This window comes from Paenibacillus paludis (assembly GCF_042610515.1).
Lineage (GTDB): Bacteria > Bacillota > Bacilli > Paenibacillales > Paenibacillaceae > Paenibacillus_AQ.
Genome location: NZ_JBGJZP010000032.1, coordinates 1 through 57,671 on the forward strand (window position 1 = coordinate 1; position 57,671 = coordinate 57,671).

Consider the following 57,671-nt stretch of genomic DNA (forward strand, 5'->3'; position numbering starts at 1 on the left):
CATACTCACTCGTTGTTCAGTTTTCAAAGATCAAGCTCGTTGTCAGTGTCGATTATCTCGTCACCAGCAACTCTTATAATATATCACATCCAACCGATCAACGCAAGCTCTTTTTTTCAACTTCTTTTTCGAGCCCGGCGTTGATGTTTCGCGGCCAGAAATAGAATATATCATGTATGGTTCTACATTGCAAGCATTATTTTAAATTAAGTTGGATGCACCGCTTCCCGCATACCCCGTAATCCGTTACACCACTTCTAAGCCATCATTCTAAACCCACAGAGCCAAGGAACTGCTGTACAATACAGCGCCCCTTGGCTCTGTGAAATAGAACAATTGAAATTATTCAGTCTTGTTGCGCATATGCGGGAACAGCAGAACATCACGAATTGAGGCAGCATTGGTCAGCAGCATGATCAGACGGTCTACACCGATTCCCAGTCCGCCTGTAGGAGGCATACCATATTCCAGAGCACGGATGAAGTCATCGTCCATCTCATGGGCTTCATCATTGCCCTGCTCCTTCTCCTGAATCTGCGCTTCAAAGCGCTGACGCTGATCAATCGGGTCGTTCAGCTCACTAAAGGCATTCGCGTGCTCGCGTGCGACGATAAACAGCTCAAAGCGGTCGGTAAACCGCGGGTCTTGATCGTTCTTTTTGGCCAGCGGCGAGATTTCAACCGGATGACCCATTACAAATGTAGGCTGAATCAATGTTTCCTCAACAAACTGCTCAAAGAAGGCATTCAGGATATGGCCGAAGGTCATATGCTTTTCAACCGGTACACGGTGCTCCTTGGCCAAACGCTGTGCTTCTTCATCCGTCATTTGAACGCCAAAGTCGACACCCGTCACTTCTTTGACGGCATCAACCATGGTCACACGGCGCCATCCTGGCGAGAGGTCTACTTCCTGGCCTTGATAGTTGATCTTCTGGCTGCCAAGAACCTCCTGGGCGATATGGGCGATCATGCTCTCGGTCAAATGCATAATGTCCTTGTAGTCGGCATAAGCCTCATACAGCTCGATCATGGTGAACTCCGGATTATGACGCGTCGAAATGCCCTCATTGCGGTATACACGGCCGATTTCATAAACTTTTTCGAGTCCGCCGACAATCAGACGTTTCAGATGCAGTTCAATCGCAATCCGCATATACAGCTGCATATCCAGCGTATTGTGGTATGTGATGAACGGACGTGCAGCGGCTCCGCCGGCAATCGCATGAAGTGTTGGGGTTTCAACCTCAAGGTAACCAAGGGAATCCAGGTAACGGCGCATCGACTGGATGATCCGTGAACGGGCAATAAAGGTCTGCTGTACTTCAGGGTTAATGATCAGATCTACATAACGCTGGCGGTAGCGCAGCTCAACATCCTTCAGGCCATGGTACTTCTCAGGCAGCGGCAGCAGAGATTTGGACAAAACCTCAAGATTGGACACTTTAATAGAGGTTTCGCCAGTCTTGGTTTTGAACACGATACCACGCACTCCGATAATATCGCCCAAATCGAGAACATTAAAGGCTGCGTATTGTGCCTCAGGGATGCTGTCCTGGCGCACATAAATTTGGATTTTTCCGCTAAGATCCTGGATGTGGGCAAAACTTGCCTTACCCATGACACGTTTAGCCATAATCCGACCGGCAATGCTGACTTCCAGAGCCAGCTCGTCCAATTCCTCTTTTGTTTGTCCGTCATACTTAGCCAGAAGGTCCCCGGCACCTGCTGTGCGGTCATATTTTTTGCCAAACGGGTCAATTCCCAGTGCCCGCAGCTCGTCCAATTTAGCACGGCGAATCTGCAACAGCTCACTAAGCTCTTTTTCCGTGGTTTCCACGGTGTTCATTTCCTCAGTCATGTTCCTCATCCTCTCTAATGCCTCATGTCATATACACAAGAAGAAACGGCTCCACCCTCATAATTGAGGGCAGTCCGTTCCAGTACAAAATATAAGCTATATGTGTTCAGCCATATTTTTCGGGCGGTATCTCTTCTTTATTTAGAAAAAAGCTTCCCTAAGGAAGCTTTCCGGGCCCTGTTCCTTCTTCTGCCAGTGCAGTGCAGTTCTCTGTGCGAGGGCAGCATGTCTATTCACAGGCGTAAAGCGCCTGTAGATTACTTCATTCGGATATCAAGAATTTTATATTGAATGACTCCTGCAGGTACACTAACATCTACAACAGTGCCGATTTTCTTACCGATAATAGCTCTGCCTACCGGGCTTTCATTGGAGATTTTATTGTTAAGCGGGTCGGATTCGGCTGTACCAACGATTGTGTATTCCATCACATCGCCATATTCCATATCTTCAACGCTTACAGTAACCCCGATACTTACCACATCGGTAACGATCTCATCGCTATTGATGATGCGCGCGTTGCGGAGCATTTTTTCCAAAGTGATAATACGCCCTTCGATAAAGGCCTGTTCATTCTTCGCGTCCTCATATTCGGAGTTCTCGCTGATATCTCCGTAGCCAATCGCCACTTTAATCCGTTCGGCCACTTCGCGGCGTTTCACGGATTTGAGGGTCTCCAGTTCTTCTTCCAGACGCTTAAGTCCGTCCGGCGTAAGGATGACTTCTTTATCGCTCATCTCAACCGATTCTCCTGTCGTATACATTTATTGAAAACACCATACTATATGCGAATCCAGAGGGATAAGAACCCTCCATGCTGCATTGCCCTTGCTGTAACGGCGATTTTATACTGTGAAATTATATTGGAACCGCTACAAAATGTCAATGACGCCCCATATAATGTTCCGGTGTTATCTCTTAAAGCCAGTGGAGACGGTGATTAAACTGCCGAGAGAGACGGATTACGGTCCTCTTGTTCTTCTTCATCTTTAAGCTGTACGACAAAATCATTCAAGATCCGCACCATTTCATCGCGTTTGGTTTCTTCCATAATGACATCCTTTACGCGGGCAGCAGCCTTAAGACCTTTTAAATACCAGGCTAGATGCTTACGCATTTCACGAACTGCTACCGCCTCGCCTTTAAGGGCCACCAAACGGTCCATATGAAGAATCGCCACTTTGATCTTCTCTTCCGCTCCGGGTTCAGGCGTCAGCTCACCTGTGCTCAAATATTGAATGGTCCGGTAAAGCATCCATGGATTGCCCAGCGCGCCGCGTCCAATCATCACCCCGTCGCAGCCGGTCTGATCCAGCATCGCCCGGGCATCCTCAGGTGTGTTAACGTCGCCGTTGCCGATGACAGGGATCGAAACAGCCTCTTTAGCCATTTTAATATACTTCCAGTCGGCATGGCCGGTGTAGAGCTGCTCACGGGTACGTCCATGCACACTGACAGCCTGGCCTCCGGCACGTTCCACTGCGCGGGCATTCTCTTCTACAAAGATATGCTCGCTGTCCCAGCCGATCCGCATTTTTACGGTAACCGGCTTGTCAACGGCTTCTACAACCGCCGAGACCATCTCGTAGATTTTGTCCGGATTCAGCAGCCAGCGGGCCCCGGCATCACATTTTGTTACTTTCGGTACGGGACACCCCATATTAATGTCGATAATATCGGCATTGGTCTCCTTATCCACAACTTTGGCCGCCTCAACGAGCGACTTACGGTCTCCGCCAAAAATCTGCAGGCTAAGCGGCTTCTCCCGTTCATCCACGAACAGCATCTCACGCGTACGCGAATTGCCGTGCAGAATAGCTTTGTCACTGACCATTTCCGCACATACCAAGCCGGTGCCGAATTCTTTTGCAATCAGCCGGAACGCCGGATTACATACACCGGCCATAGGGGCCAGAACGACCTGATTCTTCATCTCAATGCCGCCAATTTTCAGCACATTTCTTCACTTCCTTTAGTTCTATTTATGAATGGATGTCTGCCTAAGTAGAGGGATTGGCCAACTCTTCGACCGAAACCTCAAGAACATCCGCAATTTTATTTAAAATTTTATCTTCCAAATGCCGGTTTCCCCTCTCGACTGCGCCTAGCACAGCCAGTGAAATTCCGACAGAATCCGCCAACTCTTGCTGGGTGTATCCTTTCAGCTTTCGGAATGCTCTGACCCGCGTTCCCATACGTTTGATGTCCACAAGCGCATTCCTTCCTTTCCGTCTATATCCTGCAGCGCTGCTGTAATGATTCCCCGGAGTCCGGAAGAATCCTCATCCAGCAGTACGATGTCACTGAGCGGAAACAGCACAAACACCCGTTCCAGCATCCGGGGATGCGGAAGCGTTAAATCTGCCGTATCATAGCTCTGTCCTTCTACCCACAATAAATCAAGATCCACTGTTCTCGGGCCATAACGGATATCACGAACCCGGCCTAGCTGTGCTTCAATATCGAGCATCACATGAAGCAAGTCCTCCGGCGCAAGCGTGGTGCGGAGGGCGGCCGCCATATTCAAAAACTGCGGCTGGTCGAGATAGCCGACAGGCTCTGTCTCATATACGTTGGAGCAGCGTACAACTTCAATCCCGTCATAATGATCCAGCCTGTTCAAAGCTTCCTTCAAGGTGCCTTCGCGGTCACCCAAATTGGCCCCTAAAGCAATATAAGCCTCTGATACCTCAGAGGTGGAGTGTATAGTCATGGGCCCTGTCTCACTTTCTCGTTCTATGCAGTTCTACAGTCACTCCCTGAAAATGAATGTCGAACGGCGGATGCGGCTTGGTTACTTTGACTGTTACTGCATTGATAATAGTATAAGTGTCCAGTACTGAGGATGCAATATGTTCCGCCAAAGCTTCAATCAGCTTAAAGGACTTTGTTTCGACAATTTTTTTGACGAGCGCATGCACTTCGGCGTAATTTACGGTTTGGTCCAGATCATCCTGAAGACCAGCCCCCTGCAGATCAAGCTCCAGCTCCAGGTCAATATAGTAACGTTGTCCAAGCTTGCGTTCCTCTTCGAACACACCATGATATCCATAATACTCCATGCGGTGCAGCTTCATTTTATCCATCCTGATACCTGCTTTCTAATACAAAATAGTTCGTTCAGCAATAGCCATCTATTCATGCAACCGCGGAGAGGCGGCATAGAGCATCGCATCACACATAAGTACGGTACGTTTCATCGTGGCCACATCATGCACCCGCACAATCTGGCAGCCTTGGGCAATGCCGAATGCAACGGTAGCGGCGGTTCCCTCCATCACATCATCAGACGGGAGGTCCAGCACGGTACGGATGAATTTTTTGCGGGAAGTGGCAAGCAGCAGGGGATAACCCAGCATCGCCAGTTCATCCAGTACCATCATCGCCTGCAAATTCTCCGCATAATCCTTGGCAAAGCCAATGCCTGGATCAAGGATGATATTATGCGGCTTCACCCCGGCCTCCAGCGCCAGGTTGATGCTGTCATTGAGGTCAGCCGCCATATCCGTGGCCAAATTCTGATAATTCCGGTCGTGGCGGTTGTGCATCAAAATAATCGGACAGTCCGCCTCAGCAGCCGCAGCTGCCATATCAGGATCGGCTTTGCACCCCCAGATATCGTTGATGATATGCGCCCCTGCCCGAATCGCCTGACGTGCCACCTCCGCCTTATAGGTATCTATGGATAATATCAACTGAGGTGCAGCGCGGTGGATACTCTCAATAACAGGCAGTACACGGGCCAGCTCATCTTCCAGACTCACCGGTTGATGGCCGGGACGGGTTGACTCTCCGCCTATATCGATAATATCGGCACCTTCAGCAGCCATTTGCAGCGCATGCTTTACCGCTTGATCCGGTTCATTCCATAGTCCGCCATCAGAGAAGGAATCCGGGGTTACATTTAAAATGCCCATAATTAACGTTCGGTCACCAAGGATCAGCTCGCTGTTGCTCCAGCGGTAGGTCCGCTTATAGATTACGGGTCTCATACCGGCTCTCCCGTCCTTTCCCTGTATAAAGTAATCAATTGCGCCGTGTGTGCCCCGCAGCGCCCTGTGCCTACAGTCAGCGCCTCATCACCGTGCCACAGTGTGGTAACCGGGACAATCTCCTGCACCGAATTGGTGAGAAACACCTCATCGGCAGCCTGAAGCTGTTCCCAGCGGTACAATCCCTCTTCCACACGGAGTCCGGCGGCAGGAGCCAGCTTAAGGACCATTTCCCGGGTAATTCCCGGAAGGATGCCTGTGGCCAGGTCAGGCGTATGCAGCACCTTATTGCTGATGAAAAAAATATTGCTCACAATTCCCTCAGCAATATTCGCTTCTGCAGTCAGCATAAGCCCTTCCGTGCCGCCGGCCGCAGAGGCATATCCGGCAAGCTCCCGCTTGGCCAGTATATTGTTCATATAGTGGAGTGACTTCAGCCTTACCGGTCCTTCGGGGGTATTACGCCGCAGCTGCAACAGCTGCAGCCCTTTGCCTTCGCTGTAGAGCGCGGCTGGCTGGCGCGGCAATTCTTTGATATAGAGCAAATGATTCGGGCGGCTATAGTCACCAGCCGGAAGGCCAAGAATGTCCTCCCCGGCTGTAACTGTATACCGTATATAGGCGTCCTTCAGTTCGTTTTTGTCCATCAGCCGTGTGATCCAGTCCCGCAAGGACGCTTCATCCGGTTCAAACGGAATTCCTAGCTGCCTGCAGCCCTCAGCCAGTCTGTCCAGATGACGGCGCAGCAGGAAGGGCACACCGTTATAGGTGCGAAAGGTTTCAAACAAGCCCATACCGTATAAAAAACCGTGATCCAAGGTGGAGACCACGGCGTCTTTAGCCTCAACTACGCTTTTGTTGAGCCCTATATATTTCATGCCGTTTCCCCGGCTCTCCGTTTCAGGAAGTTGCGCAACATGATGTGCCCATGATCCGTAATGATCGATTCAGGGTGGAACTGCACGCCTTCAATCGGGTACTCTTTATGGCGCAGCGCCATAATCTCACCTTCCGCAGTCTCGGCTGTAATCTCCAGACAATCCGGCAGACTCTCACGCTCTACAATCAGGGAATGATAGCGGGTTGCGGTAAAGGGAGATTCCAGTCCTTCAAATACGGATGTGCCGTGATGGTGAATCGGCGATGTTTTGCCATGCATCAGACGCTCCGCACGGATAACATTGCCGCCAAAGGCCTGTCCGATAGCCTGATGTCCGAGACAGACTCCAAAGATCGGTATGACCCCCTTGAAATGCTGCAGCACTTCCAGACTGATGCCGGCTTCGTTCGGCGTACAAGGTCCGGGAGAGATCAAAATATGGTCCGGAGCCAGCGCCTCTATCTCCTGAATGCTGATTTCATCGTTGCGGAATACTTTCACTTCTTCCCCCAGCTCACCCAGGTATTGCACCAGATTGTACGTAAAGGAATCATAATTATCGATGACCAAGATCATTGTATTGCTCCCCCTTCGGCGCCGCCGGTCGTCCGCAATTCCTGCTGATGCTCACTGCAGAGAACCGCCTTCACAACCGCTTTGGCTTTATTATGGCATTCCCGGTATTCGCGGTACGGATCGGAATCAATCACAATGCCCGCGCCCGTCTGAATATATCCGACTCCGTCCTTCACTGCCAATGTTCTTATAATAATATTTAATTCCATATTGCCGTTATAGTCAATCCAGCCCAGTGATCCAGTATATGGACCACGCCGTACCGGCTCCAGTTCCTCGATAATTTCCATTGTCCGCACCTTGGGTGCGCCGGTAATCGTACCGCCGGGGAACAAGGCGGCCATGACATCATAAGCATCCTTGCCGGGGGCGATGCTGCCCTCGACCTGCGAGACGAGATGCATGACATGCGAGTATCGCTCCACGGTCAGCAGCTCCGGCACGCTGACCGATCCATAGGCCGCGACACGGCCGATATCGTTTCTCTCCAGATCGACAAGCATAATATGCTCGGCGATCTCCTTCTCGCTCCCGCGCAGCTCCGCCTCCATGGCGGCATCCTCCGCGGGAGTCAGGCCCCTGCGCCGGGTACCGGCAATGGGGCGGGCGCTGACCTTGTCCCCGTGCAGCTTGACCAGCAGCTCTGGCGAAGCGCTGGAGAGCGCGAAGCCGGGCGAGCGCAGCAGCCCCATGTACGGGGACGGGTTGAGCTTGCGCAGCCATTCATACACATCCTCCGGCGAGGAATTCAGCTGCGCCTCCTGGCGCAGCGACAGGTTGACCTGGAATACATCCCCCTGGCGGATGTATTCCTGAACGTCAAGCACAGCCTGCTGGAATTGCCCGGGCGAGAAAGCAGAGGTCATGCCTGGCCATTCACCGGACAGGTCGGCGCTTGATTCAACAGCAGCGATAATCCCACGTTCCTCTTCGCGGTCTTCTCCCAGGCCAGGAGCAGAGCAGATCTGATGCCACTGTTCCACCATGCCTTCTGCCCGGACGATTGCGTCTTGATACAGTGACTTTAGAGCGGCCAGCTCAGACGAACTGGCCGCAGCAACCGGCACATGCACGATGGAATAGAGCGTGTTCTCAAGATGGTCATAGATCCACAGCTCTTCCAGCCGCATGAAGAGATAGTCCGGAAATCCGGGATCATCCTGGGCAAGCACAGGGAGCTGCTCCAGAGAACGGACTACGTCATAGCTGAGGAACCCCGCACAGCCTCCACGGAACGGGGGCAGGCCGGCAACCTGCAGTTTGGGTGAGGAGAAGCCGCTCATCCAGTTTTGCAGCACTTTCAGCGGCTCTCCCTGCAGCTCCACAGCTTGCGGCACAGGTTCATTCGTTCCCGCTGCCTCCGGGGACAAGCTGAGCACCTCGGCATCCCCGCCTTTTCCTTTTAGTACTGAAACGGGCTGCAACCCCAAGTATGTGTATCGTCCGCCTTTCCCGCTCTCCAGCACCACTGAATAGGGGGAGGCCAGCTGCCAGGCCTTCATCCAGGAAGAGGGCAAGCCCTCCTTGTCCTGCGGTGATTTTATAATTAAAGGGAGGAGGCTCCAGTCCTCTTGTGCCCACTGCTCCCAATCCTGCCAAGCCGTTATGATTTCCAAAGCCATCCTCCTAAAAGTTTTGTGAAGTCTGCGCTTCTTGAATTTGCTTCGTAACAAAACTTGCTTCGTAAGCATTCGCTTAAGTTCTATGAAGCTGCGCTTCTTGCATTTAGCAATCTAAAGTTTATTGCCTGTCAGTATACTGTACTTCGTGCTGCTTTGAAAAGCCTGAACCATGGATTTTCTGAAAAAAACCGTTTCAACTGACTCCAGCCTCATCTGCTGTGGAAGCACAGGAAAGATTATATCTTTCATCATGCACAAAAAAGAGCCTTCGTTATCCCTGTCTTAGCGGATGCGAGGACTCTTAGTCATTTGCTTTGCCAGCAATTATGCTTCGAAGTTATACAGCGGTGTGCTCAAGTAGCGTTCGCCGTTACTTGGGATGATCACAACTACTTTTTTGCCTGCGCCCAGTTCCTTAGCTACTTTAAGAGCCGCGAATACAGCTGCACCGGAAGAAATACCGGACAACACGCCTTCCTCTTTAGCCACACGACGGGCAGTTTCAAATGCTTCATCGTTCTCTACGTGAATGATCTCATCGTAAATGTCCTGGTTGAGGATTTCAGGAATGAAGTTTGCGCCAATCCCCTGAATTTTGTGAGGTCCTGGTTTGCCGCCGGCCAGAATTGGCGAAGCAGCTGGTTCTACCGCATAAATCTTCACATCAGGATATTGACCCTTCAACACTTCACCTGCACCGGAGATAGTTCCCCCTGTACCCACACCAGCGATGAAAGCATCCAGCGGTCCACCAATGGATTCAATGGCTTCCACGATTTCCGGGCCGGTTGTTTCAAGGTGGATTTTCAAGTTGGCTTTGTTCTTGAATTGTTCAGCCAGGAAGAAGCTTGGGTTCTCGCTTAAGATCTGCTCCGCTTTCTTAACCGCACCGTTCATACCTTCCGATCCTGGAGTCAGCACCAGCTCTGCGCCGTAAGCACGCAGCAGATTGCGGCGCTCAAGGCTCATCGTTTCCGGCATAACAATAATAGCCTTATAACCTTTGGCTGCAGCTACAAGCGCAAGGCCAATACCTGTATTGCCGCTGGTTGCTTCTACAATCGTGCCGCCTGGTTTCAGAAGACCTTCCTTCTCAGCCTCTTCTACAATACTGAGGGCAATGCGGTCTTTAACGCTGGAGCCCGGGTTTTGGTATTCCAGCTTCAAATAAATTTCCGCTGATCCTTCAGGAACAATACGATTGAGACGAACGAGCGGTGTGCCTCCGATCAAATCTGTTACACTGTTGACGACTTTAGCCATGAGTAAAAACCTCCTTGGAATGATAAATGATATATATGGGTGCATAACTTGTGACATACATAAGTCTTCAGCTTGTAATTCCGGGTGTGCACCAGGAGATTCAACACCGCAGCGCCAAGTTATAGCGCTGTTCCGCGGCCAATATGATCTGCCGCCATCTATTTCCGACTAAAACAGTAGGTTTTACATTTAATTTCATATTATCAATCTTGCAGGCTGTTGTCAATATATATCGCTGTATCATATTTAGTGCGCAAATCACTCTCCACCTGCTGTAATGGAGCCGCCTGCTCCAGTGCCAGCTCCCGGCGAACCTGCTCACGGATTTCCGTCTGATCCTGGCTTTTGGGATCATTCATTTTCTCCAGCCGGATAATGGCATAATCATCGCCCGTCTGCAGGGGGCCTGCGATATCCCCTTCGTCCAGCTGCGCTGCCGTCTTCAGCAGATCTTCCGGCCAAAAGGGATCCTCCTCCTCCACGGTTCCGATGCTGCCGCCTCGTCCCCGGCTTTCCTCATCTATGGATAATTCCTTGGCAAGTGCAGCAAAGTCCTCTCCTTGCTCCAGCCGGTCCATTACAAGCTCAGCTTCGCTGTAGGTGGCCACCTTGATTATCGAGAGCTGCATTTCTTTCCTCGGTGTGAACCGCTCGGAATTCTCCGCTAAATAATTATCAATTTCCGCATCAGTAATGGTAATGCCTGCAGTTGCAACTGCCTGAAGAGTCAGACGATACACCGCTTCTTCACGCACTTCCTGACGGGAAAGTCCCAGCTCCGACTGCATCTGGGTATAGTATTGCTCTTCCGAACCGTAACCGGTCATGCTGCGCTTCAATTCCTGCTCAATCTCCTCATCTGTCACAGCAACACCAAGAGCCTTGGCCTCTTTGTCGACTACAATATGATTAAGCATGCCCAGCAGCACATCATTACCGTACTTTTTTTTGAGTTCATCCACCCAGGCTTGATCCGTTACCGGTTGGCCTCCCGCAGAGGCGATGTCCGAGGACTCGCCGTCCGCCGGCTCTCCTTTAAGAATGGACATCGCCCGCAAACTCCAGAATAAAAGACCTCCGAGCATCAAAGTCGCGACAGCCAGTAGAATAACGGCATTGCGCAGCGCGCGCTCCTGTCTTGTCATCATCCCCAGCCCTACGATTTCGCTTGATCCAGGATAACCTGCAATTCATCCTTATTAAAAACATAGGCTTCGTTGCAAAAATGGCAGACAACCTCAGCCTGATCATCTTCTTCAATCAAACGTTCCAGCTCTTTCTCACCCAAGCTGACCAGTGTCTGCTCCACCCGTTCACGCGAGCATTGGCAGACAAATTTGATATCCAGCTCATCCATAATCACTGCATCCGGTAAAAGATAACGGAGCATCTCTTCGGGTTCCAGCCCCTCTTCCAGTAAAGCGGTTACTGAAGGCAGCGACCCTACCGCCCGCTCAATCTCGGTGATCTCTTCATCCGTAAGCCCTGGAAGCAGTTGTACAATAAATCCTCCGGCTACGCGCACGGAGTTATCGGTTTCAACCAGCACACCAAGACCCACCGCAGCCGGCGTTTGTTCGGAAACTGCAAAGTAATACGTGAAATCATCGCCGAGCTCACCGGAAATAATCGGCACACTTCCCCGGTAAGGCTCCTTCATGCCTAAATCCTTACTGATATCAATAAACCCTTCCGTACCCACGGCTCCTGCGACATCCAGCTTGCCAAGACTATTGCTCGGCAGATGAACATGCGGGTTGGTCACATAACCGCGTACCTCTCCAAAAGCATTGGATTCTGCAGTAATCTGTCCGATCGGTCCATTGCCTTTGACCATCACGGCGAGTTTCTCCTGACCTTTGAGCATTGCGCCCATCATGGCTGCAGCGGTAACTGTACGGCCCAGTGCGGCTGTAGCCGTTGGATACGTATCATGTCTGCGCCGCAATTCATCAACCAGCGCTGTCGTGCGCACAGCAAAAGCTCTGACTCTGCCATCCAGCGCCGTTCCCCGGACCAGCCGGTCCTTTTTGTTATCCATCGGGTGCATACTCCTCCTATCTCTTGCCCTTTAAGGCTTCTTTATTTTATTTGTTGCGGTCATAAATAATACGCAGACCTTCCAGCGTCAGCATTGGATTCACTTCATCAATACAATCCGTTTCACCGGCAATGAGCGGGGCAAGTCCACCCGTAGCGATGACCTTCAGCACCGGCGCATTCATTTCCAGCTTAATGCGCCTTACAATCCCTTCAACCTGCCCGGCATAGCCGAAAATAATCCCTGCCTGCATAGCGTGGACCGTGTTCCGTCCGATTACCTTCTTCGGCTTCTCCAGCTCAATCCGCGGCAGTTTGGAAGCCCGCTGATACAAAGCCTCCGTAGAAATGCCGAGTCCCGGCACAATCGCCCCGCCAAGATAATTGGCACCTGCGTCAATGCAATCGAAGGTAGTCGCAGTTCCGAAATCAACAACTACGAGCGGACATTTGTATTGCTCAATGGCAGCAACCGCATTAACAATCCGGTCAGCGCCTACCTCACGCGGATTCTCATAGCGCAGGTTAAGCCCAGTCTTGATTCCTGGACCTACCAGCAGCGGATCCTTGCCAATATATTTCACACACATCTCCACGATGACCTGAACAAGCGGCGGAACTACCGAGGAGATAATTACCCCTTCGATATCCTTCACCGAAAGGCCCGACATGCTGAATAGATTATGGATCAGAACTCCATACTCATCCACAGTAGACTGGCGTGCAGTATTAAGCCTGAAATGGTGCAGCAGCTCACGCTGCCGGTACACACCGAGAACAATATTGGTATTGCCGATATCGACGGCGAGCATCATGACAGCGGGCCCTCCTTCTTCGCATTCAGATCCAGACTAATGTCCAGACTGGAGAAAGAATAGGTGAGACGGCCCACTGAAATTACATCAACGCCGGACTCCGCGATACGGCGAACCGTTTCCAAAGATACATTACCCGATGCTTCAGTCTTGACATGAGGCGATTTCGCCTTAATTCTTCTCACAGCTTCCTTCATCAGTTCAGGAGACATATTATCAAGCATGATGATATCGGCTCCGGCAACAAGTGCTTCCTCCACCTGCTCCAGGTTTTCCGTCTCTACTTCAATCGTCATTGTATGCGGAATATTAGCCCGAGCACGTCCTACAGCCTGACGGATTCCGCCAGCACCTTTGATATGGTTGTCCTTAATCATTACCGCATCATATAATCCGAATCGGTGATTCGCTCCACCACCGACCCGTACAGCGTATTTCTCCAGCATCCGGTGACCGGGTGTTGTCTTGCGCGTATCCACCAGACGCGTCGGCAAGCCATGAAGCTCCTGAACGAAGGAGGCGGTACGTGAAGCCACGCCGGACAACCGCTGCATTAAATTAAGTGCCAGCCGTTCCCCGGTGAGGATCGCATGCGTGCTGCCTTCAACTTCTGCGATGACCGTTCCCTTGGACACACTCTGGCCTTCTTGCACCAGTGCCGTGAACACAAGCGACGGATCTACAATCTCAAACACAAGCTCCGCTACAGGAATTCCGCAGATAATGCCGTCCTCTTTGGCATGAATAATACCCTTGGACTCATGGCCTGCAGGTATCGTCGTACGGGTCGTTATATCCCCGGAGCCGACATCCTCCTGCAGCCAGCCTTTAATTGCCTGTACCAGCTCTTCATTATATCCATTAAACATCATCACTTAATTCCTCCACTATTCCCAGTTCGCGAATCTGGAGCAGATGTTTCTGCCACTCTGCATCATTTCGCAGCGGATAGTCTTCACGGTAATGTGCTCCGCGGCTCTCCTCCCGCGCCAAAGCCGATTCCGTAATCAGCAGGCAGCAGGTTAGCATATTGGCGAACTCGTACTCCTCACGTTTGGTCAGCGCCGAAGCAAAAATCGGCAGCTGCCGTTTCAATTCCTCCAGCCCCTTGGACAACATCTCCTCATTCCGCCGCAATCCGGCGTAACGGACCATTACCTTCTGCAGCTTAAGCCGCCGCTCCACAATAGCTTGTGTAGGAGACTCAACACGGCCTTGCTGACTGCCTGCCGAAATCGTCTCCCGCCGGAGCGGAGGAAGCTGGCGAATGCGTTCAATAATCCGCCGTCCGAACACAATGGCCTCGGACAAAGAATTGCTCGCCAAGCGGTTGGCTCCATGCACCCCGGTGGAAGACACCTCACCGCAGGCGAATAAACGGGAGATATTGCTCTCTCCGTTGAGATCGGTCTTAATGCCCCCCATCATATAATGCGCAGCAGGAGCCACGGGAATCCAGTCCGTTGTAATATCCAGTCCGTAGCCCATACATGTCTCATATATCGTGGGAAAACGATGTTTGACCATATCGGCCGATTCATGCGTAATATCCAGATAGACAAACGTTGATTTGGTCAGCTCCATCTCACTGACAATGGCCCGGGCCACGATATCGCGGGGTGCCAGTTCCAGCAGCTCGTGATATCGTTCCATGAACCGCTCTCCATTGATATTGCGCAGCACGGCTCCCTCGCCGCGTACCGCTTCCGAGATCAGAAACCTCGGGGCTCCCGGATAACTAAGCGCCGTCGGATGGAATTGGATAAATTCCATGTCACGCACATGGGCTCCGGCCCGGTAAGCAATGGCTACGCCGTCTCCGGTCGCAACTTCCGGATTAGTAGTATAGCGGTACAATTGTCCCGCCCCCCCGGAGCATAGAATCGTTGCATCAGCCTGCAGGAACAATCTGCCTCCGCCCGGCCGCTGTACCAGTGCCCCAAGGCATTCGCCGCCCTCGGTAACGAGATCAATGACATAATGATCATCCCATACCTCTATATTGTCATGTTCAGTAACCTGTTCAGAGAGTGCACGCACAATTTCAAAGCCCGTAGCATCCCCGTTGGCATGCAGAATCCGGCGGTGGCTGTGTGCTCCTTCTTGAGTCAAAGCTAATATGCCATCTTCCTTATCAAATACGGTGCCGAGCCGGATCAGCTCATGCACCCCGCCCGGTCCTTCATTCACCAATACATCAACAGCAGCCGAGGAGCAGAGCCCTGCACCGGCCATTAGTGTATCCTGCCGGTGATATGCCGGAGAGTCATCTTCGGCTATTACAGCGGCAATTCCTCCCTGAGCATATCTAGTATTGCTCTCCATCAGCGATTTTTTAGTAATCATAATGACATGCCGGTCTTCACTCGCTTTAATAGCCGTGAACAATCCGGCGATACCTGAACCGATAACAATGCAATCCGTCTTTATTGTAGGAAGCTCGCGAAGGTCGAAATCAACCAAATACTGTGGAATCATGACCGCTTTTCACCTGTTTCAACGAAAGAGTAGCGCATGCTACCGGACTTGTAGCATGCGCTCTAGGGAAGTTCTGGCTTTGTCGGCGACAGCGGGCGGTACGTAAATCTGCGGCTTCATCGTCTCCAGGCATTTGACCAGTTTCTTTAAATTATTGACTTTCATATTAGGGCATACAAGAAATTTCGTTGCAAAATGGAATTCCTTATCCGGACTATCCAAGCGGAGCTGGTATCCGGTACCGTCTTCTGTCCCAACAATGAACTGCCGGCGGTCCGATTTCCGGCAATATTCAAGAATCGAGGTGGTGCTGCCTACATAATCGCCCATGGCAACCACTTCAGGACGGCATTCCGGATGCACCACAAACTCGGCTTCCGGATATTTTGCTTTCATTTCCACTACATCTTTAACGGTAAGCATATCATGAGTGTTGCAATAGCCTTCCCAGATAATCAGCTTCTTGCCCGTCTGATCCTGGACATATTGGCCCAGATTCTTATCCGGCACCCAGATAATTTCTTCCGCATCGAGTGATTCGATGACCTTCACAGCGTTGGCAGAGGTACAGCAAATATCAGTCTCTGCTTTAATTTCAGCCGACGAGTTGATATAAGTCACCACTTTAGCATTCGGATGCTGTGCTTTCAGCTTGCGCAAGCCATCTACATTGACCATATCGGCCATCGGACAACCGGCGCGTTCATCAGGAATAAGCACAGTTTTGTTAGGCGCCAGAATCTTAGCGCTTTCCCCCATGAAATGAACACCGCAGAAGACAATCACTTCCGCATCGGTCTCCGCTGCCTTTTGAGCGAGTAAAAAAGAGTCCCCCCGAAAATCGGCAACCTCCTGAATTTCATCACGCTGATAATAATGAGCCAAAATGATTGCATTCCGTTCTTTTTTCAGCTGTTCGAGGCGCACACGAAGTTCGCGATTTTGTTCCTGCTTGCGCTCAAGCGCCAGAGCTTCCACGGTTAGTTCTCCCCCTTATTTCTTCACGGCGTAAGCCGGCTCTACATTCGAATAGATTATATGTTCCTTGCGGATCTGCACAGCCACTCAGCTCTGCTATAGATAGTTATCCATTATTTAATATTTAATCACTAATGTACACAAGGTTCCACCCTCTGTCAATGTAACCGGGAGTCGATCAAGCTGTACGGCAGGAAGCCTAAAGGCGAAAAAAATCCGGAGAACTTTAAGGTTCTCCGGACGAGCTTGCGTAGCTTCATTCAGTTAAGGGGCTCTTTAGACGAGGCCTCCGCCGCCGTCTTTATTGCCGTCGTTAGAATCATTTCCATCCCCGGACTCCGGATTATTCGGAATATCCTTGGTCAGATCAGGAATTGTAGAAGAGGTGTCGTCCTTGCCTTGAATGCGGACACGCACATCACCGATAGAATCAATAACTGGTTCGCCGGCTTCGTGTGTCACACCCGGAGTCTCTTCCGGTTTACCATCTTCAGTCAGATAGCCTTGCTCGATCAATTCTCTAATCTGATCCAGTTCCAGCGTTTCTTTCTCAAGCAAGGTGTTGGCAATGAGGTGCATTTCCTTGGAGTGCTTGGTAAGCAGCTCCCGGCAGCGTTCATAGCTGCTGCGGATAAAGTTCTGCATCTCCTGGTCGATTTCATAAGCGATGGAATCACTGTAGTTCTGCTCATGCCCGATATCGCGGCCCAGGAAGACCTGGCCTTGGGATGTACCGAACTGCATAGGTCCCAGCTTATCACTCATACCGTATTCCATAATCATGCTGCGGACAATACGCGTAGCCTGTTGGAAGTCGCTGTATGCGCCTGTGCCGATTTCACCGATGAACATCTCTTCGGCAACACGTCCACCGAGGAGTCCGGTTACTTTATCAAGCAATTCCTGCTTCGTAACAAGCATGCGGTCTTCTTTAGGAAGCATAATGACATATCCGCCTGCGCGTCCGCGCGGGATAATCGTAACTTTGTGAACCATGTCTGCATGTTCCAGGAAGTAACCGACAATCGTATGACCGGCTTCGTGGTAAGCTACAATACGCTTCTCACGGTCGCTGATCACGCGGCTGCGCTTCTCGGTACCTACAATTACACGGTCAATCGCTTCATCTACCTCACGCATGGTAATATCCTTGCGGTTGCGGCGTGCAGCGAGCAGAGCCGCTTCATTCAGCAGGTTCTCCAGATCGGCACCGGTAAATCCGGTAGTGCGTTTGGCGATAACATCAAGTCTTACGTCTTTCGTAAGCGGCTTGTTGCGGGAGTGAACTTTAAGTACAGCTTCACGGCCTTTAACATCTGGGCGGTCAACCGTAATTTGACGGTCGAAACGTCCCGGACGAAGCAATGCCGGGTCAAGTATATCTGCACGGTTGGTAGCTGCGACAATAATAATGCCTTCGTTGCCGCCGAAACCGTCCATTTCTACAAGCAATTGGTTAAGTGTCTGTTCACGTTCATCATGTCCGCCACCAAGTCCGGCGCCGCGCTGACGTCCCACTGCATCGATCTCATCAATAAAGATGATACATGGTGCATTCTTCTTGGCATTTTCGAACAAGTCACGTACACGGGAAGCACCGACACCTACGAACATTTCCACAAAGTCGGAACCGGAAATACTGAAGAACGGAACTCCTGCTTCACCGGCAACTGCACGGGCCAGCAAGGTTTTACCAGTCCCTGGAGGACCTACAAGGAGAACCCCTTTAGGAATACGTGCGCCTACAGCTGCGAATTTACGCGGATCCTTGAGGAATTCCACGACTTCCACCAGCTCTTGCTTCTCTTCATCAGCGCCTGCAACATCCTCAAAGCTGATTTTCTTCTTCTCTTCATTATATAACCGGGCCTTGCTCTTGCCGAAATTCATTACTTTGCCGCCGCCACCCTGTGCCTGATTGAACAGGAAGAAGAACAGGATGAACATAATAACCAGCGGAATGATGGAAGAAAGGAATGTCAGCCAAATGCTGTCACCTTCCATTTTTTTCGTAACCAGCTCTACACCGTTGACTTCGCTGGCTCCAATAAGCTCATCAAGGGCCTTGTCTGTAGGAGGAACAAATGTGGAGAAATTTTTCGATTTGGCATCTGACGGCTGCTCTCTATATTCACCAGTAACGGCAAAAGCATTGCCTTCAAACTGAATCGTCATACTCTTCACATTATTGTCTTTCAATTCCTGCCTTAATTCATCGTATCTAGGGAAATCGGCGGATTCATTTCCATTGCTCACAAACTGGACAATGCCCACCACGACTAAAAATAAAATCAAATAAAAACCAGAATTCCGGATGAACCGATTCATCCCCTACCTCCTCTCACAACGCTCAAGTTATTGTACCATAGCCTGCCCAGAGTCCTCAAATGCTCAGAGGTCCGGAAATCTGATCCGTGGATCTAAGGCTGTCGATTAGCTCATTTGGAATAAATTTCAGGCTTCAGTACACCGACGTAAGGGAGGTTCCGATACAGTTCGGCATAGTCGAGTCCGTAGCCGACTACAAAAGCATCAGGAATCACAAAGCCGGTATAGGCAGCTTCGAGATTAACGGTGCGTCCTGTCGGTTTATCAAACAGGGTAACCACAGAAATGGAAGCAGCGTTGCGTCCTTGAAGCATTTCAATTAAATAACTGAGTGTAAGACCGCTGTCGATGATGTCTTCGACGATCAGAACATCGCGTCCTTCAACTGACGCATCCAAATCTTTGATGATTTTGACCACACCGGAAGATTTGGTGGATGCCCCATAGCTGGATACAGCCATGAAATCCATCTCAACAGGTACTGTAATGACTTTAACCAAATCTGCCATAAAGATAAACGCGCCTTTCAGCACACAAATTACCAATGGCGTACGTCCTGCATATTCTGCGCTCAGCTGGGCGCCGAGCTCCCTGATTCTTTGTTGGATTTCTTCTTCGCTGATCAAGATTTCTTGAATATCGTTCTGCAACTTGCGAACCTCCTAAGTTATACTATGAAAGACTTACTTCGACCATTACGCTTCTTCGTGCTGCTCCATGTCCTCCAGAGACAAGAGAAGAACCGAGGCCGTGTGCCGCCCTACTGCGGCATGCATCGAGCGCCTTACGCCCGGAATCCAGACGATATTGCCCAAACCATCACAAACGAGGGGAATCTCAGAGCGTTCGGAAGAAGGTATTTTATCATCAATGTAAATATCTTTTACCTTTTTGCTTCCGTTTAATCCCATAACCCTTATGGTATCTCCAGGCAATCGGGAACGAATGGTCAGCGGCAGGACCAGCTCATCGCTGTCAAACCAGGCCGACATCTTCCCATAGTCCTCCCCCTGTACTAAAAAAGTTTCTTTCTCCAGCACCGTCATCGTCATTACTTTTCCTATTTCCGTCAGCAAAAGCCGGGAATGAGGCAAAGACAGCCGATATGTATAACTTACCTTCCGCTGCGGAGGCTTGGACGAGAACAAAATTGTATCATATTGCCGCACACAGATCAGACCTCCACCCAAATCCAAACTCCATACGGTGGGGTGTTCCTGCAGCGTCCCCCGGCGTACAGCCTCGATCTTGGAAAAATCCAGGGTCGATGAATCCGCCGACAGATAATTTAATATTAGTTTAATCAAACGCCGTTGTAAAGCGGAGGGTATGGCCGCGAACAAAGCTCTCTTAAAGGTGTATTTTCCATGCTTCATCAAAACCAGCTCATCGAAGCATTTTGCTGCGTTCGCCTCCATAAATTCATCTTCGGCTCCGACAATTTCGGACAATTGCAGAAGCGACTGTTTGACTTTCGGGTTGTACTTTTCCAGTGAAGGCAGCACCTCCAGCCGGATGACATTCCGCTTGTATTTGGTCAGCAGATTGCTGGCATCTTCGGCATAGGGAAACCCTTCATCCCGGCATAACCCGACAAGAGCCGTTTTGTTAATACGCAGGAAGGGGCGGATGAGTTCCACCTTTTTTTCTGTCCTCTTCCAGCGCATTCCGGCCAGGCCGGAAGGTCCGCTGCCCCGCAACAGTCGCATAAGCACCGTCTCCGCCTGATCATCGGCATGATGTGCCAGTGCAACGGAGCGTGCGCCATAGCGGTGCGCGGTCTCGATCAGAAACTGATAGCGTTTCTCGCGTGCCGTCCCCTCGGGGCCAAGCCCGCTGCCTTTGGCAAGGGAAGGGATATCAAACTCGGCCAGCTCAAAAGGCACCCCCAGCTCCCCGGCCATTTGCCGGACGAACTCCGCCTCCTCAACGGACTCGGCTCTGAACCCGTGGTTCACATGGGCACATACCAGGTTTAGCGGTATCCGGTTCACGGATATTTCATGCAGAATACGCAAAAGAGCCACAGAGTCCGGCCCTCCGGAAACTGCGACTACTATGGTGTCATGGGGCGCCCACAGCCCGTGCTCGTCTGCAGACTCCATTACGGATTCCACAAGCTCATTCATTTGCTCCATACGGTGCTCCCTTTCTTGCCCTATCATTTACACAATCTTTGACCGGTATGGCAAGCATTCCGGTATATGTATGAGATCAAAAACGCAATACCCAATAAATCGTAAAAGCCAGCACAAATAACGATAACCCAAACGCACTTTTTAGCCAGCGCGGGGTCGCCATGGCATCCTTCGGCTGTTTGCGCGTTCCGTATATATGAATCTTCCAGATCTCAGCAGCCTGCGCGGAACCGGGAAATCCGCCTTTCAGTGCAAGACATAGCCAAGAGGAGAGCTTCCTGTCGGGCAAACTTTTGGCCAGCTTAATCAGTTCATCGACGCTTCTTGTCTGCGGCAGCTGCTGGGCAGCGGCTTTCAGCCCGTCTTCATTAAGCAAACGAAGGCAGAGAACGGCAAAAGCAAACAGATCATAATTCTCGTCGCCGGTACGGCTGCCTGCATTCCAGAATCCGCGGTCATGCCACTCGGTAAATTGCTTCACACTGCGTCCCATGGGACTTGCGCCGCCATAGTCGATCAGTTCGGCTTCGCCGTAATCGGATACCATTACATTCTCGGGCTTGAGATCACCAAACACAAAACCGCATTCATGCAGCGTCTGCAGCTTCTCTAACAGCTTCAGTCCTACCAGCCCCAGCCAGGAGATCCCGTTTTTGACCAAAAAATGGTGCAGCTGTTTACCTTCAACGTAACGCATCACATAAAAAGGGGTATGCTCTCCATCTTTGAAATCATCCGACTCCAGCAGGTAAGAGGACAGCGCGGATTCACGGCGGGCGCGAAACTCACTTCGCTTCCGGCAGGATTGCAGCGAGGTCAGCACATTGATTTCTGACTGCAGCTCAAGTGTATCGTTTCCGATCTTGAGCGCATACCGCTCCCGTCTGCCTTCTCTTTGCACGAGATATACGGTTCCATTGGCCCCTCTTCCCAGCATCCGTTCAATGACATAACGGTTCCCCCGCCATTTGCCGCTAATAACGGTGCCGACAGGGTAGGGCGGATTAGACGACATACCCACCAATCATCCCTTCTCTTTCATCGTGATCCCTGCCCGGAAGGCGGTCACGGTGTTCATCCAGTGTATCACAACGGTAATGTTCGAGCACCTTGAAAATAGCCGGTCCTGTAGGCGTGGCTCCCCTCATTTTCAGCTTGGAGAACAGCGAGCGGACCTCCGACACATTGCTCGTCCAGTCCATATCCAGCATGGCCTCCTCACTGCTCGAGCGCCCGGGAAAATGGAACACGGAAATCTCACTGCTTCCTTCCCGCGCTTCCAGGCTGAGGGCCAAATCACGGATGGCATCCTCTACGGCACCCAGTTTAGGCTTCATACTTGCGCTTGCGTCAATCAGCAGTGCGATGCGCAGCGGCGAGGTTTCTGTCAGCTCATCTACGACGGTAACGACCTGCGAACGTTTCAATGGCGGCAGCTCTTCCAGCGAGCCTTCGCCGAGTATTTTTTTTACCTCTTTATTAACCGCCTGCTGAATGGTCTGAACCACAGTTTTGCGGGTCATCATCTGGATGGTCTGCGCCAGCTGCGGCGTTCCGACAATCCGGCTCAGTCCTCCCCCTGCTTTGGCAATATCAGAAATCTCCCGGCTTCCCAGCTCGCCAATGGTTCCGTAATCGACCACGCCAACCACGTTAACGGTGATTCCCTCCTGCCGGGCATGCGCCGCAGCCATCACCGGACTCTCCCCCACATTGGAACATCCGTCCGTAATGAGCAGAATTTGCTTCATGACCGTTCACTCCCCTTTGCCTTGTTATCTGTTTCTAGCATATCCAAGGTTGAGAGATTTCAAACGCCGCTTAGCAGGAAAAACAGAGATTTAAAAAGTTGTTGAAAATGCGCCACTCCGAGGAACTTTTGGGCTTCCGATCGCTGTTGTCCTCAGATTTCTTGATTAGAACCGCATTTGCGGTTGAAATCGGAGGACAAAGGCGAACGCTAACGCTTCTCCAGCTCCAAAATTCCTCTCCGTTCCGTATTTCACTCTAGTAAAAATCTGTGATTAAGCCTGCTGAGCCAGCAGCTTTTGAAACGGGGCGGTGCAAAGGGCGGCAGGTAAATAAGGCCCCGCCGAATTAGGATCCTCCATTGCTTCCATATATAGCTCACGAAAGAATAACGTGAGTTAGATGATAGATTACCTTACTAGCTGACCGTCCGCGGCCGCTCCATCCGGCCGATGCCAGGCATATGCAGGCTGGACCACTCCGGATGATAATGATCGACCCGGCTGACGACAATGGTCATATCATCATGGATTTCATTGCCTTGATAACGGATAACCTTTTCCAGCAGGCTGTCGGCCATATCCTGAGGATCATCTCCCTCCAGCTCCTGGATTAACCGCTTCATCCATATCTCTTTATTAACGGCATATCCGGGCGCATCATAAATACCATCGGTCATCATAATGAGAATATCACCCGGACGCAGCTGCATGCTGATCAAATCCACCTCAATGTCTTTTATGATTCCGATCGGAAGATTGCTCGAAGTAATCGGGATGACTTCGCTCCCCCGGCGGATAAAGGAAGGCGCAGACGCGATTTTCATAAAAGTGGTATGCGCCGAATACTGGTCGATTAGCGCCATATCCACCGTCGCATAGAACTCATCCGGAGAACGCAGCAGCAGAATGGAATTGACGGACTTTACCGCCAGCTTCTCGTCCATACCGGACTGCAGCAGCTTCTCCAGCATGGACAATGCGGCACTGCTCTCCATCCGGGCCCGCTCTCCGTTACCCATCCCGTCACTGATGGACACAGCAAATGTGCCATTTCCAAGCTCTACGGTACTGAAGCTGTCGCCGGAGAACATATCGCCTCCCTTGGCCGCCCCTGCCACTCCGGTATTCACCTCATAAGCTTTGGCAGATCCAAAGGTGACCATCGACAATCCCTCGCGGGGATGCACCGCCGTTTCACTTACGACTGCAATATTCTCCTCCAGAATATCGGACAACAGCGGCGCAACCATCTTGCGGCACTCATCAAAACCGCGGGTATAAGCATGAACCACTTCTATTTCTACCCGGCCGGGATCGAGGCTTAAAATCTCAATCGAATGAATGGACAACCCCAGCTTCTCCAGCGCCTCGCGGATCTGGGCCTCCTGCCGGTACATTGCCTGGCCTTCACGTTTGATCTCCTTCGCCAGGTCCTCCATCACCTGAGATACACCCGAAAGCTGCTCGGCAACAAATTGGCGGCTGTCGTATATTTGTCTTTTCCAGCGCATATCATGCTGGTATAGCTCATACTGGCCCTTCATCACTTCCAGTACCTCCCCTGTCTTGCCGCAAATCCGGCTCCACTCGGGCGGAAGCTGGGCTGCGGTGATATCCGGGCATTCTTCTACGGTCGTCATCATATCTGTCATATACCTGTACGTCTGATAAAACTTCGTGTCCCAGCAATGCGAACGCCGGATACAGCCGGCGCAGGCACCCTCAGTTACGGTACTCATGAAGTCTTCCATTTCACGTTCACTTTTACCGGCTTCTCCAGCCCGGGGAATCTGCCCGAAGCTGCTCGACAGCTGCTGGAATACCTGCGAGAACTGGGTTACCCGGTCTGCTGTAATATCTCTCACTCTTCTGGCATATTCATGCTGTGACCGGCTGTGATCCGGTGTGCCCGGCACATATTTGGCGATGGCAGAAATAATCCCCTTTGGTGTTAGAAGAAACAACAACACTGCAGCGCAAGTCTCCCAAGTTGAGGCCATCACATCACCCGGGCCCAGGAAGTAGACCGAAAGTATAGTCGAGCCCAGCAGCATCCCGATCGAGACTGCCCCTTTGCGCCCGGACTGCATCATCCCGGCCAGCATTCCGGAGAAAGCCAGGAGACTCATCTGATAAATGGCTCCGATATCAGCCAGGCTGAGGATCAGTCCGGTGACTACCCCGACGGCAGCACCGAGCGGAGCTCCCCCGGCGAGAGCAAACAACAGAATAAGAAAGCGTGACAGAATATGTTCCAGCGACAAGCCGTTTATGGTCCAGCCCACAAGGCCGGTCATGACGGAAGCCAGCAGAATAATTAAGCAGAGAACTTCTTCATTCCGCAGCGCCCGGCTCCTTTGCTTGTAAGTAAACAAAGGAAGCGCCTGCAAAAATACCAGTGTAAGCACAAAGCCAAGCAGCGCATCGAGTGTCGCCATCATCAGCGGGTACCAGGTAAGGGAGGGACCCATGATAATCCGGAACAGTCCGACCATAAATGAGGATACGAATACCATCAGCGGCGCATAGGATAGATCAATCCGCTGGAAGCTCTCAAAACCTTTGTACAGCAGGTAGAAGATAATTAGCTCTGCGGCAATCACTACTGCTCCGGGGAACGGGGTGAACAGACTGCCGAGGATCGTGGCTGCAGCCACCGGAAGTATAGAGTCTTTACGCATAAACACAATGACAGCAAAGTAAGCTACAGCAAAGGGTGACAGCTCGTCCAAAATCATTGCCCGTCCCAGCATAAAGCCCATTAAGCTCAACAGCAGCATCCATTTCTTCACTGTTAGAAACTGAAGCAGCGGTTGATTCATACCCCAGCTCTTTAGACGCATGCCCCAGGCTTCCTTCTGCACCTTGTCTTTGCTTCCCGCTTTTGTCCACTCCGGCAAATTGACCACATTGCTTTTATTCATTCCTCTGCACCACCCGTTTAAGAATTTATGGTTCTCATTATATAGCGGGGGTCTTAAGAAAGTTTGTCAGAAACAGAGAGCAAACTGTAAAAAATTTCCGACAAAAAAGCCTGTCCCGACAAAGCACCCGCGAAGCCTCTCGATCCCATGCGGGGCATTGGATTGATAGACTCGACCAGCGGATTGCCGCAAAACTGTGCAGAGGCCAGCGGCAGATTTTCGTCAGCGATTGCTCTGGTGTTATGTGAGAATGAGATAGATGCTGTCGGCAATTTGCCGGGCACCGACAAAAAAACCGCAAGGGCGAAAGCCCCTGCGGTTATTTATGATGTGCAAGTAGATTATACGCGTTTGGCTCCACGGCCTCCGCGCTTTCCTTCTGTGTTCTTCTTGATCGAAGATATCCGTTCTTCGCTGTCTTTCAGGAAGCGTGACATTTTATCCTCGAATGAAGGTTTACCGGCTGCAGGCTTGAATGGACGCCCTCCCCGTTCACGATTGAAACCACCACCACCGCCGCCGCCGCCACCACCACTGCCGCCACCGCCGCCGAAACGGTCTCCACCGCTTGGACGTTCTGGTCTTGGAGCTCTAGGGGGACGTACTTCCGATGCCGGCTTATCTACAGCCTGCTTGATGGAAAGCCCGATCTTGCCGTCCTTGTCAACGTTGATCACCTTGACAGTTACTACATCACCAATCTTTAAATGATCGTTAACATCCTTGACATAGTTATCGGCGATTTCCGAAATGTGAACGAGACCTGTGACACCTCCTGACAGATCCACAAATGCTCCGAAATGCGTGATGCCTGTCACCTTGCCTTCTAACTTGGTGCCCACTTCAATTGCCATAGAATAAAATGATCCTCCCTTAAAAATATACAGACGAATATAAAGTCCATCCAGTCTGCGGTGATTTGATTATACAGTAAAGAGCAAAGCAAGGCAACACAGCGAAAGCCTCTTTTGGCCTGCTTTATTGCCCTGATTGCTCGGGACGAATAGGCTGTTCCCCTAACGGATACATATTGTACCATTTACGCGCCAATTGGCCGATATACTCGTCGTCGTTAAGTCGCGACACTTCGTATTTCAGTTGATTGAGGGAAGCCGTAACTCCCTCGCTGCTCGCCTGCTTCTTGGCCAGCTGTTCACTCTTGTCCGCAATTGCCGCACTCTGGGCAAAGAAAATATAACCGGCCCAGCCCAAAAAAACTGTAACCATGACCGCCCATAGGAATCTTCTTCTCTTCGTGCCTGCAGCCAAGCCTTTGTTATTGCTACTCTTCTCTTCTGCAGAAAATCTGTTCATGCAGCCTACCCCCAGTTCAATCTCAGCGTTTCCACCATGCGGTCAACCACTCAGACAATCTCACCATCCAGGCACTGTGATAGAGCCGGGACAATGGCGGAGAGATCCATCTTACTGGAAGTACCCAAATTGGCTTCGTTAGACGCAGCAGCAGCTTCAGGATAAATAACAGGATCCGGCCCAAGAGCAGCAGCGTCCCCCTCAGGAGGCGCCAAAGCCAGCGAAGCGGCATGCCTATTACGATTTCTACAGCTCTCCATAGCAGCCTGCACGTATACTGAATCGACTGAATTAACATTACCACAAAATGCCGCACCGTAACACTGAAGAGTAAAAAATAAATCCATACGCCTAGAAAGAGGCCAAGAAAGACATAAAACCTCAATTGTCCCTGATTTCCGGCATAAAGCATCCGGAAGACGAGGAGTGCCGCCCACATCCAATACAGCAGATCCAGCAGCGCATTCAGCCATTTGGGAAAGCTTAATTTCAGCGACAGCACCCGGTAGCTGTCATAGGCCAGTCCCATGGCTGTGCCGGCCAGCATCATGTAAAGCAGGGTGATCCACTGAATCGCGGGATTCATTTAAACAGTTTGCCGAGGATGCCTTTGTTTTTACTCTGCGCTCCGGGATCAAGGTAAATCAGGGAATGGACATTGCCCTCCAGAGACAAAAGCCCATTCTCCAGACTTAGATTCTTGATATGTAAATGATTTCCGCGAATGGTGAGATGGCCAAGTTCCGTGCGTAGCAGAAACTCCTCGCTGTCGAAGCTCTCCACATTCTGCACGCCTGTTATCTCCAATTGCTTGCGACTGCGCATGTGCAGATCGTGCTGTTTATTGACTTTGACTGGCTCGATCATAGCATGTACCCCTCCTTCTTGTTTCTAATCTATGGTGGAAGGAGAGGTTATAGAACAGAGGCTTTTAGAATTTCAAAAGACCAATAGAGCTCATGCAAGAAGCCAACGGAGTTCTATTATTATTAAAAACAAAGAGGGTGTTCCGGCCATTTCTGGCATCAGGAACACCCTCTTACTTGTGATCTGCTTATCCTTACAGCGCTTTTACCAGTCGAGACCGCTGCTTTTGGCAACAGGCTCTTCACGGAGCAGCGTATACATACCGGCGGCCTCGTCCTTGCGGGTCGTTTCCACCAGTTTCTCCACTTTGACCGTTACTAGCTTTTGACCGAATTGCACTGTAATCTCGTCGCCGATCTTTACCGTACTGCTCGGTTTCGATTCCTTCCCGTTAATCAGCACCCGGCCCTGTTCGGACACATCTTTAGCCACAGTGCGGCGCTTAATCAAACGGGATACCTTCAGGAATTTGTCCAGGCGCATTAGTTGACGGCTTCTTTAAGCTTGTTGCCAGCCTTGAAGGCCGGTACAGTGGATTCAGGAATTTCAATAGGTGTGCCCGATTGCGGGTTGCGGCCGGTGCGGCCGGAACGTTTGCGGGTTTCGAAAGTACCGAAGCCGATCAATTGGACCTTATCGCCTTTGGACAGAGCATCTGTAATTTCGCCCAGCACGCCGTTCAATACGGTTTCTACATCTTTCTTTGCCAATCCGCTTTTTTCGGAAATGTTGTTTACCAAATCTGTCTTGTTCATAATTTGAAGTTCCTCCTAGGATACAAAAAAATAAATGAAACGCGATAAGCTGCTAAGATATGCCGCAAATCGTCATTTCGTCTTTAAGATATTCTGGATGCCGCCCGAAATTCCTGCCGCAAACACTCGATTTTAAAAAAATTAAGAGAGCAGTCCAGGCTCAGGCACTATTACATTATAAACCTCTCACAGCATTCCAAACCAGAGAGTTAAGCCCCATTCACATCATTGCCTCTTCTTACGGCCCCTATACTGCAAAAGGCGGAGAAAGCGCCTATCCTATATTAGAGGATGCTCAGAATCTATTGTTTTCGCTCCTTGATCTTAGCCTCCTGCCACAACGCTTCCATCTCTTCTAGACTACTGTCCAATAGACGGGTATTCCGGCTTAGCAGCTGCTCCTCAATATATTGGAATCTAGATACAAACTTGCGGTTGGTGCGGGTCAACGCCTCTTCAGGATCCGCTCCGATGAAGCGTGCGGCATTGGTCGCGGCGAACAGCAGATCCCCCAGCTCCAGCATTTGCTCCTCCGCCGGTGCGCCGGATTCGATAGCCTCCTGAAGCTCATCAATCTCTTCGCGGATTTTAGCCAGCACATCGCCAACGTTGTCCCAATCGAATCCTACTTTGGAGGCCTTTTTCTGCAGTTTGTAGGCCTTCATCAGCGCAGGCAAATCACGGGGAACACCGCTCAGCGCGGATTCTGCTTCCGGTTTTACACCCTTAAGCCGTTTTTCCTCAGCCTTCATGCCCTCCCAGTTCTGGAGCGCTTCCTCGGCATCTGCAGCATTCTTATCGCCGAAGACATGCGGATGGCGGAAGATCAGCTTGTCATTCAATCCTTCAATGACATCATAGACATTAAAGGTGCCCTGCTCCTCCTCCATCTGGGAATGAAGCATGATCTGCAGCAGCAGGTCGCCCAGCTCTTCCTTCATATGGTCCGGATCATCCTCATCGATTGTTTCCAGAACCTCATAGGTTTCCTCAATCAGATTTTTGCGCAGTGATTCATGCGTCTGCTCCCGGTCCCATGGACACCCTTCCGGACTGCGCAACGTATCGACAATTTCATGCAAGCGGGCAAATGTGCGTTTTCGTGCACTTTCCGCGCAGTTTGCCGGAACATAAATCAGCGAGAGATTGCCGTACCCTTCCAGACGGTCCAGCTCATACAGCGGTACCCGGAGAATACGTTCTTCCTTATCCACTCCAAGAGCATGCCCTACGATTACCTCATACTCCGGCGGATAACAATCCATCAGACAGAGCTTGGTTTCGGAAGCCGTGAAGCTGTCGTAGACCTGGCCGATCAGCGTATGCAGCTCCGGCTGAAGCTGGGAACTGCGGATACCGGAAGCATCCAGAAGCTGAAACCCTTCAATCGGGTCGAAGCCAAGCCGTACAAATGCCTCATCGAGAAAGCTCTCCCCGCCGAGAATGTGCAGTTCTACTCCCGCGCCCGGGCAGCGCTCCCGCAGCAGGGATACCGCCGATTCTGCAACCATGGGATGCCCCGGGACGGCATAGACAATTTCCGTACCCTGCGGTGCGGAACGCGCTTCCTCGATTAATTTCGCCGTAATGGCTTCATACACCTCAGGAAACGAGGACAGCGATTCATACAGCCCGTCAAAGGACTGGGAAGCTATTTCAAGCTCTGTTAAAGCCGCCATCACCGGATGCTCTGCGGTCCGGACATAAACGGCGGATGCGGATTGCAGCTTCTTGATAATGCCCAGGGTCAGCCGGTCGGGATTGCCGGAACCGAGGCCAACCACGGTTAATGTTGCGCTCATACCTGTCTCCACTCCTTCTGCACTGCCTTGCCGCTGTGGCTAAGGCAGCTTTGTATGTACTGCAATATAGTAATCTCATGCTTAAGAGATAACGGTTGGAACACCTAGCTGCGCCTTAAGGGAACAGGCGCAGCTTCTTCAGCTTGTCCGCAAGCCGCGGGCCAAAGCCCGGAAGCTGGCGCAGCTCGCTTTCGCTGAGCAGCCGCAGGGCAACAGCGCCGGCGGCGAAGACGGCGCAGCCTGCCAGCACGCCGAGCAGGCTCTGCGCCAGGGCTGCGGTTCGCCCGCCGCCGAAGCCGGCGGCTGCGGCCGCACTGCCAACGCCGAGGCTTACAGCTGCGGCGGCCAGGCCAAGGCCCGCGAGCAGCAGCGCGGGCTTCACCAGGGCATCTGCGAAGCGCAGCCGCAGATGGCCCATACGGTGCAGCAGCAGCACATTCAGCGCTGCTGCGAAGAGATGCGCGGCCACGCTGGCGATGGCTGCGCCGGTAATGCCCTGCTGCGGAATCAGCAGCAGGTTAAGGGCCGCCTTGAGCACCGCGGCCGCCAAGAGATGTACCGCCGGCGCGCGCACGGCGCCCAGGCCCTGCAGCAGCGCGGCGGAGATGATGCTGACCGTACCGCCAGCGGCGGTAAAGGCCAGCCAGGTCATCGTGCCGCTGCCGGCAGCATCACCGTACAGAGCCACATTGACCGGCTCTGCAAGGACGGCCAGGCCAACCGAAGCGGCCAGGCCCAGCAGCCAGAACCAGCGCAGCGACAGGCTGCAGCGGGTCTGGATCAGCCCGAGATCTCCGCGGTGCTTCGCCTCCGCGAGTGCCGGGATGAAGACCACTGATAACGAAGTGGCCAGCATTGTTACCATCTGAACAAGCGGCAGGCCGCGATTGTAGATGCCGAACTGCGCCATCGCCGCCGCTTCGCTGACAGTTGACGACAGCAACCGGGGGACGGTAAATACATCGACCAGCCCGATAAGCGGTATAGCCAGCGTTCCGAGCATGACTGGAATGCCATAGCCCAGCAGCTTGCGGGCCTTGGCTCCTGTCTGCTCCCGGACAGTGTCCGCAGCAGAACTCCGGGTCCAGGCGGTTTCGGAGGCAGCTGATATCGCCAGCTCAGCCGACTGCTGCGCTACGCTCACACGGCGGCGGTAATTCTGCCAATACAGCAGCATGACAATCAGACCGGCCGCTCCGCCGCCAGCCGAACCAATCAGCGCACCCGCCGCGATGGTGGCCGCGTCTGCTCCCTTCCCGGTCAGATACAGCAGCAGTGCGATCATGACGGCTACCCGCACCGACTGCTCGACAACCTGCGACACCGCGGTAGGGACCATATTATGCAGTCCCTGAAAATAACCGCGCAATGCGGCCATAAGCGGAACAACAGCAAGCCCTAATGCGCTGCAGCGCAGCGCGGGAATCACATGGGAGTTGCCGACCCACCCGGCGATAACCGGAGCCCCAAGATAGGCAAGGGCCCCAATCACAAGGCCGCTGATGACTGTAATGGCCGCTGACAGCAGCAGAACCCTCCGGCCTTCGCTTTCATCTCTGTCGGCCGAGGACTCGGCCACGAATCTGGCGATTGCAGACGGCAAACCCAGCATCGCTATCGTTATAAGCATCGTGTACAGGGGATTAACCGTGTTGTATATACCGAACACGGCGTCTCCACCCAGATTTTGCAGCGGAATTTTCTGCAGCGTACCAATCAGTTTGGAGAGAATGGCTGCTGCGCTGAGAATAAATGCGCCTTGCAGTAATTTAGAGCCTTGTGTACCAGATTTCATAAAAGTACCTGCTTCTACAGCGATAACTGCCATAATGGGATGAATTTCTATATTATAACGCATGGAGGCGCGTAAGTAGAAACGGTTTTGCTTGCATTTACACGTACGGCTGCATTTTTCTGCAATCCGCATCTTCTTATCTTTTCCAAAATGGAACGCTAAAACCCCGCCCTCCCTTTGTATCATACCAAAAGGAAAGCGGGGTCCATAGTATCAAAGCTGTTACTGCTCCATCTGCTTGCCCAAAAAAGCGGCTGCCGTTTCGGCCATTTTGATTTCCATTTGCGCCATTTTTACCGAATCATCCTTGTTCAGAAGCACTACACAACCGATGGGGTCCCCGCCGGAGATGATGGGAGCGGCTACATAGCTCGATATTAATTCTGCATGATCTTTACCGATGTCATAGCTGCCTGCATTCGTTTCGAGCACGGTCTTGCGGCTGTCCATTACCTTCTCCAGGAGCACACCCACCTGTTTCTCGAGATAATCCTTTTTGGAGCCTCCGGCAAGGGCGATAAAAGTGTCCCTGTCAGTAATCATTGTAATATGCCCTGTGCCTTCATAAAGCGACTCTGCATATTCCTTGGCGAAATCACCCAGCTCACCAATCGGGGAATACTTCTTCAGTATGACTTCACCGTCGCGATCGACGAAAATTTCCAACGGATCCCCTTCACGAATACGTAGTGTGCGTCTGATCTCTTTAGGGATAACAACTCGACCGAGGTCATCAATACGGCGTACAATTCCAGTAGCTTTCATTTCACATGTTGCCCCGCTTTCTTAAGAAGTATGGTCCAACTACTGTCCATTATGGGAATGGATAATCCCAGTGATTTATCGTAATATCTGACCATAGTATTCATCTCTTCCCAGTTCCTTATACATCCTCTGGAAGGTATAACATTAAATATCCTTAATCCGCAGACTTCCAGCGCACCCCTCCCCGTTATGCGCTATTTTTAACATAATTATACATTATAATTTACAAAATAAAGCCATCCCTCGCTTTGAAGCGTCAGGATGGCTTGTCCGTGCAAATGGTTTATTTGGCTTCTTTTGTAGCCGCTGGTGAGGCACTTGGAGCTTCTGTAGCTTTAGTTCCGCTGTTTGTTCCGGACTCAGCGGCAGCAGCGGAGCTTTTCGGCAGATTGATTTTAATTTCCAGGTCTTTCAGATTATTTTCGAGGTAGGACTCCAGGCTTTGCGAAGCCAGCGAGCTTTTGATTGCTTCCTTCTGTTCATCGGTCAGCTTCTCAAAGGTTGCTTCTGTGCGGCTCTCCACCTTAATGATGTAATAACCCACTTTTGTTAGTACTGGATCACTGATTGTATTCAACGGCAGTGTCTGGGCTGCTGCCTTGAACTCCTCCAAATAATTGCCCAGCAATACTTCTTTCAGCTGGCCGCCAGCTTCCTTGGACGCGGTATCGTCGGTGTATTGCTTGGCGATTTCCGCAAAGTCCGCTCCACCGTCAAGCTTAGCCTTTACCTCCTTAGCCAGCTTAAGTGCGTCTTCCTCGGTACGCTCCTTTTTGTTGGCGTCAGTCAGTCCGATCAACACCTGACGCAGAGTAGCTACAGTGAAATCGCCTTTGATTAGTTCAAATTCCTTCTTTACTTGGTCATCGGTTACTTTGAGCAGCATATCCTGATAAACCGTAAGCACACGCACCATATAAGTCCGCACATCGTCTTCCTTTAGACTCTGCTCCTTCAGTAAGCTATCATAGGTGTCACCCAAACGGCTCTTAAGATCAGCTAATTGCACATCGGCTTCCTTCTCGGCCTGCTTCTTAGCCTCATCTGTTGCCTTGCCGGCCAGATGCTCAAAGGCCACTTCCTGGTTCAGAATGGATTCCTTGAAGGTATCAATCTCCAGGTACTGGGCCTGCTGCGGGGAGAGGAATTTCATGACACGGGTGTCTAAATAGAATTCCTTCTCAGTAATGGTTCCCCCTTTGTAGGTAGCGTACGCTGTGCTGCTATCATCAGCTGCATTATTATTTTTATTATTGTTGTTGCTGCTGCAAGCAGAAAGCATAGAGAAGGAAAGAGCCGCTGCCAGTGAGACCAGCAGCACTTTCCAGGATTTTTTTTTATTTAACGACATCATGTAGTTCTCCCTTCAATTTTAGAGACTGTTTAGCCGCAGCCAGAAACTGCTCCAACAGATCAAGCAGCGCCTTATCGTCAAGATCCTTCGACTTGATGCGGATACTGGCTTTAGCATCCCTATCAAATTGTACACGTCTTTCGAAGCTATTTCCAACTTTGGCAAGCTTGGCCGTATCAAAGGCCCCGGTGCTGCCTTCATGGAAGTTCAACGAAACATCGTCGCCACGACGGATCATCGATTCCAATCCATAGAGCTTTCCATATACCTTGAGCCGGGCTACGGACAGCAGATTGACTACGGCCTCCGGCAATTCTCCGAAGCGGTCAAGCAGCTCATCCTCCAGTTCCCCAGCGTCCTCAAAAGTGGAAACCGCCGCAACCTTCTTATAAATTTCGATCTTCTGGATGCTGTCGTAAATATACTCGGATGGAAGATACGCATCAATGGACAAATCAATGACCGTATTGCCCTGCTTCAGCGAAGTATCCTCTTCTCCCAGTACAGTAACCTTACGCTTGCGGATTTCTTCCGCCAGCATTTGCGAATACAGATCGAAACCGACGGAAGCGATAAACCCGTGCTGCTCCGCACCAAGCAGATTGCCCGCTCCGCGAATGGAAAGGTCGCGCATGGCAATTTTGAAGCCGGAGCCAAGCTCCGTAAATTCCTTGATAGATTGCAGGCGCTTCTCCGCGACCTCAGTCAGCACCTTGTCCCGCTGGTACGTGAAATAGGCATAGGCAATCCGGTTGGAGCGTCCTACACGTCCACGCAGCTGATAGAGCTGCGATAGCCCCATTTTGTCGGCATCATGGACAATAAGCGTATTGACGTTCGGAATATCCACTCCAGTCTCAATGATACTTGTGCTCACCAGCACATCGTATTCTCCGTCAAGGAAGTCGAGTATGGTCTTCTCCAGCTCCGACTCCGACATTTGGCCATGGCCAATGCCGACCCTTGCTTCCGGAACAAGCATGGAGATTTGTGCGGCCATTTCCTGAATACCTTGAACGCGGTTGTAGAGATAATAGACCTGTCCTCCACGGGCCAGCTCACGTTCCACCGCTTCCCGGGTAAGCGTCTGACTATGTTCAACCACATACGTCTGCACGGGAAAGCGGTTCTCCGGTGGTGTCTCAATGACTGACAAATCCCGCACGCCAAGCATCGACATATGCAAGGTCCGTGGAATAGGCGTTGCAGTCAAGGTAAGCACATCGACATTGGTCTTGAGCTTCTTGAGTTTTTCTTTATGGGTTACACCAAAGCGCTGCTCTTCATCAACAATTAAAAGACCGAGATCCTTAAAGACCATATCCTGCGACAACAGTCTGTGTGTGCCGATTACTACATCTACCGTTCCCTGCCGGACACCCTTAATGGTCTCGTTCTGCTCTTTACGGCTGCGGAAGCGGCTCAGTACCTGAATGTTCAGCGGATAATTGGCAAACCGCTCACGGAAGGTTTCATAATGCTGCTGTGCGAGGATTGTGGTCGGCACCAGCACGGCAACCTGCTTGCCTTCAATCGCTGATTTGAAAGCTGCCCGGATCGCCACTTCCGTCTTGCCATAGCCTACGTCTCCGCATAGCAGCCGGTCCATCGGACGGTTCTGCTCCATATCCTTCTTGATCTCTTCGATAGCGCGCAGCTGATCGCGGGTTTCGTCATACGGGAACATTTCCTCGAATTCACGCTGCTCCTGCGTATCCTTCTCAAAACCATAACCCAGAGCACTTTGGCGCTCGGCGTACAGCTTAATCAGATCATCCGCGATATCCTGAACAGAAGAACGCACTTTATTGGTGACTCGCGTCCATTCGTTTCCGCCAAGCTTGTATACCTTCGGTTCTTTATCTTCCGATCCGACATATTTCTGAATCAGATCTATCTGTTCAATCGGTACGGACAGCTTATCGCCACCGGCATATAGAATATGCATATAATCCCGGTGAATTCCGCTGACCTCAAGCGTACCAATCCCCATATATTTGCCGATACCGTGATTCTGGTGTACCACGTAATCGCCGATTTTAAGCTCGGTATAGCTCTTGATCCGTTCTGCATTGTCAATTCCTTTGGAAACCTTGCGCGCCTTACGCTGCTTCTGGGAGAACATCTCTCCTTCAGTGATCACAGCAAGATGAATGGAAGGCAGCTCAAAACCGGAGCCCAGATTCCCGTGGACAATAGTAGGCTCTTCAATGCCATAATCGTACAGCACCCGGCGGACCCGCTCCATCCGCTCCTCGCTGCTCGCCAGCATCACAACCTGCACACCCGACTTATGCCAGCGCTCCATCTCCGATTTCAGCACATTCATCTGGCCGTGGAAATCCTGCATGCCGCGGCTGATAAATCCAAGGATGTTCTGCGGCTGGATATGTGGAACCTGGCGCAGGAAAATCGACATGAACAGGCTCTGGAATGGGCGGCGGTACATGATAGCTTCATTGTCTACGGAAAGATGAAGATCAGGCAGGTTTTTGCCGTTCTGCAGCAAATGCAGGTTCCATTCCGACTCGTCCCGCTCCAGCTGTTTCGCCGTTTCCAGCAGTCTGGCCGGCTCATCCATAATAAGGAGGGTGTCCTGTGCCATATAATCATATAAATGGCAGCGTTCAGGATATAAGAGACTGATATATTTATAGACTTCAGGGAAATAGGTTCCCTGCCGCAGCATCTCCAGCTCCCGGCCCATTTCCTCACGCAAACGCAGCTTTGCCTGCCGGTCGGTCATTTTCTCCAGCTGGCGTTCCAGCATCGCAGCCGCTTCAGAGGCTGCCGAATCCTGGCGGGACTGGTCTGCGATGATCTCCTTAGCCGGTGTGATCTTCACACTGCGCACCTTGTCGATGGATCGCTGGTCTGCAGGATCAAAGGTTCGAATCGAATCGATCTCATCATCAAACAGCTCTACCCGGTAAGCCAGCGAAGAGGTCATTGGATAGAAATCGACAATGCCCCCCCGCACACTAAGCTCACCACGGTTCTCTACCCGTTCAACCCGTTCATAACCCATCATAATCATAGACATCAGAAAATCATCCAGAGAGAGGGTTCCATCCTGTGAAACGGTTAATTGTGCCTCTGCCATCACATGGGGCGACGGAAGCAGACGCCGGACGCCAGAATAAGGCACAACCACAACGCCACGGAAGCCCTGGGCACATTTGGTCAGGACATCTATCCGCTGAGCAAGCGTCTCAGGGCTGGAGACAGCCGCTTCAGCGGCAACCAGCTCATTGGCAGGGTAAAGCAGCACGCGATCCGGAGAAAGCGCTTCCTGCAAATCCTCAGCCATCTTCTGGGCCGAGAACATATTATGGGTGACTATAAGCAGCGGCCGTTCGGTTTCTTCATGCAGCGCCGCCAGCATAATTTGTCTGGCCGAACCGGACAAACCTGATATTAGCTGCTCCTTCATCCCTGCGGCAACACCGCGGGTGACAGACTGAAAATCAGGATCTTTGGAAAAAGCTTCTATAAGACCTTGTAACAACAAAGGACACCTCTCTTACTGAACAGGCTGACGGCAGCCTAAGCCGCCGCACCTATTATGATTAGAATCGAAAACAAGCCTCAGCGATAAGGCCAAGGCTTGCGGATGACGATAGAGACAGGCGCTTCCACCTTACTGAAGCGGACTGGCCAGCAGGCTGAGCTCAGGGTTGTTCTCCAAGGCCTGCTTGCAGTAATCGCAAGTAACCTTTACCGTGATCTCACCTTCTGAATCATACGCTATGATATCTCTGCGCTCCGCAGGGGTCAAAGAATGCAGACCAAGCTGCGCTTCTGTGATATTACTTCTATTGATGCTTCCCAGAAATGTCCGGCAGTGCCTGCATACGTAGTGTATTGCCATCTATATGCCTCCTGAAGGTAGTATATACCCTTCAGTATGCCCCGCTCCGGCCGTATTTAGCCTTAAGATGCGGGCGGGAGCGGGCCGTTAGCCATTGAATTTGGCCATGGTCTGTTCAAAGGTATGCTGCAGGCTGAACTCCAGGGCGTCACAGGTATCTAGGATCATGGTCTTCAGCCTGTCTCCGTCTTTCTTGGGAAAGGCAGAAAGCACATAATCTACAATAGCAAAGCCCGGTTCAGGACGGGAGATCCCCATCCGCACACGGTTGAAGCTTTGCGTGCCTGTATGCTGTATGATCGACTTGATTCCGTTATGGCCTCCGGCACTTCCCTGATAACGCAGCCGGATTTTGCCGATTTCCGTATCAAGATCATCATAGACAACAATCATATCCTCTAAATTCACTTTATAATATTCCATATATGCACGAACCGCTTCTCCGGACAGGTTCATAAAGGTCATGGGTTTGATCAGAACTGTCTTGACTCCCCCGATGACGCCCTCACCGATTACGGACTTGCACTTATTCTGGTTAAAGGTGATTCCGTTTCTGGCCGCTAGCTCGTCAAGCGCCATAAAACCGACGTTATGCCTGGTTTTGGCGTACTGCGGTCCCGGATTTCCGAGTCCAACAATCCATTTCATGATGGCCTATCCTTTCCATCCGGTTCTCTTAAGCAGAAGAGTTCCGTTTTTGGTACAATAAATTTTATTAGGCTTACTTCTAGAGCAGCCGAGGGCCACTTTACTCCAAAGACAGGTGATGAACAATGCCACATCAGGGCGACATCTTAACGCTTCAGCGCCATTTCCAGTACCACATCCAATATGCTGTGCCTGTCGAAATTTACAGAGACAATGTGCACGTAGCCATCGGTGTAGTTACAGCAGCGGATGAAGGCTTTGTTGAGCTGCAGGGTACTCTTTACAACCGCAGCCTGTTCACCTTTATCTCCCGGCCAGGGTATTGATGCCGCAGCAAAGCTGGAGGTCATCACGCCGACAAGGGTTACATCTTCCGTTACGGAGGTGTAACCCTTTTTGAATACAGGCGGGAACGGCAGTCATATCTCTACAAGAGCACTACCCGAATACTATTCGATTTCGAACAATTTGCTGATGGACAGCTCCTCATGAACACGAATAATCGCCTCACCCATAAGTGGAGCCACGGACAACACTTTGAGCTTCGAGGTCGGATTGCTGCTGCGGATTGGAATGGTATCCGTCACGATAATTTCTTTGATTGGTGAATTTTCCAGACGTTCATGCGCAGGTCCGGACAATACCGGGTGGGTACAGCAAGCATAAACTTCCTTCACGCCGCCTTCCATCAAGGCATTGGCTCCCAGTACAATCGTTCCGGCAGTGTCGATAATATCATCGATCAGAATCGCTGTTTTACCTTCGATGTTACCGATAATATTCATGACTTCGCTGACATTCGGTTCCGGACGGCGTTTGTCGATGATCGCCAGAGGTGCATTAAGGAAATCGGCAAGCTTTCTAGCCCGCACAACACCGCCATGGTCCGGGGAGACCACAACCGGATTCTGGATCTGCTTCGAACGGAAATACTGGGCAAGAATCGGAACACCCAGCAGATGATCGACCGGAATATCAAAAAAGCCTTGAATTTGCATCGCATGAAGGTCCATCGTGATAACACGGTGAGCTCCTGCTTTTTCGATCAGGTTCGCTACCAGCTTGGCCGTAATTGGATCACGGGAACGCGCCTTACGGTCTTGACGAGCGTATCCGTAATAAGGAATAACCACATTGATGCTTTTCGCGGAAGCGCGTTTGAGCGCATCTACCATAACCAGAAGCTCCATCAAATTGTCGTTAACCGGACCACAAGTCGACTGTACGATATAGACATGGCAGCCCCGGACACTCTCAGACAGCTTGACCTGAATCTCCCCGTCGCTGAAGCTTGTGGTATGTGATTCACCCATCGGAATTCCGATATAATCGGCAATTTGACTAGCCAGCTTAGGATTGGAGTTGCAGGTGAAAATCTTTAATTTGGAATCGCAATAAGTCATAAAATATAAACCCTCCGTGACGGAATTTAGCTTCCAAGCAGCGCCGGTAAAGAGATCTCAGCTCTATCCGGCGCTTTGGCAGTGGCCCTTACGATTGACTCGACTGGTCTTTCTTTGCTTTGGCCCGGGAGCGGATCTTCTCGGCATACCCCGGCTTGTTCTCCTGTCTTACTCTGGCAATGGCCAAATCATTCTCCGAAACAGATCTTGTGATTGTCGACCCTGCAACAACAAAAGCGCCTTTGCCTACGGTGACTGGTGCAATCAGATTCACATTGCTGCCGATGAAGGCATCATCTTCAATTGTCGTCTTGGATTTATTAAATCCGTCATAATTGGCAGTAATTGCACCACAGCCAACATTTACATTCTTACCTACAGAGGCATCGCCGACATAGCTCAAATGCGATACTTTGGAGCCGTCGCCGATCACTGCATTCTTAATTTCCACGAAATCGCCGATTTTGACTTCCTCACCGAGTATAGTGCCCGGACGCAAATAGGCAAAAGGCCCAACGGTAGTCCGTGCGCCGACTTGTGCCTGATTCAGTACGGAATGCTTCACCTCAGCGCCGTCCATAATCACGCAGTCTTCGATTTCACTGGAAGGCCCGATCACGCAATCTTCACCAATGACGGTTTTGCCTTTCAGCTGGGTACCCGGATATAGCACGGTATCTGATCCAATGATGACATCGGCTCCTATATAGGTGGAAACCGGATCAATGATGGTTACACCGTTCAGCATATGCTGGCGGTTGATGCGCTGGCGCATATAACCTTCCGCTTCGGATAAAGCCAAACGGTCGTTAACGCCGATAGACTCCGCAGCGTCATGAGCCTGATATCCCAGAACGATATCACCCTGTGCCCGGAGTATGCCGATTACATCGGTTAAATAATATTCCTGCTGGTTATTGCTGTTGGTGACCTTCTCCAGCGCCGCGAACAGCTTGGCATTATCAAAACAGTAGGTACCTGTATTAATTTCGCTTACAGCTGCTTCCTCAGCGGTGCAATCCTTCTGTTCCACAATCTTCAGTACAGCGCCGTCTTCCCCGCGGATAACCCGTCCATAGCCTGCAGGCTGATCCATCACAGCAGTCAGTACAGTTGCTGCCGCATGCTGCCCTTCGTGCAGTGCCATAAGCCCTTCCAGCGTTTCCGCCATGACCAGCGGTGTATCGCCGCAAATCACGATGGTTGTGCCTTCCTCGCCGCCGATAAGATCCTTAGCCTGTTTGACGGCGTGGCCGGTACCCAGTTGGGTTTCCTGCAGCACATATTCCGCATCCTGGCCTATATGGGCTTTTACTTGCTCTGCGCCATGTCCGACAATAACGACGGTACGCTGGCTTCCGGTCGCTTTAACTGTATCAAGTACGTGCCCTACCATCGGTTTGCCACAGACGGGGTGCAGCACTTTATATAATTTAGATTTCATGCGCTTGCCTTGACCTGCGGCAAGTACAACAGCCATTCTTTTCAAGAATGCCAACCTCCCACTTCTTGAGCTCACTACTGAATATATCTCATATCGGGAAAAAAGAAAAGAGAACCATGTAGCATGGTTCCCTTTTCTTCGAACCCCAATTAAAAAACGGCTTGACCTTACGCCGCCCTGGGAGGGCAGCTGGACATCAGAGTCAGCTTAAGGCTTAAGCTCCCTCTTCGATGACCTCTTCTTCTTCCGTAGCGGCGCGATCGTACTCGGCCAGAACCGCAGATTGAATCTTCTCGCGTGTTCCCGAAGAAATCGGGTGTGCGATATCGCGGAATTCGCCGTCCGGTGTACGCTTGCTGGGCATAGCAACGAACATCCCGTTATTACCGTCGATGACTCGAATGTCATGAACAACAAACTCGTTGTCGATTGTAATGGATGCGATTGCTTTCATTCTCCCCTCAGAGTTGACGCGGCGGAGTCTGACATCCGTAATTTGCATGTGTGTGTTCACCACCTTTTTCCATCAGAGACTTGGTGTATAATTCCACACAGCAAAGCGAATTCCTTCTTTTTGATTCCAAAAAATGCCTGATAATGAAGATTATTTTTGCGCAACCATTGATTTCGACACCATTCGCGGGGTTTTCTAATAATCCCTTACGATTTCGACATTTTACTGTTCTTTAGCGCAAAGTGACTGTCCAGCTCAGGAGGAGAAATAATTACCCGGATACGCTGAAATCCGCCGCACCTTGGAATCCACCTCATTCAGCTTCACCAGAGATACATAGTCATGCAGCAGACGCTCTTCCGTCTCCACCGCACCTGATTCCACGAGTACACCTACACCGGCCACTTCGGCATTGAACTCGCCAAGCAGATCGACCATACCGCGTACGGTACCGCCAGCCTTCATGAAATCATCCACGATCAGCACCCGCGACTTCTCACGCAGCGCCCTTCTCGACAGCGACATCGTATGTATGCTCTTGTGCGAGCCCGATACATAGTTGATGCTAACGGCAGAGCCCTCAGTTACCTGATGGTCACGGCGCACCAGCACCACCGGCAGCCCGAGCTGTGCAGCTGTGGCATAAGCCAGCGGAATGCCTTTGGTTTCCACGGTCATCACTACATCAATCTCTACCCCGTAGAAAGCCGTTGCAATGATCTTTCCGGCCTGTTCCATCAGAGAAGGCAGCCCCAGCAGGTCAGACATATATAAATAACCGCCGGGCAGAATCCGGTCGCTCTGCTCCAGCTGTCCGCACAAACGGTTAACGAAGGCCAGCGCCATCTCTGTTGGCATTCTAGGAATATAACGTACCCCGCCTGCCGCACCGGCCAGTGTCTGCAGCTCACCCATGCCTTCGCCTTCAAATACTTCTTTTATAATAGCCAAATCTTCGCTGATGGATGACTTTGCCGCGCCATACCGGTCTGCAAATGTTGACAGCGACAGCAGGTCATGGGGTTTCTCAAGCAAAAATTGGGTCATGTCTACCAAACGTTGGCTTCTTTTAAGTTTTTTCACGGAATGCTCCTCGCCAAAACCGAATATTATTATAAAATAATATCACTTTTGTACGGATTTACACAAGAAGAAACGGCTGCTCTGCCTTTGACAGGGCTAGCCGTTCCTCTGGAAGCTCTTCAGCTTAGCGAACGTACCGCGTAAACTTCCTTACAGAATCCGCGCAGTCCATTGTAAATTCTGGCTACCTTCGACTGCTTGGATACCAGACCGAAGACGGTCGGTCCGCTGCCGGACATCAGCACTCCATCTGCACCCAGCTTCATCATGGCTTCCTTCAGCTGCTGCACCTCAGGATGGAGCTTTAGCGTCACATCCTCCAGCACGTTGCCTAGCCCCGCACAGACTGCGTTGAAGTCGCCCGCTGCAATGGCCTCCTGCATCCGCGTTGCCGACGGATGCACCGCAATGTCACTCGCTCGTACGCGTCCATACACCTCAGCCGTCGACACATTAATCGGCGGCTTCGCCAGGACGACCCAGCACTGCGGCGGATTCTCAATCGGAGTCAGCCGCTCGCCTCTGCCCGTAGCCAGGGCAGTGCCTCCTGTGACGCAGAACGGCACGTCCGAGCCCAGCTCGGCGCCCAGTTCCTGCAGCTCCTGCGCCGGGATACCAAGGCGCCAGAGCCTGTTCAGGCCGCGCAGCGTAGCTGCGGCATCGCTGCTGCCGCCGGCAAGGCCGGCAGCGACCGGAATTCTTTTGTCCAGATGGATATGTACACCGCTCTTCACGTTATAACGGTCTTTAATAAGCCTCGCCGCCTGAAAGGCAAGGTTCTTCTCGTCGAGCGGAATATATCCCGCCTGGCTTGATATAATAATCGAGTCTCTCTTCATCTCTGATAGCTCCAAACGGTCCGCCAGATCCACCATGGTCATAATCATTTCCACTTCGTGAAATCCGTCAGGCCGCTTGTGAAGCACATCCAGCATCAAATTGATCTTGGCCGGCGCTTTCTCATACATTTTCAAGGCGTTCACCCACCTTCAGCTTTTCCCGTAAAAACAACTTAACATATTATATGAGAAACTTGTAACGAAGTCCATTATCAAAAGTTTGGACAGGCCGAAAAGGGGACCGCCGCATGGACGGATCCCCTTTTTCATGACCGTTTTTCCGCACAAAAGCGGTTAAGACTTCCGGGCAGCCTGCTCGGCAAGCTGAATGGCCCTCTTCACCATATTCCCTGCATCCTGGGCCCGGATTCCACCCCAGCCGTCCCGCTCTACCGTTTCGTAGAATCCAAGCTCCTTGGCCAATTCCGTCTTCAGTTCCTCCGACATCATGCCTCGTTTTCTGCGGCTCATTAGCGGAATTCCTCCTTAGGGTAGTAGATGATAAGCTTATTGCTCCTTTAGTATGCTGTACCGGGGCAATGATCATTCAACCCGCGAAGAAACCGTCCACACCGTTGTTATATTCAAAAAACAAAAAACAGCCCCCATAGGAGACTGTCCGTAACTCTTAAGCCTTAATATACATAATCCGCATTTGCCCATCGTCTTCGCAGACTGTGATCTCCACAGACTCCGTAAGAATATCGGCATAGCTATAGGAGACACGCTTGAAGGTTTGCTGCTCCTGATCCAGTTTGACAATAAATACAGAAGGGTACGTTTCTTCCAGGACACCGGTGCGTTCAACGGTCTTACGACGTCCACCGTTTGCACGCAACGTGATCTTATGACCGACGTGAGCTTCGAGACTGCGTTTAATTTCCAACAGCGCGTTATTAGCCATTACCTGACGACCACCTCTTTCCTTGTCCATTATACAACTTTTCACAAACATTGTCAAAGCAAATAAATAATTATAGATGATGCCAAAATAGTTGTCAACGGAATTTTTTTGGAACGAAAGAGTGCCGACCGAGGCGCCTTGTTATCGGTAATAATATACCGGAGGCTGTCACCGCTTGTCCGGCTTCCACAACAAAAAAAGGAAAAGAAAAGCGTTATGCTTATCCTTTCCTTTTTTTATTCCTGCCATTCTGGAAAATTATTGCGTACGGCCTTTCCGGGGCCGCGATACTATATCGCCGACGGGGTAACTTTCAGCGCGGAAAGATTCTGCAGGCGAGGCATTCCGATCCGGAAGCTGCCGCGTGTCTCTATCCCGCCCATTCCCTGGTTGCCGCTGATGGTATGATTCAGTACATCGCCTAGACTCACTGTGTCACGGATCGAGGTAAAAGAGGCTTTGGCCGCTATATAGACGGGATCCAGCGCATGAATCAGGATTCTCCCCGGCGAACTGGCAAAATTGGCCCCCGCCCCCAGCAGTGCCTCAAAATGCGACTGGCAGGCTCCCGCCACAATGGTCAGGGCATCAAAATTCCGTTCATATTCCCTTGCAACCCCAATAGCTGCCACAAAGTTCTGCGAATTTTTGTAGCTGCTGAGACTGTAGAGATCATAAGTATGCGGCTGTTTCAGCACCCCGTCGTGGCCAGTAATAACTACGATATCCGGACGCACACGGGGCAGAAGCCGGTATAACGTCTCTGCCATTTTGGACTCATGAACATGATGTCCTTCTGCGGGAATCCGCAGCTGTTCATACAAGCTAAGACTTTTGTTCAAATAAAGCGCATCGCCGTCCAAATGCAGCACTTTGCCCGGCACCTCGAAATAAGCCGCCTCCTTGGGGGATTGCGGCCAGCCTCCCGCAACAGTCTCTCCGCTGCGCTGGCTCTGTTCCTGACGGTCCTTACGCAACCTTGTCAATGATTCCTTCGCTTTGATCTGTGCCTGCTGTCCCCGTTCTGTAATACGGGTAGGCGGCACTTGAACCAAGTCGTCCAGGGGGGCATCCGCCAACAGGCGGAATTCTGTGCCTTTGATTACGGCTCCACTCTGCACGATGTTCTCCACCCGGAAAGTTACATCTCCACCATAAGATTTGCGAACGACCAAGTCTCCTAAATTCATGACAACACCACCTCTACCCCCATCGTATGGGCAAAGGTCATGGTTGGTTCTTAAACAGCCGCATTTTCAAAAGATAAAGCGCGATGTTTCACGCTGCATACTCTAGGCGATTCCTGCCGCCAGCAGCACAGCGCTAAGCCGGGCGTACTCCGCAATACTCAGCGTCTCCCCGCGGCGGGTTGGTTCTATGCCAGCCTCAGCCAGCAGCGCCTCCAGGCGCTCACGGCCTTCTCCCGGGAAGAAGCGGGCCTTGAGATTGTTCGCTATTGTCTTGCGCCGCTGGGTGAAGGAAGCCTGGACCACTTCAAAGAAATGCTTCTCATCAGCCACATCAACTGGAGGACGTTCTCTGACCTTCAGCCGGATTACAGCAGATTCCACATTCGGCTGCGGGATGAAGACCGTACGCGGCACAATACAGACCAGCTCAGGCTCACTGTAGTACTGCACGGCTATGCTGAGGCTTCCATATTCTTTGCCGCCCGGAGAAGCCGCCATACGCTCAGCAACCTCCTTCTGGATCATTACCACGATATTATCCAGCGGAAGTTTCTCCTCCAGCAGTTTCATCAGTATGGGGGTTGTCACATAATACGGCAGGTTGGCAACCACACTTACTTTGTCGACGGTTGCAAAATCCTCTGTGAACAGTTCCTGCAGGTTTACCTTCAGCACATCATCATTGCGGATTTTGACATGCGGGTACGGAGACAATACATCCCGCAGAATCGGAATCAGTCTGCGGTCGATCTCTACAGCAGTCACCGCACCCGCAGCCATGGCCAGCCGTTCAGTAAGCGCTCCGATACCCGGGCCAATCTCCAGGGCGCCCGCAGAGTCAGTTAATTCTGCTGCGTCCACTATTTTATCAAGGATATTCTGGTCGATCAGAAAGTTCTGTCCCAGACTTTTTTTGAACGAAAAACCGTAGCGCTGAATAATTTCTTTGGTCCGTACTGGCGATGAGATCTTGTTATTGCCACTCATGAAGTAATGCCTCCCTGATCAATTTGTGCGAGAGCTCCGGAGAATTCTTCCCGCGTGATGCCAAACATAGCCAGCCGCTTGTATAGCTGTTTGCCGTTACAATACCCGATGCCAAGCAGGTTGCCCAGCGCCATCCTGCGCTCAGCCGCTCGCGAATGCACCAGCATGCCCGCCGCCATAAGATCCTCCAGCCCAATTAGGGCAGGGGCTCCTTCAAAGGAGGTATGTACATGCTGCAGCGCATGACGGATCGCTTCCGGTGATGCATTCTCAACACCGATATCCCCTTTGCGTGTAGCATCCTTCTCCGGGATGAATGCATGCTTGCAGCCTGGCACCTTGGAGGAAACAATCTTGCGGATGCGTTCGCCGGCATGATCGGGATCCGTAAGGATGATCACGCCTCTGCGTTCCATTGCCAGCGCTATCTTGGCGATAACCTTGCGGTCTACCGCTGAACCGCCAGTCTCTATCGTATCGGCCTCCACCGCCCGCTTGACGGCAACCGTATCACTCTTGCCTTCCACCACAATTAATTCCTTAATCATACACGTTGCTCCTTCCTGTAAAACACAAAAAGAAGAGGATTCGCTCCCCTTCTTTTTGGCTAAAGAATGTATAAGTGATGAGCGGTAGCCCGTTCTGTCAGTGCTACACTCACTATAGCTTATAAACCATTAATTTGCAAAAGCGGACCCCGTTAATTCAGCTCCGGCTTCACTGGACCGATCACATAAATAGTCCGGGACTTGCGGCCGAAATTACGGGCATGGCTCAGTGAATCGTAATAAACATCCAACTTGTTGCCTTTGATGGCACCGCCGGTATCCTCTGCTCGGCGAAACCCTAATCCCTCAATGTACACCCACCAGCCGATAGGAATTACATTCGGGTCCACAGCTATTGTCCGGCCTTCTGTTACACGTGTTCCAGAAGCCGTGCGGGTCCCAATGCCTGGTTCTTCTGAAGAATAGGCTGTCATCGACACATTTTTGATCATCTTTTTGTATTGGAAATCTACGCCTGCCTTGTGCACGACGTTACTGCTTTTTGCGGAAACTTTGGTTGTTTTGGATGCCGTACTTTTTTTGGAAGTTGTCACAGCAGCTACAACGGGCTTTGGCAGGGGCTTCGTACCAACATAAACAATTTTATGTTTGGTAACCGTCTGTACTTCCTTGCCAATCATGCGCATAGAGACCAGTTCTCCATCTTGGTAGACCTTCTCGATATGCTGGACCATGACGCCTGGTGCGCCTAACTGTGCCACTTTTACGGTCCCCTTGGTCAGGGAAGGATCTGAGGTCTTAATGACCTGGAATGGCAAATTTTGCTTCCGCTCCACAATCTGCTTGTTGATGCGGACAATTTTAATTTCCATGCCGGCCGATACTGTGGTGTCAAGCGAAGGGTATATCTTGTCACTGCTCTCCAGGCTTAAACCCAGTTTGCTAATGGCGTCACCGATAGTGTCTTCGGTGGTGTACAGCGTTTTTGTTGCTCCATCCGCAGTGAGACTAAACTTCTGCGCACGATTGATCACGACACGGTCGCCGTCCTGTATCTCATCACTAAGGCCAATAGATAATTCATCATGCGGCTGCAGCGAAATTTGTTCCTTAGCCAGCACATCACTGAGCAGCGCTTCGCGCGTTTCCAGCGTCTGTGCTTTCCCGTCTATTACTAAAAATATCTCTTTCTTGCTCTGACCGTGTACGTACAGCAGAATGAGCAGCGCGATAACGATTGATACCGCACCTGCAAGCGAAAGTAAGCGAGGATTCACTTGCTTCCACCGTAATGCGAAAGACCTGCTGGATGATTGCGAATCATGGGATACTTCTGGTTGGAATACGCCCACTCTCTCCATCCTCCTTACATAGCCCCGTCGTCAAGTTGTATATCAAGGTGACTGTATGATTGCTGACGAAACTAGGTTTGAGATTGCAACAGGATACGCCCGCATTGCTTCAGCGTTTCCTGCTCATGGATCGCCTGCCCGGCATAATTACTCCAGATACCTGTTATATAACAGTATGCTGGGAACATTCGCATTATTCAAAACAAAAAAAGCCCAAAAAAGAGTTCACAGAGGACTCTTTCGTGGCTTCTCCGGATGTCAGAATACGCGGGAATGTTTATGCACGAGGTTTCCTCTCTTACTTGCGCTTACGGGGTTAGCTGTCGGGTTCGGGCATAAGAGAGACGCCCTATCTTAGGTCACCCGCTCACGGCGGTTGCCCTCAAATTCACCCCAAAGACCACGTGAAGAAATCAAATAAATTCTGCGGCATTTCTGTGTTGTACTCTATGTACGGACATGCGGCAGGCATTATTGGTTCCCCCGTTCTCCATACGGAGACTCAGCGAGACGATCCATGATTCAGTGACTGTCACAGTAACAACAGCTCACTGCACTGAAAAGATGATATCCTGTTTTGATGCATGTTGTAAAGGACGATTCAACCACGTTTACGCAAAAAAATGATTAAAATATTGTAATATTCAGCCGTTTTTAAATTAAAAAAGTTTAATATATCGGCTATACTTCATTTTTCACCGCTTTTACTCCCGATTTCAGACAATCCCAAATCGTTCCAGTGCGTTCGCATACGTAATTTCCGCCAATTCCTGTAAATCAATCCCTTTTATTTCCGCGGCAGCCTCTGCTACTAATCTCACATGTGCGCTCTCATTTCGCTTGCCCCGGAAAGGGTGCGGTGTCAAATAAGGCGAGTCCGTTTCAATCAGCAATCGGTCCAGCGGAGTCTGGGCCAGCACCTCTTTTGGCACTCTGGCGTTCTTGAATGTAATCGGGCCGCCGAAGGATAGGTGAAAGCCTAAATCCAGGCACATTTTGGCTATTTCCCAGCTGCCGGAGAAGGAGTGCATCACTCCGCCTATTTCATCAGCCTTCTCTTCACGAAGAATCCGCACCACATCTTCATGAGCATCACGGTTATGAATGCAAATCGGCATTTTCAGTTCACGGGCCAGTCCGATTTGTTTGCGGAACACTTCATGCTGTACCTCTTTAGGAGAGGTATCCCAGTAGTAATCCAACCCAATTTCTCCGATGGCAACTACTTTTTTATGACTGCACAGTGAGGCAATCCACTCGAGATCCCCGTCCCTCATGTCTATGGCATCCTGCGGATGCCAGCCGACGGCTGCATAGATATAATCATAGGTTTCAGCAAGCTTCATGGTTGTTGGGATTGTTTCCCTGTTAAAGCCAATATTAATCATTTTGGTAACTCCTGCCTCGAGCGCATTGGCGATTACCTTTTCGCGGTCCTCGTCGAATTGTGGAGCATCCAGATGGGTGTGCGTGTCGAACAATTGCATGTTACATCCCCTTTTCTGTCATAATTTCTATGATGAATTCCAAGTATTTTTGGATTACTTTGCAAAGATTTCTGCAATAGAAGAAGGCAGCAATGGAAGGGCTTTCTGCAGCTTATCCTGTGGAAAATACAGGTGATAACGGCCGCGGTGAATTCCGCTGATGGAGCGTACGATATCTGAAACTTCAGAGATCTCCCTCAGTTTGTCATGGCGGTCAAGCAGCAGAATTTGCTTGCTGTCAAAGCCTTGTCCCGGACGAAACACATCATAGGGCAAATCTGTCGGAAAATCAATTTCCAGATCATAATCGGCATCTAGCCCTGCCACGGCAAAGCTGCGGCGTATTTCGTCAATCGTCTCGGAATCAAGGTTCTCCATCTCTACATATTTATACAGTTTACGATGAATAAACCGGCTGCACAAGTCGCTTAACAATTCATCCTTCTCCAAAGTCCACTGCATGAAGGCGGTCTGGATCATAGCTTCGTCCAGCAGCAGATATTGTTCCACCGTAACCTCTCCGCGGAACAAATCACCTAAAGGATCAATCATGAACCGGAATTCATAACCGCTCTGGTACAGCTCTTTGGCTCTGCGGAAAATTTGCCGCAAAATGATTTCGGAACTGCGTGTGACCGGGTGAAAATATACCTGCCAGTACATTTGATAGCGCGACATTAAGTAATCCTCGATGGCGTGCATCCCTGACTCCTTAACCACTACCCTTCCATGGTATGGGCGCAGCATTCTTAGGATCCTGTCAATATCGATCGTCCCATAGTTTACTCCCGTGTAGTATGCATCGCGGAGCAGATAATCCATGCGGTCAGCATCCAGAGGGCCGGAAACCAAGTTGACTACAATTTCATGCTCATAAGTTTTGGAGATTACCGAAGCTACCTTGCCGGGAAAATCCTCTGCCACATCCCGCAGAATCGCGGTGATCTCCGTGTCCTCCAGAATGATCCGGCAGGTCCAGTCTTCATGGTTCATTTCAAAGGCTTCTTCTATAGAATGGGAGAACGGGCCATGCCCCAAATCATGCAGCAGCGCTGCACATAGAGTGAGCAGGCTCTCCTCCGGCATCCAATCCTTATACCCGCTTCGCTCGAACTGCGAAATGATACGGCGTGTAATTTCGTAGACACCAAGGGAATGTGAAAATCGGCTATGCTCTGCACCATGAAAGGTTAGATAGGAGGTGCCAAGCTGACGGATACGCCGCAGACGCTGAAATTCCTTAGTGTTGATCAATCGCCAGATAATTGTGTCCTGCACGTGAATATAGTTATGAACCGGATCTTTGAAAACCTTCTCTTCTGTCAGCGGTTGCTTCATGTGTTCAACTCCTTCGAATAATATAATTAGAAATAAGAGGTAATAGGTAGTATAATAATGAATTATGTCGCACTTTGTCGAATTGTGTCATTTTAACGTTTTACAAATCGACAATTTAATTTTATCTGCATTTGTATGAATTTATGTGTAATGTAGGCGATATAAAAGTTTTATTTAAAAATTCCTTAAAATTAGCCTCAAAAAAGGTTGACTGTTTTGGGAATGGTTGGTATTATAAATATCATAAAACGGTGAACAATGTCGAATAATGACGCTTTTGAACATTGAGAGGAGCAACGATTGTAATGATGAAATCAACAGGAATTGTAAGAAAAGTAGATGAGCTTGGACGGGTTGTTATTCCGATCGAATTGCGCCGTACACTGGGCATTGGAGAAAAAGATGCGCTCGAAATTTACGTGGACGGTGAGCGGATCATGCTTAAAAAATACGAGCCAGCTTGCATTTTCTGCGGCAATGCTGAGAATGTAACCTATTTCAAAGGAAAAATTGTTTGTCATGAATGCATTTCTGCTATCCCTACCCCTGTGACAAACTAGAACAAATAGGTTATAATAGGAACTAATCAAATTGTTAATTCTAACCTTTTTATATCTCCTTGGCCTCCCGTTGATGCGGGAGGTATTTTTTATGCTTTTTTACCCTCCCAAACCCTCCCTACAGGGAGGGCCCCAAGGGCCCCGGCCCTCTGGACACCCGGAAGCTTGTCTAATTTGTGGCCGCGCGTAAAGGAGTAACTGTGACGGTGGAGCGGCCCTCTTTCGGGCACGCCCTCAGGGCCTTGCCATGCGAGGGATTTCGCCATAGGCCGTGCGCCTATGGCGGCTGCGCGAAGGCGCTCCCATGCAACGTTTTGGCGATAAAGCCGCTCTCCCTGCGGGAATCGCTTTACGGTGGCACGGGTCAGTGACTTTAGCGGTTGCTGGTTGCTGGCTGATGAGCTGCTTTTTTTGCTTTTGCCCGCTCTCCCTGCGGGAATCGCTTCACGATGGCACGGGCCAGTGACTTTAGCGCTTGCTGGCTGCTGGCTGGTGAGCTGCTTTTTTTGCTTTTGCCCGCTCTCCCTACGGGAATCGCTTCACGGTGGTGCGGGCCAGTGACTTTAGCGCTTGCTGGTTGCTGGCTGATGAGCTGCTTTTTTTGCTTTTGCCCGCTCTCCCTGCGGGAATCGCTTTACGGTGGCACGGGCCAGTGACTTTAGCGGTTGCCGGTTACTGGCTGGTGAGTAGCTTTTTCTGCTTTTGCCTGCTCTCCCTACGGGAATCGCTTTACGGTGGCACGGGCCAGTGACTTTAGCGGTTGCCGGTTACTGGCTGGTGAGTAGCTTTTTCTGCTTTTGCCCGCTCTCCCTCCGGGAATCGCTTTACGGTGGTGCGGGCCAGTGACTTTAGCGGTTACTGGTTGCTGGCTGGTGAGCTGCTTTTTCTGCTTTTGCCCGCTCTCCCTGTGGAATCGCTTTACGAAGATAAACGCCCTTTACTCCCTGTCCAACAATGCATTGTAAATATCGCGTTTGGCCAAGCCACGGTCTGCGGCGGCTTTTTTCATAGCTTCCTTCCGTGCCATTCCTGCGTTTTCATAGTGAGCGACATGCAGCTCAATGCTGAGCTCACGCCACCAGGAGGATTCAGCAATCTCAGCCTCTTCTTTGCTTTCCCCTTCAACCACGATTACATATTCGCCAAGCGGCGGATGTTCGGCCAGCCAAGCAGAACATTCCTCAATCGTTCCGCGCAGAAACTCCTCATAACGTTTTGTCAGTTCACGGGCCAGCACTACCCGGCGGTTGCCGAACGCCTCCTGCAGATGAACCAAGGTTTTGGCTACCCGGTGCGGAGATTCATAGAACAGCAAAGTCCCCTGCACAGAACGAACAGCGGATAATACATTACGGATATCCTTACGCTCCCTGGGCAGGAACCCGACAAAGGTAAAGCTTGTGGTCGGCAAACCGGAGGCGATCAAAGCTGACAAAGCCGCGTTAGCTCCGGGGATCGGAATGACCGGAATATGGTGGCTGACGGCCAGTGCTACAAGATCTGCTCCAGGGTCGGAAATTGCCGGCAGACCGGCGTCGCTGACAAGCGCCAAATTTTTACCTTCTATTATATAGCGGATCAGTTCCGGTCCACTGGCAGCCTTATTATGCTCATGATAGCTGAACAGCATGGAAGGCGTAATTTCAAAATGGCTCAGTAACTTACGTGTCTGTCTTGTATCCTCGGCGGCAATAATATCACATTCTTTTAAAGTGCGGACCGCACGGTAAGTCATATCCTCCAGATTGCCGATTGGCGTAGCGACCAGATAAAGACAACCGCATCCTGGCGGTTTAATTCCATCATTGTTGTTTTGAAAGCTGCTTTGGCATGTTATAGTCATCATTTACCCTCTTTGTTTCCATAATAAATATCCATAATTTCCGGACAGTATTGATTGTCCTCATTATATACGATCAGCGGCGGTTGTAAACGCACCTCAGGCTTTCCATCGCGTGCAGCTTCAATCAATACCATATTGGCTTCCAAATGCGCTCTTGGATGCACGAAACGAATCAGCTTCGGCTCCAGTCTGTTTTGTCTCATCAGGCTGATAATATCCACCAGACGCTGTGGCTTGTGTACCATACTTACCTTGCCTCCGGTACGGACCAGTCTTACACATGCCTGAATCACCTCTTCCAGCGTGCAGCCAAGCTCATGGCGGGCCATCGCCTGATGTGAATTCAGCTTGAGATCGCTTCCGTTAAGCGGCATGTACGGCGGATTAACAGTAATCGCATCGTATACACCGTATCCAGCCTCATTATGCAGTTCGCGTAAATCCCCTTCATGTATCTTGATCCGCTCCTGCAGGCCGTTTAAGGCTACACTACGGCGGGCCATATCCGCCAAACGGGGCTGAATTTCAATACCTTCTATAGAAGCTTTGGTTCGTGTAGTGAGCAGTATCGGAATAACTCCATTGCCAGTACAAAGATCAAGCACTCTGCCGCGTGGCGGTATACCCGCAAACCGGGCCAGCAGTACGGCATCCATCGAGAAGCTGAACACTTCATCACTCTGAATAATCCGCAGATCATGAGTCAATAAATCATCCACCCGCTCCGTTGGCAGTAAAGGAACAGATATTTCGTTAGAAAAATTCGTCATTGTAATCTCCTAAAAGTTTTGTTGAGCATACACTTCAATGAAATCCTGCGAAACAAAACTCGCTTCGGAAGCATACGCTTAGTTTTTCCTGAACCTATGCCCGCTTTCATCAGTTTGCGCCCTTAAATTCAAAAAAAACCGTAGGCGTAAATCTCCTACGGCTGGATATCCTCATTTATTAAGAAAAGAAAGACAGAACAGACAATCACCTTCTGTGCGCAAATGGCCGAAATAGACATTGCAGATGTGAAAGCCTTCATGATACAGCCGGGCCAGATTGTCATAACCTTCCCCAACTACCTCTTCTGTTCCCTCTCTGGCGGCCAAAAGAGCTTCCGCCTCCGCAGTATCAACGGCAGGGTCCAAAGGTGCGTCCCTCTTCAATATTTTGCGGAGCTGTTCATTCTCCAGACTAAGCCTTTGATTGGTTTCCATCAGTTCCTTAACCGTCTGTTTCCAATCTCCGAGACTTGCGCGCATGCTTTCCATCTGCGCTTCCATCTCCTGCATGTGTGCAAATATATTTATCTTCTCCAAGTTTCCACCCCGAAAGTAACCTTATATGGTTTACTTGACGACAACATCATCCATTGGAAGTTCCTTAACTTTGCCCACTTCAAACAGCTGTACATGAACCGTGCGGGTTCCGGCATTAATTCCTACCACCTTGCCGTCACCGAGTGAGGTTACGACAATCTTGCCTACCGCCGGCATTTCTTCCTTCGTACTTTCATAATTATCATGCTCAAACTTCAGGCAACACATCAGCCGTCCGCACAAACCCGAGATCTTTGTCGGATTAAGCGAAAGGTTCTGATCCTTAGCCATCTTGATCGACACCGGCTCGAAATCTCCAAGCCAGGAGGAGCAGCACAATACTCGTCCGCAAGGCCCCAGACCACCCAGCATCTTAGCTTCATCACGCACACCAATCTGCCGCAGCTCGATCCGGGTACGGAAAATACTTGCCAGGTCCTTGACCAATTCGCGGAAATCGACGCGGCCCTCGGCAGTGAAATAAAAAATAATCTTATTGCGGTCAAACGTGAATTCCACATCCACAAGCTTCATTTTGAGGCCATGATCGCGAATTTTATTTAAACAGGTGGTAAAAGCGTCCTTGGCTGCACCTTTGTTCTCTTCAACCACACGTGCGTCGGTTTCTCCGGCAATACGCATGACCTTCTTGAGAGGCAATACAACATCCGCTTCCTGCACCTCTTTTTTGCCAACGACAACTCTACCGTATTCGACCCCTCTTGCCGTCTCAACAATAACGCATTGATCGCGTTCAATCGGGAAATCAAGCGGATCAAAATAATATATTTTACCCGCTTTTTTGAAGCGGACACCTACTACGCTGTACAAAAATTAACCCCCTTGTTTGCCGGTAAAGGAACCCTTAAGCAAGTCCGCTCTCTGATGATCCATGCTTGTCCTTCCTTATCCGTTAAACCCATACTTCCAGGCTGAAGCGACATATAGAGGATATATCATAACTAACCCTTTAACTTTCCAGTCGGATTAAGAACTGCTCCAGACACAGTTGGGCATTGGCATTGGACCGGAGCCTCCGCTTGCTCTCCGCCGCGAATTCCATATAAGCCACCCATTGTTCCGTACTCCGCTGACGGGCATGTCTGGAAATAAAGTCTAACTGATCTATGAAAACGATGCTTTCGTGTCTTCGGTACAGGAAGTAAAGCATATCTTTAAACCAAAGGTGGAACATGCTGAAAAGAATATCCAAATGTTCACCGAGCCCGGCCTTGAACAGCTTCTGCCCTACGGTTGCTACCGCAGTGCTGCCTTTGCCCAAAGACTCCTTAGCTAATTGTAACACTAGATTTCTCATTTCTGCAAACCAATTCTGTGCCAAAAGTTCCCTGCAGCCATCAAGACCTGAAGTCAGCGACACTGCACACCGGGCTAGCGGCACGGGAACCCCCTCGCCGGATAACGCCTGGAGCATAATATCCGGATGCAGCGGACTAAACGGAATACGCTGAGTCCTTGACTGGATCGTTGGAAGCAGGGAACTGCTATTGTCGGAGATTAAAATGCCTACTGCCGGAGCAGGTGGCTCCTCCAAAAATTTGAGCAGACTGTTGGCGGCTTGCACCGTCATTTTATCCGCTCCTTCTATAATATAAACCTTCGGGTTAATTCCTTCCGAGCGGTAAGAAAAAACACGCTGCAGCTCACGGATCTGATCGATCTTAAGGCTCGCCCCTTCGGGCTTCAGCAGGGTTAAATCCGGATGGTTGCCATGCTCAACCTTGCGGCATTCCAGGCATTCCCCACAGGCATCGTCCTTGAGCGCGGTGCAAAATATGGCTTGTGCGAACATCAGCGCTGTCTTCATTTGTCCGCTCCCGGAAGGTCCGGTGAACAGATAGGCATGACTGACCGCTTCTTTGCGCAATGCATTTTGCAGCAGGCGTTTGGCATCCTCCTGGCCTAATATATCATGAAAAGGCATAAATTCCTCCAACTCTTTTAAAAAGCAAGATTAATCAGCATTCCGCGGATCTCTCCAACCCGTCCCAGCAGATCAATACGGCCATGCTCACTTTCCAGCAAGTCATCCGCCAAGTTCAGCAGCGCGGCATCGATCTCCTCCAGCAGTTTATACCTTTTACTCCTGCCGCGACGGTCCCAGCCCTTCGTATCCTTCAGAATGACTCCGCGG

Annotated in this window: 57 protein-coding genes and 1 riboswitch (1 of these 58 running past the window's edge); of the genes, 2 read left to right on the forward strand and 55 right to left on the reverse strand. The window is 50.8% G+C overall.

The window, feature by feature from the left end; translation table 11 throughout:
* Positions 1–342: 342 nt before the first annotated feature.
* From lysS to pth, 36 genes are all read right to left on the reverse strand, one after another.
* Positions 343–1,860, reverse strand: a complete 1,518-nt coding sequence (gene lysS / locus ACAN56_RS33370) for a lysine--tRNA ligase (RefSeq protein ID WP_156130789.1) — start codon at positions 1,858–1,860, stop codon at positions 343–345.
* Positions 1,861–2,117: 257 nt separating this feature from the next.
* Positions 2,118–2,597 carry a transcription elongation factor GreA gene (gene greA, locus ACAN56_RS33375; protein ID WP_038584463.1) on the reverse strand — a complete coding sequence of 160 codons (480 nt, stop codon included), beginning with the start codon at positions 2,595–2,597 and terminating at the stop codon, positions 2,118–2,120.
* A gap of 203 nt (positions 2,598–2,800) precedes the next feature.
* Positions 2,801–3,817, reverse strand: coding sequence for a tRNA dihydrouridine synthase DusB (dusB, locus tag ACAN56_RS33380; RefSeq protein ID WP_038584461.1), 1,017 nt, complete (start codon positions 3,815–3,817; stop codon positions 2,801–2,803).
* Positions 3,818–3,860: 43 nt separating this feature from the next.
* Positions 3,861–4,070, reverse strand: coding sequence for a helix-turn-helix domain-containing protein (locus tag ACAN56_RS33385; protein WP_038584458.1), 210 nt, complete (start codon positions 4,068–4,070; stop codon positions 3,861–3,863).
* Positions 4,022–4,573: a 2-amino-4-hydroxy-6-hydroxymethyldihydropteridine diphosphokinase gene (gene folK / locus ACAN56_RS33390; RefSeq protein WP_379148169.1), complete on the reverse strand. Its 552-nt coding sequence runs from the start codon at positions 4,571–4,573 to the stop codon at positions 4,022–4,024. Before folK ends, ACAN56_RS33385 begins: the two co-directional genes overlap by 49 nt.
* 10 nt (positions 4,574–4,583) lie before the next feature.
* Positions 4,584–4,946: a dihydroneopterin aldolase gene (folB, locus tag ACAN56_RS33395; protein ID WP_038584452.1), complete on the reverse strand. Its 363-nt coding sequence runs from the start codon at positions 4,944–4,946 to the stop codon at positions 4,584–4,586.
* A 48-nt stretch (positions 4,947–4,994) separates the two neighbouring features.
* Entirely contained in the window at positions 4,995–5,852 is an 858-nt protein-coding gene (gene folP / locus ACAN56_RS33400) for a dihydropteroate synthase (RefSeq protein ID WP_379148172.1), read from the reverse strand.
* Positions 5,849–6,730 (reverse strand): aminotransferase class IV, encoded by an 882-nt coding sequence (locus ACAN56_RS33405; protein ID WP_379148175.1) that lies wholly within the window; start codon positions 6,728–6,730, stop codon positions 5,849–5,851. Before ACAN56_RS33405 ends, folP begins: the two co-directional genes overlap by 4 nt.
* Complete coding sequence (gene pabA, locus ACAN56_RS33410; protein ID WP_379148179.1) at positions 6,727–7,308, reverse strand: aminodeoxychorismate/anthranilate synthase component II; 582 nt, start codon at positions 7,306–7,308, stop codon at positions 6,727–6,729. The genes ACAN56_RS33405 and pabA overlap by 4 nt, the downstream gene beginning before the upstream one ends.
* The gene (locus ACAN56_RS33415) at positions 7,305–8,930 is read right to left on the reverse strand and encodes an anthranilate synthase component I family protein (protein WP_489685714.1); all 1,626 of its coding nucleotides are present in this window, start codon (positions 8,928–8,930) and stop codon (positions 7,305–7,307) included. The genes pabA and ACAN56_RS33415 overlap by 4 nt, the downstream gene beginning before the upstream one ends.
* Positions 8,931–9,254: 324 nt before the next feature.
* Entirely contained in the window at positions 9,255–10,193 is a 939-nt protein-coding gene (cysK, locus tag ACAN56_RS33420; RefSeq protein WP_038584437.1) for a cysteine synthase A, read from the reverse strand.
* Positions 10,194–10,396: 203 nt separating this feature from the next.
* The gene (locus ACAN56_RS33425; RefSeq protein ID WP_379148185.1) at positions 10,397–11,341 is read right to left on the reverse strand and encodes a peptidyl-prolyl cis-trans isomerase; all 945 of its coding nucleotides are present in this window, start codon (positions 11,339–11,341) and stop codon (positions 10,397–10,399) included.
* An 8-nt stretch (positions 11,342–11,349) separates the two neighbouring features.
* Positions 11,350–12,234, reverse strand: a complete 885-nt coding sequence (hslO, locus tag ACAN56_RS33430; protein WP_038584434.1) for an Hsp33 family molecular chaperone HslO — start codon at positions 12,232–12,234, stop codon at positions 11,350–11,352.
* A gap of 46 nt (positions 12,235–12,280) precedes the next feature.
* Positions 12,281–13,048: a type III pantothenate kinase gene (locus tag ACAN56_RS33435; protein ID WP_038584431.1), complete on the reverse strand. Its 768-nt coding sequence runs from the start codon at positions 13,046–13,048 to the stop codon at positions 12,281–12,283.
* Entirely contained in the window at positions 13,045–13,920 is an 876-nt protein-coding gene (nadC, locus tag ACAN56_RS33440) for a carboxylating nicotinate-nucleotide diphosphorylase (RefSeq protein ID WP_038584428.1), read from the reverse strand. The genes ACAN56_RS33435 and nadC overlap by 4 nt, the downstream gene beginning before the upstream one ends.
* Positions 13,910–15,526, reverse strand: coding sequence for an L-aspartate oxidase (gene nadB, locus ACAN56_RS33445; protein WP_379148190.1), 1,617 nt, complete (start codon positions 15,524–15,526; stop codon positions 13,910–13,912). The genes nadC and nadB overlap by 11 nt, the downstream gene beginning before the upstream one ends.
* A gap of 39 nt (positions 15,527–15,565) precedes the next feature.
* Complete coding sequence (nadA, locus tag ACAN56_RS33450; RefSeq protein WP_038584425.1) at positions 15,566–16,504, reverse strand: quinolinate synthase NadA; 939 nt, start codon at positions 16,502–16,504, stop codon at positions 15,566–15,568.
* A 276-nt stretch (positions 16,505–16,780) separates the two neighbouring features.
* Positions 16,781–18,832: an ATP-dependent zinc metalloprotease FtsH gene (gene ftsH / locus ACAN56_RS33455; protein ID WP_038584422.1), complete on the reverse strand. Its 2,052-nt coding sequence runs from the start codon at positions 18,830–18,832 to the stop codon at positions 16,781–16,783.
* A gap of 110 nt (positions 18,833–18,942) precedes the next feature.
* Entirely contained in the window at positions 18,943–19,482 is a 540-nt protein-coding gene (gene hpt / locus ACAN56_RS33460; RefSeq protein WP_038584418.1) for a hypoxanthine phosphoribosyltransferase, read from the reverse strand.
* A 45-nt stretch (positions 19,483–19,527) separates the two neighbouring features.
* Positions 19,528–20,970 carry a tRNA lysidine(34) synthetase TilS gene (tilS, locus tag ACAN56_RS33465; RefSeq protein WP_038584415.1) on the reverse strand — a complete coding sequence of 481 codons (1,443 nt, stop codon included), beginning with the start codon at positions 20,968–20,970 and terminating at the stop codon, positions 19,528–19,530.
* A gap of 76 nt (positions 20,971–21,046) precedes the next feature.
* Positions 21,047–21,985, reverse strand: a complete 939-nt coding sequence (locus ACAN56_RS33470) for a serine/threonine protein kinase (RefSeq protein WP_379148196.1) — start codon at positions 21,983–21,985, stop codon at positions 21,047–21,049.
* Positions 21,975–22,721 carry a vWA domain-containing protein gene (locus ACAN56_RS33475; RefSeq protein WP_038584410.1) on the reverse strand — a complete coding sequence of 249 codons (747 nt, stop codon included), beginning with the start codon at positions 22,719–22,721 and terminating at the stop codon, positions 21,975–21,977. The genes ACAN56_RS33470 and ACAN56_RS33475 overlap by 11 nt, the downstream gene beginning before the upstream one ends.
* 416 nt (positions 22,722–23,137) lie before the next feature.
* Positions 23,138–25,645 (reverse strand): stage II sporulation protein E, encoded by a 2,508-nt coding sequence (spoIIE, locus tag ACAN56_RS33480; RefSeq protein ID WP_038584407.1) that lies wholly within the window; start codon positions 25,643–25,645, stop codon positions 23,138–23,140.
* Positions 25,646–25,986: 341 nt separating this feature from the next.
* On the reverse strand, positions 25,987–26,499 hold the full coding sequence (locus tag ACAN56_RS33485; protein ID WP_038584404.1) for a S1 domain-containing RNA-binding protein: 513 nt from the start codon (positions 26,497–26,499) through the stop codon (positions 25,987–25,989).
* A 124-nt stretch (positions 26,500–26,623) separates the two neighbouring features.
* Positions 26,624–26,959 (reverse strand): FtsB family cell division protein, encoded by a 336-nt coding sequence (locus ACAN56_RS33490; protein ID WP_379148200.1) that lies wholly within the window; start codon positions 26,957–26,959, stop codon positions 26,624–26,626.
* Positions 26,960–26,981: 22 nt separating this feature from the next.
* Positions 26,982–27,545, reverse strand: a complete 564-nt coding sequence (gene yabQ / locus ACAN56_RS33495; protein ID WP_038584400.1) for a spore cortex biosynthesis protein YabQ — start codon at positions 27,543–27,545, stop codon at positions 26,982–26,984.
* Complete coding sequence (gene yabP, locus ACAN56_RS33500; RefSeq protein ID WP_038584398.1) at positions 27,542–27,826, reverse strand: sporulation protein YabP; 285 nt, start codon at positions 27,824–27,826, stop codon at positions 27,542–27,544. The genes yabQ and yabP overlap by 4 nt, the downstream gene beginning before the upstream one ends.
* 204 nt (positions 27,827–28,030) lie before the next feature.
* Positions 28,031–28,309, reverse strand: a complete 279-nt coding sequence (locus ACAN56_RS33505) for an RNA-binding S4 domain-containing protein (protein WP_038584395.1) — start codon at positions 28,307–28,309, stop codon at positions 28,031–28,033.
* Positions 28,309–28,581, reverse strand: a complete 273-nt coding sequence (locus ACAN56_RS33510; RefSeq protein ID WP_038584392.1) for an HU family DNA-binding protein — start codon at positions 28,579–28,581, stop codon at positions 28,309–28,311. The genes ACAN56_RS33505 and ACAN56_RS33510 overlap by 1 nt, the downstream gene beginning before the upstream one ends.
* Before the next feature lie 302 nt (positions 28,582–28,883).
* Positions 28,884–30,383: a bifunctional methyltransferase/pyrophosphohydrolase YabN gene (yabN, locus tag ACAN56_RS33515; RefSeq protein WP_379148205.1), complete on the reverse strand. Its 1,500-nt coding sequence runs from the start codon at positions 30,381–30,383 to the stop codon at positions 28,884–28,886.
* Positions 30,384–30,498: 115 nt separating this feature from the next.
* Positions 30,499–32,178, reverse strand: coding sequence for a putative polysaccharide biosynthesis protein (locus ACAN56_RS33520; protein WP_379148208.1), 1,680 nt, complete (start codon positions 32,176–32,178; stop codon positions 30,499–30,501).
* 222 nt (positions 32,179–32,400) lie between these two features.
* On the reverse strand, positions 32,401–32,943 hold the full coding sequence (spoVT, locus tag ACAN56_RS33525) for a stage V sporulation protein T (protein ID WP_038584386.1): 543 nt from the start codon (positions 32,941–32,943) through the stop codon (positions 32,401–32,403).
* A 283-nt stretch (positions 32,944–33,226) separates the two neighbouring features.
* Positions 33,227–34,297, reverse strand: coding sequence for a peptidylprolyl isomerase (locus ACAN56_RS33530; protein WP_379148212.1), 1,071 nt, complete (start codon positions 34,295–34,297; stop codon positions 33,227–33,229).
* Positions 34,281–37,805, reverse strand: coding sequence for a transcription-repair coupling factor (gene mfd / locus ACAN56_RS33535; protein ID WP_038598275.1), 3,525 nt, complete (start codon positions 37,803–37,805; stop codon positions 34,281–34,283). The genes ACAN56_RS33530 and mfd overlap by 17 nt, the downstream gene beginning before the upstream one ends.
* A 132-nt stretch (positions 37,806–37,937) precedes the next feature.
* On the reverse strand, positions 37,938–38,168 hold the full coding sequence (gene fin / locus ACAN56_RS33540) for an anti-sigma-F factor Fin (protein ID WP_038584380.1): 231 nt from the start codon (positions 38,166–38,168) through the stop codon (positions 37,938–37,940).
* Positions 38,169–38,255: 87 nt separating this feature from the next.
* Complete coding sequence (gene pth / locus ACAN56_RS33545) at positions 38,256–38,816, reverse strand: aminoacyl-tRNA hydrolase (protein ID WP_076113632.1); 561 nt, start codon at positions 38,814–38,816, stop codon at positions 38,256–38,258.
* Between the two features lie 125 nt (positions 38,817–38,941).
* Here pth and ACAN56_RS33550 point away from each other — a divergent pair, with 125 nt between their 5' ends.
* Positions 38,942–39,142: a hypothetical protein gene (locus tag ACAN56_RS33550; protein ID WP_038584374.1), complete on the forward strand. Its 201-nt coding sequence runs from the start codon at positions 38,942–38,944 to the stop codon at positions 39,140–39,142.
* A 123-nt stretch (positions 39,143–39,265) separates the two neighbouring features.
* On the opposite strand, the gene ACAN56_RS33555 is transcribed toward ACAN56_RS33550, so the two are convergent.
* The 13 genes from ACAN56_RS33555 to ACAN56_RS33615 form a co-directional block, all read right to left on the reverse strand.
* Entirely contained in the window at positions 39,266–40,219 is a 954-nt protein-coding gene (locus ACAN56_RS33555) for a ribose-phosphate diphosphokinase (protein WP_019914487.1), read from the reverse strand.
* A gap of 88 nt (positions 40,220–40,307) precedes the next feature.
* Positions 40,308–41,708, reverse strand: coding sequence for a bifunctional UDP-N-acetylglucosamine diphosphorylase/glucosamine-1-phosphate N-acetyltransferase GlmU (gene glmU / locus ACAN56_RS33560; protein ID WP_379148219.1), 1,401 nt, complete (start codon positions 41,706–41,708; stop codon positions 40,308–40,310).
* Between the two features lie 169 nt (positions 41,709–41,877).
* Entirely contained in the window at positions 41,878–42,165 is a 288-nt protein-coding gene (gene spoVG, locus ACAN56_RS33565) for a septation regulator SpoVG (protein ID WP_020425826.1), read from the reverse strand.
* Positions 42,166–42,372: 207 nt separating this feature from the next.
* On the reverse strand, positions 42,373–43,200 hold the full coding sequence (gene purR / locus ACAN56_RS33570) for a pur operon repressor (protein ID WP_038584367.1): 828 nt from the start codon (positions 43,198–43,200) through the stop codon (positions 42,373–42,375).
* A 119-nt stretch (positions 43,201–43,319) separates the two neighbouring features.
* Positions 43,320–44,174 carry a 4-(cytidine 5'-diphospho)-2-C-methyl-D-erythritol kinase gene (gene ispE, locus ACAN56_RS33575; RefSeq protein ID WP_379148225.1) on the reverse strand — a complete coding sequence of 285 codons (855 nt, stop codon included), beginning with the start codon at positions 44,172–44,174 and terminating at the stop codon, positions 43,320–43,322.
* 159 nt (positions 44,175–44,333) lie between these two features.
* Positions 44,334–44,510, reverse strand: coding sequence for a small, acid-soluble spore protein, alpha/beta type (locus tag ACAN56_RS33580; protein ID WP_019914492.1), 177 nt, complete (start codon positions 44,508–44,510; stop codon positions 44,334–44,336).
* Positions 44,511–44,667: 157 nt separating this feature from the next.
* Positions 44,668–44,943, reverse strand: coding sequence for a biofilm formation stimulator Veg (gene veg, locus ACAN56_RS33585; protein WP_019914493.1), 276 nt, complete (start codon positions 44,941–44,943; stop codon positions 44,668–44,670).
* A gap of 290 nt (positions 44,944–45,233) precedes the next feature.
* On the reverse strand, positions 45,234–46,133 hold the full coding sequence (yabG, locus tag ACAN56_RS33590) for a sporulation peptidase YabG (protein ID WP_038584361.1): 900 nt from the start codon (positions 46,131–46,133) through the stop codon (positions 45,234–45,236).
* A 102-nt stretch (positions 46,134–46,235) separates the two neighbouring features.
* Positions 46,236–47,120, reverse strand: a complete 885-nt coding sequence (gene rsmA, locus ACAN56_RS33595; RefSeq protein WP_038584358.1) for a 16S rRNA (adenine(1518)-N(6)/adenine(1519)-N(6))-dimethyltransferase RsmA — start codon at positions 47,118–47,120, stop codon at positions 46,236–46,238.
* The gene (rnmV, locus tag ACAN56_RS33600) at positions 47,117–47,668 is read right to left on the reverse strand and encodes a ribonuclease M5 (RefSeq protein ID WP_038584355.1); all 552 of its coding nucleotides are present in this window, start codon (positions 47,666–47,668) and stop codon (positions 47,117–47,119) included. Before rnmV ends, rsmA begins: the two co-directional genes overlap by 4 nt.
* Before the next feature lie 152 nt (positions 47,669–47,820).
* A complete protein-coding gene (locus ACAN56_RS33605; RefSeq protein WP_038584352.1) occupies positions 47,821–48,981 on the reverse strand; it encodes a resuscitation-promoting factor in 1,161 nt (386 codons plus the stop codon).
* A gap of 290 nt (positions 48,982–49,271) precedes the next feature.
* A riboswitch (cyclic di-AMP (ydaO/yuaA leader) is annotated at positions 49,272–49,499 on the reverse strand.
* Between the two features lie 198 nt (positions 49,500–49,697).
* A complete protein-coding gene (locus ACAN56_RS33610; protein ID WP_038584350.1) occupies positions 49,698–50,468 on the reverse strand; it encodes a TatD family hydrolase in 771 nt (256 codons plus the stop codon).
* 54 nt (positions 50,469–50,522) lie between these two features.
* Complete coding sequence (locus tag ACAN56_RS33615; protein WP_379148233.1) at positions 50,523–51,806, reverse strand: HD domain-containing protein; 1,284 nt, start codon at positions 51,804–51,806, stop codon at positions 50,523–50,525.
* 305 nt (positions 51,807–52,111) lie between these two features.
* Between ACAN56_RS33615 and ACAN56_RS33620 the strand changes: the two genes are divergently transcribed.
* Positions 52,112–52,366 (forward strand): AbrB/MazE/SpoVT family DNA-binding domain-containing protein, encoded by a 255-nt coding sequence (locus tag ACAN56_RS33620; protein WP_019914502.1) that lies wholly within the window; start codon positions 52,112–52,114, stop codon positions 52,364–52,366.
* 937 nt (positions 52,367–53,303) lie between these two features.
* On the opposite strand, the gene rsmI is transcribed toward ACAN56_RS33620, so the two are convergent.
* The 6 genes from rsmI to ACAN56_RS33650 form a co-directional block, all read right to left on the reverse strand.
* On the reverse strand, positions 53,304–54,209 hold the full coding sequence (gene rsmI, locus ACAN56_RS33625; RefSeq protein WP_379148246.1) for a 16S rRNA (cytidine(1402)-2'-O)-methyltransferase: 906 nt from the start codon (positions 54,207–54,209) through the stop codon (positions 53,304–53,306).
* Entirely contained in the window at positions 54,209–54,979 is a 771-nt protein-coding gene (locus tag ACAN56_RS33630; protein WP_341119288.1) for a tRNA1(Val) (adenine(37)-N6)-methyltransferase, read from the reverse strand. Before ACAN56_RS33630 ends, rsmI begins: the two co-directional genes overlap by 1 nt.
* Before the next feature lie 171 nt (positions 54,980–55,150).
* The gene (locus ACAN56_RS33635) at positions 55,151–55,516 is read right to left on the reverse strand and encodes an initiation-control protein YabA (protein ID WP_038584339.1); all 366 of its coding nucleotides are present in this window, start codon (positions 55,514–55,516) and stop codon (positions 55,151–55,153) included.
* A gap of 30 nt (positions 55,517–55,546) precedes the next feature.
* Positions 55,547–56,347 carry a PSP1 domain-containing protein gene (locus tag ACAN56_RS33640; RefSeq protein WP_038584336.1) on the reverse strand — a complete coding sequence of 267 codons (801 nt, stop codon included), beginning with the start codon at positions 56,345–56,347 and terminating at the stop codon, positions 55,547–55,549.
* 139 nt (positions 56,348–56,486) lie between these two features.
* Positions 56,487–57,461, reverse strand: a complete 975-nt coding sequence (gene holB / locus ACAN56_RS33645; RefSeq protein ID WP_038584334.1) for a DNA polymerase III subunit delta' — start codon at positions 57,459–57,461, stop codon at positions 56,487–56,489.
* Positions 57,462–57,478: 17 nt separating this feature from the next.
* Positions 57,479–57,671 carry the end of a YaaR family protein gene (locus ACAN56_RS33650; RefSeq protein ID WP_038584331.1) on the reverse strand. The gene runs 251 nt beyond the window's last position, so 193 of the gene's 444 nt are visible here — the last part of the coding sequence; its start codon lies beyond the right edge, outside the window; the stop codon is at positions 57,479–57,481.

What these genes read in the sequence shown, in the direction of transcription:
- yabN (WP_379148205.1), bottom strand. Translation starts at nt 30,383, where the DNA reads ATGAGCGCAACATTAACCGTGGTTGGCCTCGGTTCCGGCAATCCCGAC.
- ACAN56_RS33580 (WP_019914492.1), bottom strand. Translation starts at nt 44,510, where the DNA reads ATGAGCCGCAGAAAACGAGGCATGATGTCGGAGGAACTGAAGACGGAA.
- pabA (WP_379148179.1), bottom strand. Translation starts at nt 7,308, where the DNA reads ATGATCTTGGTCATCGATAATTATGATTCCTTTACGTACAATCTGGTG.
- nadB (WP_379148190.1), bottom strand. Translation starts at nt 15,526, where the DNA reads ATGATTCCACAGTATTTGGTTGATTTCGACCTTCGCGAGCTTCCTACA.
- spoVT (WP_038584386.1), bottom strand. Translation starts at nt 32,943, where the DNA reads ATGAAAGCTACTGGAATTGTACGCCGTATTGATGACCTCGGTCGAGTT.
- spoVG (WP_020425826.1), bottom strand. Translation starts at nt 42,165, where the DNA reads ATGCAAATTACGGATGTCAGACTCCGCCGCGTCAACTCTGAGGGGAGA.
- folB (WP_038584452.1), bottom strand. Translation starts at nt 4,946, where the DNA reads ATGGATAAAATGAAGCTGCACCGCATGGAGTATTATGGATATCATGGT.
- ACAN56_RS33610 (WP_038584350.1), bottom strand. Translation starts at nt 50,468, where the DNA reads ATGCAATTGTTCGACACGCACACCCATCTGGATGCTCCACAATTCGAC.
- tilS (WP_038584415.1), bottom strand. Translation starts at nt 20,970, where the DNA reads ATGGAGCAAATGAATGAGCTTGTGGAATCCGTAATGGAGTCTGCAGAC.
- rsmI (WP_379148246.1), bottom strand. Translation starts at nt 54,209, where the DNA reads ATGACTATAACATGCCAAAGCAGCTTTCAAAACAACAATGATGGAATT.
- yabQ (WP_038584400.1), bottom strand. Translation starts at nt 27,545, where the DNA reads ATGAATCCCGCGATTCAGTGGATCACCCTGCTTTACATGATGCTGGCC.
- yabG (WP_038584361.1), bottom strand. Translation starts at nt 46,133, where the DNA reads ATGAATTTAGGAGACTTGGTCGTTCGCAAATCTTATGGTGGAGATGTA.
- ACAN56_RS33630 (WP_341119288.1), bottom strand. Translation starts at nt 54,979, where the DNA reads ATGACGAATTTTTCTAACGAAATATCTGTTCCTTTACTGCCAACGGAG.
- holB (WP_038584334.1), bottom strand. Translation starts at nt 57,461, where the DNA reads ATGCCTTTTCATGATATATTAGGCCAGGAGGATGCCAAACGCCTGCTG.
- rnmV (WP_038584355.1), bottom strand. Translation starts at nt 47,668, where the DNA reads ATGATTAAGGAATTAATTGTGGTGGAAGGCAAGAGTGATACGGTTGCC.
- yabP (WP_038584398.1), bottom strand. Translation starts at nt 27,826, where the DNA reads ATGATCGAGCCAGTCAAAGTCAATAAACAGCACGATCTGCACATGCGC.
- pth (WP_076113632.1), bottom strand. Translation starts at nt 38,816, where the DNA reads ATGAAATGGATTGTTGGACTCGGAAATCCGGGACCGCAGTACGCCAAA.
- ACAN56_RS33415 (WP_489685714.1), bottom strand. Translation starts at nt 8,930, where the DNA reads ATGGCTTTGGAAATCATAACGGCTTGGCAGGATTGGGAGCAGTGGGCA.
- ACAN56_RS33550 (WP_038584374.1), top strand. Translation starts at nt 38,942, where the DNA reads ATGCCACATCAGGGCGACATCTTAACGCTTCAGCGCCATTTCCAGTAC.
- spoIIE (WP_038584407.1), bottom strand. Translation starts at nt 25,645, where the DNA reads ATGAATAAAAGCAATGTGGTCAATTTGCCGGAGTGGACAAAAGCGGGA.
- ACAN56_RS33520 (WP_379148208.1), bottom strand. Translation starts at nt 32,178, where the DNA reads ATGAAATCTGGTACACAAGGCTCTAAATTACTGCAAGGCGCATTTATT.
- ACAN56_RS33510 (WP_038584392.1), bottom strand. Translation starts at nt 28,581, where the DNA reads ATGAACAAGACAGATTTGGTAAACAACATTTCCGAAAAAAGCGGATTG.
- cysK (WP_038584437.1), bottom strand. Translation starts at nt 10,193, where the DNA reads ATGGCTAAAGTCGTCAACAGTGTAACAGATTTGATCGGAGGCACACCG.
- folK (WP_379148169.1), bottom strand. Translation starts at nt 4,573, where the DNA reads ATGACTATACACTCCACCTCTGAGGTATCAGAGGCTTATATTGCTTTA.
- fin (WP_038584380.1), bottom strand. Translation starts at nt 38,168, where the DNA reads ATGGCAATACACTACGTATGCAGGCACTGCCGGACATTTCTGGGAAGC.
- ftsH (WP_038584422.1), bottom strand. Translation starts at nt 18,832, where the DNA reads ATGAATCGGTTCATCCGGAATTCTGGTTTTTATTTGATTTTATTTTTA.
- ACAN56_RS33435 (WP_038584431.1), bottom strand. Translation starts at nt 13,048, where the DNA reads ATGATGCTCGCCGTCGATATCGGCAATACCAATATTGTTCTCGGTGTG.
- ACAN56_RS33470 (WP_379148196.1), bottom strand. Translation starts at nt 21,985, where the DNA reads ATGTCGTCTAATCCGCCCTACCCTGTCGGCACCGTTATTAGCGGCAAA.
- ACAN56_RS33555 (WP_019914487.1), bottom strand. Translation starts at nt 40,219, where the DNA reads ATGACTTATTGCGATTCCAAATTAAAGATTTTCACCTGCAACTCCAAT.
- lysS (WP_156130789.1), bottom strand. Translation starts at nt 1,860, where the DNA reads ATGACTGAGGAAATGAACACCGTGGAAACCACGGAAAAAGAGCTTAGT.
- veg (WP_019914493.1), bottom strand. Translation starts at nt 44,943, where the DNA reads ATGGCTAATAACGCGCTGTTGGAAATTAAACGCAGTCTCGAAGCTCAC.
- folP (WP_379148172.1), bottom strand. Translation starts at nt 5,852, where the DNA reads ATGAGACCCGTAATCTATAAGCGGACCTACCGCTGGAGCAACAGCGAG.
- ACAN56_RS33505 (WP_038584395.1), bottom strand. Translation starts at nt 28,309, where the DNA reads ATGCGCCTGGACAAATTCCTGAAGGTATCCCGTTTGATTAAGCGCCGC.
- ACAN56_RS33425 (WP_379148185.1), bottom strand. Translation starts at nt 11,341, where the DNA reads ATGATGACAAGACAGGAGCGCGCGCTGCGCAATGCCGTTATTCTACTG.
- ACAN56_RS33475 (WP_038584410.1), bottom strand. Translation starts at nt 22,721, where the DNA reads ATGAAGCAAATTCTGCTCATTACGGACGGATGTTCCAATGTGGGGGAG.
- nadC (WP_038584428.1), bottom strand. Translation starts at nt 13,920, where the DNA reads ATGATGTTTAATGGATATAATGAAGAGCTGGTACAGGCAATTAAAGGC.
- rsmA (WP_038584358.1), bottom strand. Translation starts at nt 47,120, where the DNA reads ATGAGTGGCAATAACAAGATCTCATCGCCAGTACGGACCAAAGAAATT.
- ACAN56_RS33490 (WP_379148200.1), bottom strand. Translation starts at nt 26,959, where the DNA reads ATGAACAGATTTTCTGCAGAAGAGAAGAGTAGCAATAACAAAGGCTTG.
- ACAN56_RS33405 (WP_379148175.1), bottom strand. Translation starts at nt 6,730, where the DNA reads ATGAAATATATAGGGCTCAACAAAAGCGTAGTTGAGGCTAAAGACGCC.
- ACAN56_RS33530 (WP_379148212.1), bottom strand. Translation starts at nt 34,297, where the DNA reads ATGATGTCGTTAAATAAAAAAAAATCCTGGAAAGTGCTGCTGGTCTCA.
- hslO (WP_038584434.1), bottom strand. Translation starts at nt 12,234, where the DNA reads ATGGATAACAAAAAGGACCGGCTGGTCCGGGGAACGGCGCTGGATGGC.
- ACAN56_RS33485 (WP_038584404.1), bottom strand. Translation starts at nt 26,499, where the DNA reads ATGGCAATTGAAGTGGGCACCAAGTTAGAAGGCAAGGTGACAGGCATC.
- ACAN56_RS33620 (WP_019914502.1), top strand. Translation starts at nt 52,112, where the DNA reads ATGATGAAATCAACAGGAATTGTAAGAAAAGTAGATGAGCTTGGACGG.
- ACAN56_RS33615 (WP_379148233.1), bottom strand. Translation starts at nt 51,806, where the DNA reads ATGAAGCAACCGCTGACAGAAGAGAAGGTTTTCAAAGATCCGGTTCAT.
- greA (WP_038584463.1), bottom strand. Translation starts at nt 2,597, where the DNA reads ATGAGCGATAAAGAAGTCATCCTTACGCCGGACGGACTTAAGCGTCTG.